Source organism: Marinobacter sp. bablab_jr003 (assembly GCF_016464245.1).
Lineage (GTDB): Bacteria > Pseudomonadota > Gammaproteobacteria > Pseudomonadales > Oleiphilaceae > Marinobacter > Marinobacter vinifirmus.
Genome location: NZ_JADARC010000084.1, coordinates 1 through 56,214, shown reverse-complemented (window position 1 = coordinate 56,214; position 56,214 = coordinate 1). Strand labels below are relative to the sequence as shown.

The 56,214-nt window shown below is 59.4% G+C and carries 55 protein-coding genes and 1 pseudogene (1 of these 56 only partly in view); 30 read left to right on the top strand and 26 right to left on the bottom strand.

Annotated features, from left to right (window positions below):
• Together H3Z84_RS07855 and H3Z84_RS07850 are read right to left on the bottom strand one after the other, a co-directional pair.
• Positions 1-444: the 5' portion of a DUF4105 domain-containing protein gene (locus H3Z84_RS07855; protein WP_199457079.1), read on the bottom strand. Its footprint begins 1,422 nt before the window's first position; 444 of the gene's 1,866 nt are visible here — the first part of the coding sequence; the start codon lies at positions 442-444; its stop codon lies beyond the left edge, outside the window.
• 83 nt (positions 445-527) lie between these two features.
• Positions 528-992 carry a DUF3015 domain-containing protein gene (locus H3Z84_RS07850; RefSeq protein ID WP_058341792.1) on the bottom strand — a complete coding sequence of 155 codons (465 nt, stop codon included), beginning with the start codon at positions 990-992 and terminating at the stop codon, positions 528-530.
• A 317-nt stretch (positions 993-1,309) separates the two neighbouring features.
• Here H3Z84_RS07850 and H3Z84_RS07845 point away from each other — a divergent pair, with 317 nt between their 5' ends.
• A complete protein-coding gene (locus H3Z84_RS07845) occupies positions 1,310-1,744 on the top strand; it encodes a hypothetical protein (protein WP_082641074.1) in 435 nt (144 codons plus the stop codon).
• A gap of 72 nt (positions 1,745-1,816) precedes the next feature.
• Here H3Z84_RS07845 and H3Z84_RS07840 read toward each other — a convergent pair whose 3' ends face one another.
• The 6 genes from H3Z84_RS07840 to H3Z84_RS07815 form a co-directional block, all read right to left on the bottom strand.
• Positions 1,817-2,518, bottom strand: a complete 702-nt coding sequence (locus H3Z84_RS07840) for an ABC transporter ATP-binding protein (protein ID WP_058341791.1) — start codon at positions 2,516-2,518, stop codon at positions 1,817-1,819.
• Positions 2,519-2,527: 9 nt separating this feature from the next.
• On the bottom strand, positions 2,528-3,283 hold the full coding sequence (livG, locus tag H3Z84_RS07835) for a high-affinity branched-chain amino acid ABC transporter ATP-binding protein LivG (protein WP_022988285.1): 756 nt from the start codon (positions 3,281-3,283) through the stop codon (positions 2,528-2,530).
• Between the two features lie 5 nt (positions 3,284-3,288).
• Positions 3,289-4,560 carry a high-affinity branched-chain amino acid ABC transporter permease LivM gene (locus H3Z84_RS07830; RefSeq protein ID WP_058341790.1) on the bottom strand — a complete coding sequence of 424 codons (1,272 nt, stop codon included), beginning with the start codon at positions 4,558-4,560 and terminating at the stop codon, positions 3,289-3,291.
• Positions 4,560-5,483: a high-affinity branched-chain amino acid ABC transporter permease LivH gene (gene livH, locus H3Z84_RS07825; RefSeq protein ID WP_022988283.1), complete on the bottom strand. Its 924-nt coding sequence runs from the start codon at positions 5,481-5,483 to the stop codon at positions 4,560-4,562. Before livH ends, H3Z84_RS07830 begins: the two co-directional genes overlap by 1 nt.
• A 98-nt stretch (positions 5,484-5,581) precedes the next feature.
• Positions 5,582-6,694 (bottom strand): branched-chain amino acid ABC transporter substrate-binding protein, encoded by a 1,113-nt coding sequence (locus tag H3Z84_RS07820; protein ID WP_199457078.1) that lies wholly within the window; start codon positions 6,692-6,694, stop codon positions 5,582-5,584.
• A 162-nt stretch (positions 6,695-6,856) separates the two neighbouring features.
• Entirely contained in the window at positions 6,857-7,768 is a 912-nt protein-coding gene (locus tag H3Z84_RS07815) for a TPR end-of-group domain-containing protein (protein ID WP_199457077.1), read from the bottom strand.
• Positions 7,769-7,971: 203 nt separating this feature from the next.
• Between H3Z84_RS07815 and H3Z84_RS07810 the strand changes: the two genes are divergently transcribed.
• Positions 7,972-8,466 carry a MarR family winged helix-turn-helix transcriptional regulator gene (locus H3Z84_RS07810; RefSeq protein WP_022988280.1) on the top strand — a complete coding sequence of 165 codons (495 nt, stop codon included), beginning with the start codon at positions 7,972-7,974 and terminating at the stop codon, positions 8,464-8,466.
• 245 nt (positions 8,467-8,711) lie between these two features.
• Here H3Z84_RS07810 and lon read toward each other — a convergent pair whose 3' ends face one another.
• Positions 8,712-11,162, bottom strand: a complete 2,451-nt coding sequence (lon, locus tag H3Z84_RS07805) for an endopeptidase La (RefSeq protein ID WP_094623631.1) — start codon at positions 11,160-11,162, stop codon at positions 8,712-8,714.
• Between the two features lie 137 nt (positions 11,163-11,299).
• Here lon and trxA point away from each other — a divergent pair, with 137 nt between their 5' ends.
• Both trxA and H3Z84_RS07795 read left to right on the top strand, forming a co-directional pair.
• Positions 11,300-12,163 (top strand): thioredoxin, encoded by an 864-nt coding sequence (trxA, locus tag H3Z84_RS07800; RefSeq protein ID WP_199457076.1) that lies wholly within the window; start codon positions 11,300-11,302, stop codon positions 12,161-12,163.
• A 63-nt stretch (positions 12,164-12,226) separates the two neighbouring features.
• Positions 12,227-12,544, top strand: a complete 318-nt coding sequence (locus tag H3Z84_RS07795; RefSeq protein WP_199457090.1) for a hypothetical protein — start codon at positions 12,227-12,229, stop codon at positions 12,542-12,544.
• 77 nt (positions 12,545-12,621) lie between these two features.
• Here the strand turns inward: H3Z84_RS07795 and H3Z84_RS07790 are convergent, their stop codons facing one another.
• On the bottom strand, positions 12,622-13,986 hold the full coding sequence (locus H3Z84_RS07790; RefSeq protein WP_199457075.1) for a KamA family radical SAM protein: 1,365 nt from the start codon (positions 13,984-13,986) through the stop codon (positions 12,622-12,624).
• Positions 13,987-14,474: 488 nt separating this feature from the next.
• Between H3Z84_RS07790 and aceE the strand changes: the two genes are divergently transcribed.
• Both aceE and aceF read left to right on the top strand, forming a co-directional pair.
• Positions 14,475-17,138 carry a pyruvate dehydrogenase (acetyl-transferring), homodimeric type gene (aceE, locus tag H3Z84_RS07785; RefSeq protein WP_058341781.1) on the top strand — a complete coding sequence of 888 codons (2,664 nt, stop codon included), beginning with the start codon at positions 14,475-14,477 and terminating at the stop codon, positions 17,136-17,138.
• A gap of 10 nt (positions 17,139-17,148) precedes the next feature.
• Complete coding sequence (aceF, locus tag H3Z84_RS07780) at positions 17,149-18,798, top strand: dihydrolipoyllysine-residue acetyltransferase (RefSeq protein ID WP_199457074.1); 1,650 nt, start codon at positions 17,149-17,151, stop codon at positions 18,796-18,798.
• A 29-nt stretch (positions 18,799-18,827) separates the two neighbouring features.
• Here the strand turns inward: aceF and H3Z84_RS07775 are convergent, their stop codons facing one another.
• Complete coding sequence (locus tag H3Z84_RS07775; RefSeq protein WP_199457073.1) at positions 18,828-19,073, bottom strand: type II toxin-antitoxin system Phd/YefM family antitoxin; 246 nt, start codon at positions 19,071-19,073, stop codon at positions 18,828-18,830.
• A 282-nt stretch (positions 19,074-19,355) separates the two neighbouring features.
• Here H3Z84_RS07775 and H3Z84_RS07770 point away from each other — a divergent pair, with 282 nt between their 5' ends.
• Positions 19,356-20,609 carry an NADH:flavin oxidoreductase/NADH oxidase family protein gene (locus H3Z84_RS07770; RefSeq protein WP_199457072.1) on the top strand — a complete coding sequence of 418 codons (1,254 nt, stop codon included), beginning with the start codon at positions 19,356-19,358 and terminating at the stop codon, positions 20,607-20,609.
• 407 nt (positions 20,610-21,016) lie between these two features.
• On the opposite strand, the gene H3Z84_RS07765 is transcribed toward H3Z84_RS07770, so the two are convergent.
• Positions 21,017-21,184: a hypothetical protein gene (locus tag H3Z84_RS07765; RefSeq protein WP_199457091.1), complete on the bottom strand. Its 168-nt coding sequence runs from the start codon at positions 21,182-21,184 to the stop codon at positions 21,017-21,019.
• Between the two features lie 63 nt (positions 21,185-21,247).
• Here H3Z84_RS07765 and H3Z84_RS17185 point away from each other — a divergent pair.
• From H3Z84_RS17185 to astB, 7 genes and pseudogenes are all read left to right on the top strand, one after another.
• Positions 21,248-21,316, top strand: a pseudogene (locus H3Z84_RS17185) (hypothetical protein); the annotation flags it as partial.
• 30 nt (positions 21,317-21,346) lie between these two features.
• A complete protein-coding gene (locus tag H3Z84_RS07760; protein WP_266096179.1) occupies positions 21,347-21,721 on the top strand; it encodes a nucleotide excision repair endonuclease in 375 nt (124 codons plus the stop codon).
• Entirely contained in the window at positions 21,675-21,878 is a 204-nt protein-coding gene (locus tag H3Z84_RS17070; protein WP_228285765.1) for a hypothetical protein, read from the top strand. The genes H3Z84_RS07760 and H3Z84_RS17070 overlap by 47 nt, the downstream gene beginning before the upstream one ends.
• Before the next feature lie 59 nt (positions 21,879-21,937).
• Positions 21,938-23,152 (top strand): aspartate aminotransferase family protein, encoded by a 1,215-nt coding sequence (locus H3Z84_RS07755; RefSeq protein WP_199457071.1) that lies wholly within the window; start codon positions 21,938-21,940, stop codon positions 23,150-23,152.
• 191 nt (positions 23,153-23,343) lie between these two features.
• Positions 23,344-24,357 (top strand): arginine N-succinyltransferase, encoded by a 1,014-nt coding sequence (locus H3Z84_RS07750; RefSeq protein WP_199457070.1) that lies wholly within the window; start codon positions 23,344-23,346, stop codon positions 24,355-24,357.
• A gap of 25 nt (positions 24,358-24,382) precedes the next feature.
• Positions 24,383-25,441 (top strand): arginine N-succinyltransferase, encoded by a 1,059-nt coding sequence (gene astA / locus H3Z84_RS07745; protein ID WP_199457069.1) that lies wholly within the window; start codon positions 24,383-24,385, stop codon positions 25,439-25,441.
• Between the two features lie 5 nt (positions 25,442-25,446).
• On the top strand, positions 25,447-26,787 hold the full coding sequence (gene astB / locus H3Z84_RS07740; protein WP_199457068.1) for an N-succinylarginine dihydrolase: 1,341 nt from the start codon (positions 25,447-25,449) through the stop codon (positions 26,785-26,787).
• A gap of 6 nt (positions 26,788-26,793) precedes the next feature.
• Here astB and H3Z84_RS07735 read toward each other — a convergent pair whose 3' ends face one another.
• A complete protein-coding gene (locus H3Z84_RS07735) occupies positions 26,794-27,426 on the bottom strand; it encodes a TetR/AcrR family transcriptional regulator (protein WP_199457067.1) in 633 nt (210 codons plus the stop codon).
• 166 nt (positions 27,427-27,592) lie between these two features.
• Between H3Z84_RS07735 and H3Z84_RS07730 the strand changes: the two genes are divergently transcribed.
• Together H3Z84_RS07730 and H3Z84_RS07725 are read left to right on the top strand one after the other, a co-directional pair.
• Positions 27,593-28,675, top strand: a complete 1,083-nt coding sequence (locus H3Z84_RS07730) for an efflux RND transporter periplasmic adaptor subunit (protein ID WP_199457066.1) — start codon at positions 27,593-27,595, stop codon at positions 28,673-28,675.
• A complete protein-coding gene (locus H3Z84_RS07725) occupies positions 28,675-31,701 on the top strand; it encodes an efflux RND transporter permease subunit (protein ID WP_199457065.1) in 3,027 nt (1,008 codons plus the stop codon). Before H3Z84_RS07730 ends, H3Z84_RS07725 begins: the two co-directional genes overlap by 1 nt.
• An 18-nt stretch (positions 31,702-31,719) precedes the next feature.
• On the opposite strand, the gene H3Z84_RS07720 is transcribed toward H3Z84_RS07725, so the two are convergent.
• The 6 genes from H3Z84_RS07720 to H3Z84_RS07695 form a co-directional block, all read right to left on the bottom strand.
• The gene (locus H3Z84_RS07720; RefSeq protein ID WP_199457064.1) at positions 31,720-32,772 is read right to left on the bottom strand and encodes a succinylglutamate desuccinylase; all 1,053 of its coding nucleotides are present in this window, start codon (positions 32,770-32,772) and stop codon (positions 31,720-31,722) included.
• Between the two features lie 161 nt (positions 32,773-32,933).
• Positions 32,934-33,656: an ABC transporter permease gene (locus tag H3Z84_RS07715; RefSeq protein WP_199457063.1), complete on the bottom strand. Its 723-nt coding sequence runs from the start codon at positions 33,654-33,656 to the stop codon at positions 32,934-32,936.
• Between the two features lie 3 nt (positions 33,657-33,659).
• Positions 33,660-34,364 (bottom strand): ABC transporter permease, encoded by a 705-nt coding sequence (locus H3Z84_RS07710; protein ID WP_199457062.1) that lies wholly within the window; start codon positions 34,362-34,364, stop codon positions 33,660-33,662.
• 52 nt (positions 34,365-34,416) lie between these two features.
• Entirely contained in the window at positions 34,417-35,163 is a 747-nt protein-coding gene (locus H3Z84_RS07705; RefSeq protein ID WP_199457061.1) for a transporter substrate-binding domain-containing protein, read from the bottom strand.
• Positions 35,164-35,250: 87 nt separating this feature from the next.
• Positions 35,251-36,021 (bottom strand): ABC transporter ATP-binding protein, encoded by a 771-nt coding sequence (locus tag H3Z84_RS07700; protein WP_058341766.1) that lies wholly within the window; start codon positions 36,019-36,021, stop codon positions 35,251-35,253.
• A gap of 155 nt (positions 36,022-36,176) precedes the next feature.
• The gene (locus H3Z84_RS07695) at positions 36,177-36,938 is read right to left on the bottom strand and encodes an FCD domain-containing protein (RefSeq protein ID WP_199457060.1); all 762 of its coding nucleotides are present in this window, start codon (positions 36,936-36,938) and stop codon (positions 36,177-36,179) included.
• 223 nt (positions 36,939-37,161) lie between these two features.
• Here H3Z84_RS07695 and H3Z84_RS07690 point away from each other — a divergent pair, with 223 nt between their 5' ends.
• The 6 genes from H3Z84_RS07690 (at position 37,162) to H3Z84_RS07665 (ending at position 43,172) form a co-directional block, all read left to right on the top strand.
• Positions 37,162-37,584, top strand: a complete 423-nt coding sequence (locus tag H3Z84_RS07690) for a GlcG/HbpS family heme-binding protein (protein ID WP_011786717.1) — start codon at positions 37,162-37,164, stop codon at positions 37,582-37,584.
• An 18-nt stretch (positions 37,585-37,602) separates the two neighbouring features.
• Positions 37,603-39,075 carry an FAD-linked oxidase C-terminal domain-containing protein gene (locus H3Z84_RS07685; protein ID WP_199457059.1) on the top strand — a complete coding sequence of 491 codons (1,473 nt, stop codon included), beginning with the start codon at positions 37,603-37,605 and terminating at the stop codon, positions 39,073-39,075.
• Entirely contained in the window at positions 39,068-40,135 is a 1,068-nt protein-coding gene (gene glcE / locus H3Z84_RS07680) for a glycolate oxidase subunit GlcE (protein WP_199457058.1), read from the top strand. Before H3Z84_RS07685 ends, glcE begins: the two co-directional genes overlap by 8 nt.
• Positions 40,136-40,137: 2 nt before the next feature.
• Positions 40,138-41,346, top strand: coding sequence for a glycolate oxidase subunit GlcF (gene glcF, locus H3Z84_RS07675; RefSeq protein ID WP_199457057.1), 1,209 nt, complete (start codon positions 40,138-40,140; stop codon positions 41,344-41,346).
• Between the two features lie 106 nt (positions 41,347-41,452).
• The gene (locus H3Z84_RS07670; RefSeq protein ID WP_199457056.1) at positions 41,453-41,884 is read left to right on the top strand and encodes a DUF4124 domain-containing protein; all 432 of its coding nucleotides are present in this window, start codon (positions 41,453-41,455) and stop codon (positions 41,882-41,884) included.
• Positions 41,885-41,960: 76 nt separating this feature from the next.
• The gene (locus tag H3Z84_RS07665; protein WP_199457055.1) at positions 41,961-43,172 is read left to right on the top strand and encodes a multidrug effflux MFS transporter; all 1,212 of its coding nucleotides are present in this window, start codon (positions 41,961-41,963) and stop codon (positions 43,170-43,172) included.
• A 3-nt stretch (positions 43,173-43,175) separates the two neighbouring features.
• Here H3Z84_RS07665 and H3Z84_RS07660 read toward each other — a convergent pair whose 3' ends face one another.
• The 4 genes from H3Z84_RS07660 to H3Z84_RS07645 form a co-directional block, all read right to left on the bottom strand.
• Positions 43,176-43,988: an ABC transporter ATP-binding protein gene (locus H3Z84_RS07660; protein WP_199457054.1), complete on the bottom strand. Its 813-nt coding sequence runs from the start codon at positions 43,986-43,988 to the stop codon at positions 43,176-43,178.
• Positions 43,985-44,974: a FecCD family ABC transporter permease gene (locus tag H3Z84_RS07655; RefSeq protein ID WP_058341762.1), complete on the bottom strand. Its 990-nt coding sequence runs from the start codon at positions 44,972-44,974 to the stop codon at positions 43,985-43,987. The genes H3Z84_RS07660 and H3Z84_RS07655 overlap by 4 nt, the downstream gene beginning before the upstream one ends.
• 22 nt (positions 44,975-44,996) lie before the next feature.
• Positions 44,997-45,947 (bottom strand): FecCD family ABC transporter permease, encoded by a 951-nt coding sequence (locus H3Z84_RS07650; protein ID WP_228285764.1) that lies wholly within the window; start codon positions 45,945-45,947, stop codon positions 44,997-44,999.
• Positions 45,948-46,030: 83 nt separating this feature from the next.
• A complete protein-coding gene (locus H3Z84_RS07645; RefSeq protein ID WP_199457053.1) occupies positions 46,031-46,990 on the bottom strand; it encodes an ABC transporter substrate-binding protein in 960 nt (319 codons plus the stop codon).
• Between the two features lie 127 nt (positions 46,991-47,117).
• Here H3Z84_RS07645 and H3Z84_RS07640 point away from each other — a divergent pair, with 127 nt between their 5' ends.
• From H3Z84_RS07640 to H3Z84_RS07630, 3 genes are read left to right on the top strand one after another with little or no spacing between them, the layout of a single operon-like run.
• Entirely contained in the window at positions 47,118-48,071 is a 954-nt protein-coding gene (locus H3Z84_RS07640; RefSeq protein WP_199457052.1) for a LysR family transcriptional regulator, read from the top strand.
• Between the two features lie 35 nt (positions 48,072-48,106).
• A complete protein-coding gene (locus H3Z84_RS07635) occupies positions 48,107-50,011 on the top strand; it encodes a TonB-dependent receptor domain-containing protein (protein ID WP_228285763.1) in 1,905 nt (634 codons plus the stop codon).
• A 10-nt stretch (positions 50,012-50,021) separates the two neighbouring features.
• Complete coding sequence (locus tag H3Z84_RS07630; RefSeq protein WP_199457051.1) at positions 50,022-50,888, top strand: ABC transporter substrate-binding protein; 867 nt, start codon at positions 50,022-50,024, stop codon at positions 50,886-50,888.
• Between the two features lie 72 nt (positions 50,889-50,960).
• Here H3Z84_RS07630 and rhtB read toward each other — a convergent pair whose 3' ends face one another.
• Entirely contained in the window at positions 50,961-51,581 is a 621-nt protein-coding gene (rhtB, locus tag H3Z84_RS07625) for a homoserine/homoserine lactone efflux protein (protein WP_036219039.1), read from the bottom strand.
• 75 nt (positions 51,582-51,656) lie between these two features.
• Between rhtB and H3Z84_RS07620 the strand changes: the two genes are divergently transcribed.
• The 5 genes from H3Z84_RS07620 (at position 51,657) to H3Z84_RS07600 (ending at position 55,030) form a co-directional block, all read left to right on the top strand.
• Complete coding sequence (locus tag H3Z84_RS07620) at positions 51,657-51,812, top strand: hypothetical protein (RefSeq protein ID WP_199457050.1); 156 nt, start codon at positions 51,657-51,659, stop codon at positions 51,810-51,812.
• Between the two features lie 134 nt (positions 51,813-51,946).
• Positions 51,947-52,696 (top strand): ParA family protein, encoded by a 750-nt coding sequence (locus H3Z84_RS07615; RefSeq protein ID WP_199457049.1) that lies wholly within the window; start codon positions 51,947-51,949, stop codon positions 52,694-52,696.
• Positions 52,697-52,745: 49 nt separating this feature from the next.
• Positions 52,746-53,414, top strand: a complete 669-nt coding sequence (locus H3Z84_RS07610) for an alpha/beta hydrolase (protein ID WP_199457048.1) — start codon at positions 52,746-52,748, stop codon at positions 53,412-53,414.
• Entirely contained in the window at positions 53,411-54,646 is a 1,236-nt protein-coding gene (locus H3Z84_RS07605; RefSeq protein ID WP_199457047.1) for an aromatic amino acid transporter, read from the top strand. The genes H3Z84_RS07610 and H3Z84_RS07605 overlap by 4 nt, the downstream gene beginning before the upstream one ends.
• 27 nt (positions 54,647-54,673) lie before the next feature.
• A complete protein-coding gene (locus H3Z84_RS07600) occupies positions 54,674-55,030 on the top strand; it encodes a peroxiredoxin (protein ID WP_323126968.1) in 357 nt (118 codons plus the stop codon).
• Positions 55,031-55,118: 88 nt separating this feature from the next.
• Here H3Z84_RS07600 and H3Z84_RS07595 read toward each other — a convergent pair whose 3' ends face one another.
• Together H3Z84_RS07595 and H3Z84_RS07590 are read right to left on the bottom strand one after the other, a co-directional pair.
• Positions 55,119-55,514, bottom strand: a complete 396-nt coding sequence (locus H3Z84_RS07595; protein WP_199457046.1) for a helix-turn-helix domain-containing protein — start codon at positions 55,512-55,514, stop codon at positions 55,119-55,121.
• A 12-nt stretch (positions 55,515-55,526) separates the two neighbouring features.
• Entirely contained in the window at positions 55,527-55,811 is a 285-nt protein-coding gene (locus tag H3Z84_RS07590; RefSeq protein WP_022988141.1) for a type II toxin-antitoxin system HigB family toxin, read from the bottom strand.
• Positions 55,812-56,214 lie beyond the last annotated feature (403 nt).

Here is a 56,214-nt window from a genome sequence, read left to right as displayed (position 1 = left end):
GCCGAACATGGAGGACGGGCTGTTCAGGTACGAGGCCGCAAACACCAGGGTGACTTTCTCGGTGTTCAGGGTCTCGGCCCATTCGTCGTAAGCCGGGCAGTCTACCGGGGTGTCCGGTAAATCCAGTTGTTCCCGCAACCAGGCATCCCGGGCCGGGAAGCGGCAGCGGGCATGGTCATCACCACCGCCGGGCTGGCGGATGGCTTCCAGGGTTGTCTGTAGTTCTGCTTCCGGTGAGGTTTTGCCATTCTCGCTCAGGAAAAACGCAGGATCGTCTGCCTGGCTGGTGAAACCGGAGCCCAGGGTATCCTGGTGGTAGTGGCCAAGCGTGAGCCACACCGGATGTTCGTGAAGGTTGTCGGGAATGGCGGCAAAGGTTGCCGGGGTTGCGAGTGAACATGCAAGCCAGAGTGCAGCCTGCCCAGTGCGCAAGGGGTAGCCCATGGGAATTGTTTACGTCCGGTTTAGATTGGTACGGCGATAGTGCGCCATCCATGGCGCGGGTTCAATCCTTTGGGTTTAGCCGATCAGGCGGCTACGTACTTGCTCAGAGACTCGTCCTGTTCCATCAGGGAAACGATGGAATCTACCGCTTCACCGGAGGTGGTGTCAGAGTTCGGGAAAATGGCTGCAAAGTTGTCTTGCAGTACTTTGCGGAAGGTATCACGGTCGGCTTCTTCTACACCCAGCAGAACGGCCAGGGTGTCCAGGTTTTCGCCGGAACCACGGGACATGTCACGGGCAACCTTGTCGATGTTGCTGTCCATGTACATAGCCATGGATTGCACAGACTGGTTGGTGGAGCAGCCCAGAGTACCGGTGGTCATACCGAAAGTCTGGTTGCCGAAGGTTCCGTTGGTGGTGGCGGCCAGTACGTGTGGAGCAATACCGGATTGGCCTTTCCAGATCATGGCGCCAACACCACAGCCAGGCTGGGCGAATGCCATGGAAGATGCGCCAAGAAGAATTGCACCTGCGATCAGTTTTTTCATTATCCACTCCTTTATGTGGTTTTTTGCTTCGTCGCATACCCTGCAACCGGAATTTCCTGGGTTGGCTGCAAGACAACGGCCCCGGCCGGTGCCGGTTTGGTTGAAGACCGTTACTACAAGTATAGATCAAAACTGGCTTGGGTAAATAAATCAGTGTATTGGAAGAGGGAAGGGTTGGCGGGGAGGCGTGGCGAAGAGGTTTCTTATGCCTAAATGTGATGGTTTTCTCAAAATTTAACCGATCTTGTCATAAGCAGGCGCTTTCAGTATAGTGCGCGCGGCCATGACGGCCGAGTAACAACACATGGAGAAGTTTTGTGAAAAAAGCACTGATTGCATCTACCCTTCTGGTAGCCGGCGCAATGTCCGGTTGTTCCTCCCTGAATGTCAGCTCTAACCCGGTTCCCCTGCATGGCAGCGTGACCACCGATATCAAGGCCGATATCGAAGTGGGTGAGAAGATTACTGGCAAATCCTCCGCAACCAAGATCCTGTTCTTCACCATGAGTGACGACAGCGAATACGCCGATGGCATGACCTACGGCAACGGCGGCGGCAGCGGTCTGGGGCTGGGTGGCCTGGATCCGGTTTCTGCGGTGAAGTCTGCTGCTGCCTATAATGCCATCAAAACCTCTGGCGCCGATGTGATTGTAGCTCCACGCTACATCGTAAAGAAGAATGACTATCTTGTTTACGGCACCATCGACGTAACCGTTGAAGGTTATAAGGGCACGATCCGCAGCGTAGAGTAACGGATCTGGCCATGCCAGAAAAAAGCCGGAGCAGGGCAGGACCTCTCCGGCTTTTGTGTTTTTCAGGCAGCCTTAACCCCCCAGGTAAGCCTCCCGCACCTCCGGGTTCGCCAACAGGTTTTTGCCGGTATCGTGCAGCCGGATACGCCCGGTTTCCAGTACATAGCCCCGGTCTGCCAGGTTCAGCGCCTGATGGGCGTTCTGCTCCACCAGGAAGACTGTAATGCCTTCTTCGCGCAGGTGACCGATGATCTCGAAGATCTGCTGGATGATGATCGGCGCCAGACCCAGTGACGGCTCATCCAGGATGATCATTCTGGGTTTGCTCATCAGTGCCCGGCCGATGGCCAGCATCTGCTGTTCACCGCCCGACATGGTGCCGGCCCTCTGGTGCTCCCGCTCTTTCAGGCGCGGGAACAGTTCGTACACGTGGTCCTGGCTTTTGCGGATTTCGGCCTTGGTGTTGAAGAATCCCCCCATGTGCAGGTTCTCTTCCACCGTCAGCCCCGAGAACACCCGCCGGCCTTCCGGCACAATGGCAATGCCGGAACGCATGATGTTGGAGGTGGCTTCGTTGGTGATATCGCGGCCTTCCAGAATGACCCGGCCGGCGCTGGCTTGCGGGTTGCCGCAAACGGTCATCAGCAGGGTGGTCTTGCCGGCGCCGTTGGCACCGATCAGGGAGACAATTTCGCCCTTGTTCACCTCCACAGACACCCCGTGCAAGGCCTCGATCTTGCCGTAGTGGGTATGAACGTTTTCCAGTACTAGCATGGTGTTTCCTCAGGCCTCGCCCAGATAGGCTTTGATCACATCGTCGTTCTGGCGGACTTCTGCCGGGGTACCGCTGGCCAGGGGGCGGCCCTGGTTGATCACGGTTATCCGGTCGGAAATGTCCATAACCAGGCTCATGTCGTGCTCGATCAGCAGTACCGACACGTTGTAGTCGGACTTCAGGCTGACAATCAGCTGGTTGAGGTCTTTGGTTTCGGCCGGGTTCAGGCCGGCGGCGGGTTCGTCCAGCATCAGCAGCTTGGGCTCGGTCACCATGCAGCGGGCAATTTCCAGCCGCCGCTGCTGGCCATAGGCCAGGTTGCCGGCTTCCCGGTTGGCCAGGTCCAGCAGGCCCACCCGGTCGAGCCAGTAGGTGGCCCGGTCCAGTGACTTCTGTTCCCGCTCCCGGTAGTTCGGGGTTTTAATCAGGCCTGCCAGCAGGTTGGTGTTCAGGTGCCGGTGCTGGGCCACCAGCAGGTTTTCCACCACCGTCATCTGGTTGAACAGCCGCACGTGCTGGAAGGTGCGCACCATGCCCAGCCGGGAGATCTTGTAGTCAGGCGTGCCCTGAATCTCCCGCCCTTCGAACAGGATCTTGCCGCCGGTCGGCTTGTAGAACCCGCTGATGCAGTTGAACACTGTGGTTTTACCGGCCCCGTTCGGGCCGATGATCGATACGATTTCCCGTTCCTGTACGTCCAGGCTTACCTGGTCGACTGCCAGCAGGCCGCCAAAGCGCATGGACAGATTGGATACTTCTAGCATGCCTGTCACTCCTGCCGTTTCAGTTCAATGTGAATCCTGCGCATGGGCATCAGCCCCTGCGGCCGCCATACCATCATCAGCACCATGGCCGCACCGAAGATCAGCATGCGGTAATCGGCAAACTCCCGGGCCAGCTCCGGCAGGATGGTGACCGCAATGGCGGCGAGGATAACGCCGATCTGCGAGCCCATGCCGCCCAGCACCACAATGGCCAAGATGATGGCGGATTCCAGGAACACGAACGACTCCGGGCTGATAAAGCCCTGCTTGGAGGCAAACACCGTACCGGCGAAGCCGGCAAAGAAAGCACCGATGGTGAAGGCGGAGAGCTTCACCGCCGTGCGGCTGAGGCCGAGCGAACGGGCAGCAATTTCATCTTCCCGCAGGGCTTCCCAGGCGCGGCCAACGGGCATGCGCATCAGCCGGCGAATCACCAGTGCGGTAATCACCGCCAGCACCAGGGCGATCAGGTACAGGAAGATCACCTTGTGCTCGCCGCTGTAGGCAATGCCGAAGGTTTCGTGGAAAGAGGTATTGCCTTCTTCCTTCACCCGCCGGCCGAATTCCATGCCGAACAGGGTGGGCTCGGGAATGCCGCCAATGCCGTTGGGGCCGCCGGTGACCGCCGTCCAGTTATTCAGCAGGATGCGGATGATTTCCCCGAAGCCGAGGGTCACGATGGCCAGGTAATCACCCCGTAACCGCAGCACCGGAAAACCCAGCACCAGGCCGAACAAGGCCGCCAGGCAGGCACCGATGGGCAAGGCCGCCCAGAAGCTGAAGCCGAAGTATTGCGATAGCAGTGCAAAGGTATATGCGCCGACGGCGTAGAAGGCCACATAGCCCAGGTCCAGCAGGCCAGCCAGGCCAACCACCACGTTCAGGCCCAGTGCCAGCATCACGTAGATCAGCACCAGGGTGGCGAGGTCTACCGAGCCGCGGGACACCAGGAACGGCCAGAACAGGGCAAATACCACGATGGCGGTGAGCACCCAGGATTCCAGCTTTGCCCGTTTGGCCTGGGGCATGGGCTCGCGCCCGCTCAGCGGGTTCAGTTTCGGCAGTTTGCCCAGGCTACCCATAATGCTGTCGCGGAACAGCTGGAAGAAAAACACCACGAACGCGGCCAGCACCACCGAGATCACGGTAGACGTGGTGGCGCCTTCCAGGCCCACCTTTGTGCCTTGCGCCACCAGGTTCAGGCCCAGAATGGGGTAGGCAATAATCAGCGTTACGATTGCGCAGAACAACGCATGTTTGAAGTTGGGGGTGGCCATCAGATCTTCTCAACCTCCGGTTTGCCAAGCAGTCCGGTGGGTTTGAACAGCAGGATCAGGATCAGCAGGCTGAACGACACCACATCTTTGTATTCACCACTGAGGTAGCCGGACGTCATGCTTTCTGCCACACCCAGAATCAGGCCGCCGAGCATGGCGCCCGGAATGCTGCCAATGCCGCCCAGTACCGCTGCGGTAAAGGCCTTCAGGCCGGCAATAAAGCCGAACAGCGGGTCAACCGAGCCGTAGTACATGCCCAGCAACAGGCCGGCCACCGCAGCCAGCGCTGCGCCAATCACAAAGGTGGCAGAGATGATGCGGTTGGTGTCGATACCCAGCAGGTTGGCCATGCCCAGATCCTGCGACACAGCCCGGCAGGCGCGGCCGATACGGGACCGGGAGATAAACAGGCTGAGAATGGTCATGCACACCAGGGTGGTGATAAAGATGGTGATTTGCATGTAAGACAATGAAAGCTGGAAGCCCTCTGCCGAACCGAAGCGGAAGCTGCCTTCCATCAGGGCCGGAAAACCGATGTTGCGGGAGCCCTGGGCCAGGTGCACATAGTTCTGCAGGAAGATGGACATGCCGATGGCGGAAATCAGGGGAATCAGCCGGTGCCGGCCTCGAACCGGCCGGTAGGCAACCCGTTCGACCGCCCAGCCCATGGAGCTGGACACAATCACGGCGCACAGCAGCGCGACAATCAGGATCAGGGGAAGCCAGGCAATGCCGAGGGTAGCCAGGCCGGTAATGGCAATAAGCGCGGTGTAGGCGCCAATCATATAGATTTCGCCGTGGGCGAAGTTGATCATGCCGATGATGCCGTAAACCATCGTGTAGCCGATGGCGATCAGGGCGTAGGTGCTCCCGATCGTCAGCCCGTTAATGAGCTGCTGAAAGAAATACAGGAGGTCTTGCATGGGTGTGGAGCTCCGAGAAACAGCGCCCAGAAAGGCACCTTCCCCCGGATCACGGCGGGAAGGTGCTCTCGTTTATACTGCAATTAAACGAATCTGGCTTAGTTTGCCGGAGTCTTGCTGCCGTCGGCGTGCCACTCGTACACAACAAATTCGAAGGCTTTGAGATCGCCGGCCTTGTCGTACTGTACGGTGCCGATCGGAGTTTCAAAGGTGCCGGAACGCAGGGCGCTGGCTACCTCGAACGGGTCCTTGGAATCCGCCATCTCGATACCTTCGGCAATCAGCTGAACCGCGGTGTAGGACGGCAGAACGAACGGGCCGGAGGGGTCTTCACCTTTCTCGGCGAAGGCCGCCACCAGTTCCTGGTTTTCTTCTTTCTGGTCGAACGCCGGTGGCAGGGTTACCAGAAGGCCTTCGGCGGCATCGCCGGCAATGGTGTTGATGTCTTTGTTGCCCACACCTTCAGGCCCCATGAATTTGGCATCAACATCTGCCTGGCGCGCCTGGCGCAGGATCAGCCCCAGCTCCGGGTGGTAGCCGCCGTAATAAACGTAGTCCACGTCGGCCTGCTTGATCTTGGTAACCAGGGAAGAGAAGTCCTTGTCGCCGGCGGTGATGCCTTCAAACATGGCGATTTCAATGCCGGCGTCTTTCAGGGTGTCGCGCACGGCCGTGGCAATACCTTCACCGTATTGCTGCTTGTCGTGAACCACCGCCACGCGCTCGGGCTTCTGGGCGGCAATGTAGTTGCCGGCAACCGGGCCCTGCATGCTGTCCAGGCCAATGGTCCGGAACACCAGCTCGTAGCCGCGCTGGGTGATTTCCGGGCTGGTGGAGGCCGGGGTAATCATCAGGATGCCTTCGTCTTCGTAGATGTCAGACGCCGGCTGGGTAGAGCTGGAGCACAGGTGACCCACCACATACTGAACGCCTTCGTTCACCAGACGGTTGGCGACGGTTACGGCCTGCTTGGGGTCGCACACGTCGTCCACTTCAACGGCAACGAGTTCTTCACCCATCACACCGCCGGCGGCATTGATGCGTTCGATGGCCATGCGTGAACCGGAGAACTGCATGTCGCCATACTGGGCTACGGGGCCGGTCATGGGGCCTGCAATACCAATCTTGATTTCAGCAGCAGCCTGGCCGGCAGCCATCAAGGCAACGGAGGCGCTTACAGCGGTAACGAGTTTCTTTACGGAGGTATTCATCGTGTTTTTCCTGTTTGTGTCAGGGTTATTCTTATGTTCTCAGAGACTTAAGAAACACCACCACCCGAGCCTTGTCAAGCATGGGAGCTGAGGCATTTGCTCCGGAACACAGCGTTGCTATTCGAAGTTGAAATAGCAAACGCCGTGCCGGTCTCCGGATGATTACGCGTCCGTGCTGTCGTCCTGGTCAATAAAGACCAGGTTCCTGAAAGTCTCGTGATCCTGCAGCTGTTCAAAACTCGGGTCTACCGAGGCGTCATCCCGGTAAGCCTCGGAAATGTCGATGGCTTTTTCCAGCGTGGCCACCGCATCTTCCCAGCGGCCGATCTCGGCATAGGCGCAGGCCAGCTGGTAATGGGCGTGGCCGTTATCCGGAGCCAGCTTCAGCGCCCGCTGGCACAGGCTGATGGCCCACAATGGCTCGCGCATTTCCAGCACCGCGTCAGCCTTGTAGCTCAGTGCCTCTACGTCGTCTGGTCGCAGGTCCAGAATCTGGTCGTAGGCAGCGATCTTGTTCTGCTGGGAGGTTTCCTGGCTTGCCTTCAACCAGAGCGCGTGCACCTCGTTGGTGCGCTCAATCTCCGCCTGGTTCTGGTGGATGATTTCAGACTTCTGCTGCAGTTGTTCCTCAATAAACTTCAGCCGCTGTTCGTATTCCACCACCAGTTCGTTCACCCGCTTTTCGGCCAGGCTGGTGAGCTGGTGGCGCATATCGCGGATGGAGTTCCAGCCGATCACCACCAGGATGGAGGTGGCACCGGCAATCAGGTAGAAGAAGTAGGTAACGGTATCGGTGGCGTAAGACATGGACTTGTCGGCCACGGACAGTTCTTTCTCTACCACCTTTTCGATCAGCTCGGCCCGGGTGTCCTGCATTTCCTTGCGCAGGGCCTTGGACTCGTCCAGCAGGTACAGCTCCACAAAGGGAGTGTACATGGGCTTTTCGAGGGTTTTGATGCTTTCCTCAACGTCTTCTGCGGTGAGCTCTTTGTCCGGCCCCAGTTGCTGCTGTTGTGCCTGGAGTGTGGTGGCGAAGGCGAGTGCAAAGACGAACGCTAGAAAGTACCTGATCATCAACCGTTTCCGTTTTCTGTTGCATGTATTGGCTAGCAGGTGATGACCTTAGCATAGTGGCTGGCGGAAATAATGCCGCATGGGGTGTTGAATGCAGCGGGCTTAAAGAACGCAAGCTAGGTAATATCCGCCACTTGCATTCTGTGGTGCGAAGACCTCTAATAATTAGAGGTATAAATAACTGGTCCTGAGTGGAGTAGGGTGTGAATAATTACGAGCAGGTGTTGGTAGCACTTCGGCGGGTTATCCGGGCAACGGATCTGCATTCCAAGCGGTTGAGCAAGCACGCAGGCCTGACCGGGCCGCAGCTTCTGATTATGCGCACCATCCGGGACTTGGGTGAGGTGACCATCGGCACCATTGCCGAGAATGTGAGCCTGAGCCAGGCCACGGTGACCACCATTCTGGACCGCCTTGAGTTGCGCAAGCTGGTGTACCGGGTGCGCAGCACCCAGGACAAGCGCAAGGTGCACGCCCACCTGACCGAAGCCGGCGCTGAGATCCTGGCCCGGGCTCCGAACCCCCTGCAGGAAGATTTCATCCAGAAGTTCCAGAGCCTGGCGGAGTGGGAGCAGACCATGATCCTGGCCTCGCTGCAGCGCGTGGCCAATATGATGGACGCCGACGACATCGACGCCTCGCCGGTACTCACCGTAGGCTCCGTCCTCAAAGACGACGGCTGGAAAGAAAAAGCCTGAGACGCAGTCTGGCAAGGGGTCTGTCCCTACGTGGACAGACCCCCATGGCACAAGGCTTATTCGGGCTCCCCTCCAAGGCACCCAACTTGGGCACCCAACCTGAAACCCATGGTGGCTGGTTGCGGGCGGGGTACAGGTTTTCTTTGGAAAAACAACTCGCTTCGCTCAGACATCTTTTTCCGGCAGAAAACCTGTACCCCACCCGCAACCGGCAGGCTTGTGAGTTATAGTCCGAGGCAAAAAAGTCAGTGCACCGAAGCCCCCTTCCTCGGCTTATTCCCAAAGCAAACCTGAAACACATCGTTATAGTGCTTCGCAAAGTTCACCGTAATCCCTTCCTTCAGATACTCTGGCAATTCCTCATAATCCCCCCGGTTCGCCTCCGGAAGTATCAGATTATTGATCTTCTGCCTGCGCGCAGCAATCACCTTTTCGCGAATACCTCCCACCGGCAACACCTGCCCGGTTAAGGTCAGCTCCCCGGTCATGGCGATGTTCTGCTGCGGGGCTTCTTTGCGGGCGATGGAGAGCAGGGCGGTGGCCATGGTCACGCCGGCGCTGGGGCCGTCTTTCGGGGTGGCGCCTTCCGGTACGTGCAGGTGCACGAAGGATTTGTCGAAGAAGGTCGGGTCGCCCTTGAACCGTTTCAGGTTGGACGACACAAAGCTGTAGGCAATCTCGGCGGATTCTTTCATCACATCCCCCAGCTGCCCGGTGAGCTTGAACCCGCGCTGGCTGGTGTGAACCTGTGACGCCTCGATGCTCAGGGTGGCGCCGCCCATAGCGGTCCATGCCAGGCCGGTGACTACGCCGGTGCCCTTCATGGATTTCTCTTTGCGGAAGGCGGGCTGGCCCAGGTAGTCCGGCAGGTCCGCAACGCCCACTTTTACCGGTTGGTCCGGGTTTTCCAGCAGTTTCACGATTCCCTTACGGATGATCTTGTGCAGCAGCTTTTCCAGGTTCCGCACGCCGGCTTCCCGGGCGTAGCCTTCGATCACCTGGCGGATGGCCGCATCGGTGATGTTCAGCTGTTTTTTCAGCAAGCCAGCCCGTTTCAGCAGCCGCGGCATCAGGTGGTGCTTGGCGATGGCGAGTTTTTCTTCGCCGATGTAGCCGGACAGGCGAATCACATCCATCCGGTCCAGCAAGGGCCGGGGAATGGTGTCCAGCTGGTTGGCGGTGCACACGAACAGCACCTTGGACAGGTCCATGCGCACGTCCAGGTAGTGGTCCAGGAATTCCTTGTTTTGTTCCGGATCCAGGGTTTCCAGAAGGGCCGAGGCCGGGTCGCCCTGGTAGGAGCTGCCAATCTTGTCGATCTCGTCCAGCATGATCACCGGGTTGGCCACTTTGCTGTCTTTCAGGGCCTGTACGAACTTGCCGGGCATGGCGCCGATGTAGGTGCGGCGGTGACCCTTGATTTCGGCTTCATCCCGCATGCCGCCTACACTGAACCGGTAGAACTCCCGGCCCAGCGCGTCCGCCACCGAATGGCCAATAGAGGTTTTGCCTACGCCTGGCGGGCCTACCAGTAACAGTATGGAACCACTCACTTCACCTTTGAAGGTGCCCTCGGCCAGAAACTCGATGATGCGGTCTTTCACATCACCCAAGCCGTCGTGGTCCCGGTCCAGAATTTTGCGGGCTTCGGCCAGGTCGAAGTGGTCTTCGGAATGCACGCCCCAGGGCACCTGGGTAATCCAGTCCAGATAATTGCGGGTCACGCCGTATTCCGGGGAGCCTTGCTCCAGCACCTGCAATTTCTGAATTTCATCTTTGAACCGTTCAACCACAGCTGCTGGCGGATTCAGCTTGGCCATGCGCTCTTCGAAGCGCTCCACGTCAGCGGTCTTGTCGTCTTTGGCGATCCCCAACTCCCGCTGGATGACTTTCAGCTGCTCACGCAGGAAGAATTCGCGCTGGTGCTTTTGAACCTTCTCGTTTACTTCCTCGTTGATCTCGGATTGCAGGCGCGCCACCTCCTGCTCCTTGCGCATGAGCAGTAATACCCGCTCCATGCGCCGAAGCAGGGGCACGGTATCCAGCACATCCTGCAACTCGCGGCCCGGGGCGCTGGTCATGGAGGCACCGAAATCCGCCAGCGGCGAGCTGTCTTCTGGGCCAAAGCGGGACAGATACTGCTTCACCTCTTCGCCGTACAGCGGATTGGTGCGCAGCAGCTCCTTGATGGCGCTGATAATGGCCAGGGTGTAGGCCTTGAGTTCATCGGCCGGTTCTTCCGGCTCCTCCGGGTATTCCACCTCCACCAGGTAGGGCGGGCGACGGCGGAGCCACTGAACAATCCTGAACCGCTGCATGCCCTGGGCAATAAACTGAACCTTGCCACCTTCGCTCTGGGCATGGTGAACCTTCACCGCGCACCCAATGGTTTCCAGGTCGTCGCTGGCGGGAATGCCGGTGTCGGATTCCGGATCTTCCACAAAGCAGATACCCAGAACCTTGTGCTCGGTTTCACCCACCCGCTTCAGGGTCTCCTGCCAGGGATTCTGGTTGACCACCACCGGCTGCACCTGGGCCGGGAAGAACGGCCGGTTAGACACCGGCAGTACATACATACGCCGCGGCCTGGCCTGCTGCGGCAGGATCAGGCTTTTGCTGTTCTCGTCTTTGCCGATGTACTCGGTAACGTCGTCTTCAAATTCTTCCAGGGAGTCTTTGCGGTTCTCGTCATTCATACCGTGTTGCTCTCAGGGCTGAGTGGTTAAAGACCTATGTGACGACGAAAGCCAGGTTTTCAAGCTGGCTTGATTTTTCTGCTGCCGGCTCCATATCTTTAGGCAATTTTATTCATTCTGGTTCAGGTTCCCGACTTATGAGCAACTCGCCGTATATATTCGACGCCACCGCCGACAACTTTCAGCAGAAAGTGATGGAAGCCTCCGCCACCACCCCGATTTTGGTGGACGTATGGGCCGAGTGGTGCGCGCCCTGCAAACAGCTGATGCCGATTCTGCAGAAGCTGGCGGAGGAGTATCAGGGCAACTTCCAGCTGGCCAAGGTGAATGCGGACGAGCAGCAGGAGCTGACCGCATCCCTGGGCGTGCGCAGCCTGCCCACCATCATTCTGGTGAAGAATGGCCAGGCGGTAGATGGCTTCAACGGTGCCCTGCCGGAAAGCGAAATCCGAAAGGTACTGGAAAAGCACATCGAAGCCCCGGCGGAAGACCCGTATGAAAAGGCCCACGCCTTGTGGGACGCTGGCGATGTAGACGGTGCCCTGGCGATCCTCACCGAAATGAACCAGAAAGACCCGGAAAACCTGGATGTGCTGATCGACCTGGCCCAGCTGAAAGCCGAGCAGGGCGATCTCGACACCGCCGAGCAGGTACTCAACAGCCTGCCGCCGGAAGAGAAACTGCAGCACAAGGCCAAGCAGCTGGCGGCCAGGGTGAAGTTCCTCAAGCAATCTGGCGAACTGCCGCCGCAGGCCGAGCTGGAAGCTAAACTGGAAGCCAATCCGAAAGACCCCGAGGCTCTGCACCAGTTATCCCTGCACATGGTGTTACAGGACAAGAACGCCGAAGCCATGGATCTGCTGATTCGCCTGATGCAGGCAGACGGTGCTTATAAAGACGGCATCGCTAAAACTACGCTGGTGGAGCTGTTCGAGAAGCTGGGGAATAACAATCCGGATGTGCGGGCTTACCGCAGGAAGTTGTATACCTTGATGCACTGACCCGGTCTGCCGGAACCGAGCCGGGTGGTTGCATCACCGTCTGGCTCTGATAATGACCTGAAGATGCTCAAACTCCCGCCCCAGCCCGACGACTGTGAACTCTGCCAACGCCCCGTTGCCGGGCTCACCCGTCATCATTTGATTCCCAGGCACCTGCACAGAAAGAAACGCTTCCAGAAGCTGTTCAGCAAGGAAGACATGGTCACCCGCACGCTCTGGGTTTGCCGACCCTGCCATAACGCGATTCATAAGGCTTGCTCGGAGTGTGAGCTTGGGTTGTATTACAACAGTTGGGATAAGTTGATGGAGCTGGAGGAATTGATGGTATTCGTGGAGTGGATTCGGGACAAGCCGGAGGGGTTTGTGCCGAAGGCTCACTGATCATCATGATCTATTTGTATTGCACAAAAAACCGGGCGATTTGCCCGGCTCTCTGGATTAGCTGAGTATCACCTGATTCAGGCATTACCCTGCTTCATCGCCTCAAACTCATCCTCAAAGAAGAACTTCTCCTCCCCAAAGGCGGGCTCCAGCTCATGCAGCCAGGTGGCCGTTTCGCTGTACTTGGCAAAGAACGGGCGCTGCACCCAGTCCGGGTTGCGGCCTTGCAGGAAGCGCAGCACGAACACCTTTTCGCCTTTGACCTCGGTGATGCCCTGGATCTCTACCTTGCCGGGGCCGGCGCTCATGCTGGGGCCGCGGGCGGTGCGGGCCAGGCCGCTGACCTGCTTCATGGCTTCGCGGTAGATGTTGTAGGCCTCGGCCAGGGGCACCTCGAAGTAGTTCTTGGCACCGGTGTCCCGCTCTACAAACATGTAGTAGGGGATAATGCCCAGCTTCACTTCTTTCTTCCACAGCTTGGCCCAGGCTTCGGCATCGTCGTTGACGTGCTTGATCAGCGGGCCCTGGGCGCGGATTTCGGCACCGGTGGCGCGGATGCGGCGGATGGCCTCTTCTGCAATCTCGGTGGTGATTTCCTGCCAGTGGTTGTAGTGGGCCATGATGGCCACGTGCTTGCCGGCATCGACCAGCTTGGCGAACAGCTCGATCAGTTCATCCGCGTCCTTGTCGGTCACGAAACGGTACGGCCAGAAGGTGAGGGCCTTGGTACCGATACGGATGGTCTGGATGTGGTCGAACTCCGGCTGCAACAGTGGCTCCAGGTACTGCACCAGGTTCTTGGTCTTCATCACCATGGGGTCGCCACCGGTCACCAGCAGGTCGGTCACTTCGGTGTGCTCCTGCAGGTAGCCGTGCAGCTTCTCTGCATCGGTGCTGGCCATTTTCAGGTCTTTGTCACCGACAAACTGCGCCCAGCGGAAGCAGAAGGTGCAGTAGCTGTGGCAGGTCTGGCCCTGGGACGGGAAAAACAGCACGGTCTCGCGGTATTTGTGCTGTACGCCGTCCAGTACTTCGCCATCCAGCTCCGGCATGTTCATTTCCATCTGGCCGGCCGGGTGCGGGTTCAGCTCGTCGCGGATTTCCTTGGCGGCGGCCTGGATGTCCTTTTTCTCTGCGCCTTCGCGGTGCAGCTTGGCCATGCGCTCGTAATGTTCGTCTTTCAGCATGCCTTTTTGAGGGAAGACAAGCTGGTAGATGGGGTCGTTTGGTACCTTGTCCCAGTTGATCAGTTCGTTGATCACGTATTCGTTAACCCGGAATGGCAGCACGCTGGCTACCACTTTCATCTCGAACAGGGTGTCTTCAGGGAGATTCTGGATCGCCTCAATTTTATCGAGCTGGCGGTCGGTAAAAACCTTGAACCGGCGTTCCTCGAATTCCTGAACCGGGATGCGGTTCGGAAAGGTGACGATGGAGTTCATAGATCGCCCTCTGTTGTGTGTCGGAAAATCAAAAGGAGGGGTGTTTTCCTCCTTCACTGGTCAAAAATCGGGCAGGCAAGTATACATAAATCGCAATTCATTTTCAGGTCTAATTAATAGTAGAGATTCCTGACGCTGCTCAGTGCCTTTAAAAGTGTCAAATTGCATGGATTGGTGGCGTTTTTCGGCTATTTTCGCCAAAAATTCTTTAAGGTCAGTGTTTAGTCAGGCGATGGAATTATCGTTGGAAGTACGTGTGAGACATTGGTCTGAGAGCGTCTTGTTCCTGCCATCGGAAGTGGTCATTATTACGTAACTAATGCTAATTAAAGTACTTTCAAACGCCTGTTTGTTTGTTTTCGGGCGCCGTTTTGTAGTAAAAGTACGAAAGTTTTATTCCTGAATGCTCTTCTGTCGTTCAGCAGGAAAAATGCCAGAGCTGTTCTATGCTTGTGAGAGCTTAAATTGTTCCCGAGGGGGAGGGTTTGATGTACCGCGATGATGATCCCATTGAAACCAGCGAATGGCTTGACGCACTAGAGTCGTTAATCGAAAACGAAGGCGTCGACCGTGCCAAATATATTCTGGAGCGCTTGTCTGAGCGCGCCAGCCGGGACGGCACTGAGCTGCCGTATTCCATTACCACGCCGTTCCGCAACAGCATTCCCGTTACCCAGGAATCCCGGATGCCGGGTGACCTGTTCATGGAGCGCCGTATCCGTTCCCTGATTCGCTGGAACGCCATGGCCATGGTGGTGCGGGCCAACAAGCGCCCGGGTGACCTGGGTGGCCATATCTCCACCTTCTCTTCTGCAGCCACCCTTTATGATGTGGGCTTCAACTACTTCTTCCACGGTGGTGGCGACGAACGCGCGTCAGACCTGGTGTATTTCCAGGGTCACGCATCGCCCGGTATCTATGCCCGTTCCTTCCTGGAAGGCCGCTTCAGCGAAGCGCAGTTGGACAAGTATCGTGAAGAGGTAGACGGCGATGGCCTGTCTTCCTACCCGCACCCCTGGCTGATGCCGGATTACTGGCAGTTCCCGACCGTATCCATGGGTCTGGGGCCTATCCAGTCTATCTACCAGGCCCACGTCATGAAGTACCTGCACAGCCGTGAGCTGATCGACATGGACGGCCGCAAGGTGTGGGCATTTGTGGGCGATGGTGAGTGCGATGAGCCGGAAACCCTGGGCTCCATCTCCAAGGCCGGCCGCGAGAAGCTGGATAACCTGATCTGGGTGGTTAACTGTAACCTGCAGCGCCTGGACGGCCCGGTTCGTGGTAACGGCAAGATTGTCCAGGAGCTGGAAGGCGTGTTCCGTGGTGCCGGCTGGAATGTGATCAAGGTGGTCTGGGGCCGCATGTGGGATCCGCTGTTCGAGAAAGACGAAGACGGCGTGATGCAACGGGCCATGGACGAGATCTGTGATGGCGAGCTGCAGAACCTGACCTTCAAGGGCCCGGCTTACACCCGCAAGGAGTTCTTCGGCAAGCACCCGGAGCTGGCCAAGCTGGCGGAGGATATGTCGGATGAAGATATCCAGAAGCTGAACCGCGGCGGCCACGACCCGTACAAGGTATATGCGGCCTACCACAAGGCGGTGAACCACGCGAACGGCAAGCCCACCGTGATTCTGGCTCACACCATCAAGGGTTATGGTTTCGGTGCAGCGGGCGAAGCCCAGAACACCGCGCACTCCCTGAAGAAGCTGGACATCGATACCCTGAAATCCTTCCGGGATCGCTTCGGTGTGCCCCTGAAAGACGAAGAGCTGGAAGACGTCCCATACTACCGCCCGGCGCCGGACAGCCCGGAGCTGGTGTACATGAAGAAGCGCCGGCAGGAGCTGGGTGGCTTCTATCCCAAGCGCAACAAGGATTGCCAGCCACTGCAGATTCCGGAACTGGATATCTTCAAGCAGGTGCTGGAAGGCTCCGGTGGCCGTGAAATCTCCACCACCATGGCGTTCGTGCGCATCCTGACCGCGCTGGTCAAAGACAAGCGCATTGGCAAGCGCGTAGTACCCATCGTGCCGGATGAAGCCCGTACCTTCGGTATGGAAGGCATGTTCCGCCAGCTGGGTATCTACACCGCGGAAGGGCAGAAGTATGTGCCCCAGGACCGCGACCAGATCATGTATTACCGGGAAGACAAGAAGGGCCAGATCCTTCAGGAAGGCATCAACGAAGACGGTGCCATGTCTACCTGGATGGCCGCGGCTACGTCCTATAGCACCAACAGCTTCCCGCTGATTCCGTTCTACGTGTTCTATTCCATGTTCGGCTTCCAGCGCGTGGGTGACCTGGCCTGGGCTTCCGGCGACATGCAGGCCCGAGGCTTCCTGATCGGCGGTACCGCCGGCCGTACCACCCTGAACGGCGAAGGCCTGCAGCACCAGGACGGTCACAGCCACGTACTGGCCAACACCATTCCGAACTGTAAGGCCTACGACCCGGCCTACGGTTATGAAATGGCCGTGGTGATCCGTCACGGTATGAAGGAGATGTTCGAAGACAACCAGAACGTCTTCTACTACCTGACCATCGAGAACGAGAACTACGAACAGCCCGCCATGCCGAAAGACTGTGAAGACGGCATCATCAAGGGCATGTACAAGTTCGAGTCTGTAGAAACCAAGGGCCGCAAGAAGAGCCCACGGGTTCAGCTGCTGGGCGCCGGCTCGATCATGAATGAAGTGCGCGCCGCCGCACAGATGCTGAAAGACGACTGGGGTGTGGCTTCCGATGTGTGGAGCGTGACCAGCTACAACGAACTGGCCCGTGATGGCCAGCACGTGGAGCGCTGGAACCACCTGCACCCGGACGACAAGCCCCGCAAGGCCTACGTGACCCAGTGCATGGAAGATGCGCAGGGCCCGGTAGTGTCGTCTACCGACTACATCAAGCTGCACTCCGAGCAGCTGCGGGCATTCATCCCGAAAACCTACATGACCCTGGGCACCGACGGTTTCGGCCGCAGTGACACCCGCGAGAAGCTGCGCAGCTTCTTCGAAGTGGATCGTTACTACGTGGCGGTAACCGCGCTGGCAGCCCTGGCCAAAGACGGTGAAATCAAGCAGGAGCAGGTTCTCGAAGCTATGCGCAAGTACGGAATCGATCGCAACAAACCGAACCCGGTGCTGAGCTAAGGAGACCGCTATGAGTGAACAGGAAATCAAGGTTCCCGATCTTGGCGGTGCAGATGAAGTCGAGATCATCGAAATCATCGTCAGCGAAGGGGACTCGGTTGCAGAAGAAGATCCGATTCTGACCGTTGAATCTGATAAAGCCTCGGTAGAACTGCCGGCCCCGGCGGCCGGCAAGATCACCAAAATCACCGTGAAGGTGGGTGATAAGGTGAAGGAAGGTGATGTTATCGGCATGTTGTCGGCCAGCGGAGACGCTGGTGGCTCTGACGATGCGGAAGAGGACAAGCCTGAAGAAAAGGCCGAGGAGAAATCCGAGGCCAGGTCTGAAGACAGCAAGCCTGCGCCCAAGAAGAAAAAGTCTGGCGGCTCCCGCACCGAAGTGGTGAAGGTGCCTTCGCTGGATGGCTTCGACGACGTGCCGGTGATCGAAATCAACGTGGCCGAAGGCGACACCATTGGCGAGGATGATCCGCTGGTGACCGTGGAGTCCGACAAGGCCACCATGGAAATTCCGTCACCCTACGCGGGCAAGATCGGCAAGATTCTGGTGAAGGAAGGCGACAAGCTCTCCGAAGGTTCAGACCTGCTGGAAATGACCATTGAAGACGATGGTGAGGATGAGGGCGAAGCGGAAGATTCCGGTGACAGTGCCAAGGCCGAAGGCCAGGCCAGCAAGCCGGAGAAGAAAGATAGCAAGCCCGAAGCGGCCCCGCAGCCGCAAGGTTCTACCTACGAGCCGCCTGCACCGGGCACCAAGGTTCATGCCGGCCCGGCGGTGCGCAAACTGGCCCGGGAACTGGGTGCAGACCTGACCCGTGTGAAGGGCTCCGGCCCGAAAGGCCGCATCATCAAAGATGATGTGCACGCCTACGTGAAGAGTCAGTTACAGCAGGCCCAGCAGGGCGGCGGCGTGGCGGTTGGCTCGGGCATTCCGGGCGTGAAACTGCCGGACTTCAGCCAGTTTGGTGAGATCGAGCGTGAAGGCATGTCCCGCATGATGGCGGCCACGGCCACCAACATGCAGCGCAGCTGGCTGAACGTGCCCCACGTAACCCAGTTCGACGATGCCGACATCACCGAAATGGAAGCCTTCCGCAAAGGCCAGAAAGCAGCCGGCGAAAAGCGTGGCGTGAAAATGACCCCGCTGCCGTTCCTGCTCAAGGCCTGCGCGGCGGCACTGGCGGAACTGCCTCAGTTCAATGTGTCCCTCGACATGGAGCGCAAAGAGGTGGTTCGCAAGAAGTACATCCACATCGGTATTGCGGTGGATACGCCTCATGGCCTGATGGTTCCGGTGATCCGGGATGTCGACCAGAAAGGCCTGTGGGAGCTGGCGGCAGAAAGCGCCGAGCTGGCCCAGAAGGCGAGGGACAAGCAGCTGAAGCCGGCAGAAATGCAGGGCGCCTGCTTTACCATCACCAGCCTGGGCGGCATTGGCGGTACCGCGTTCACGCCGATTGTGAACACGCCGGAAGTGGCGATCCTGGGTGTCTCCAAGGCTTCTATGAAGCCGGTGTGGGACGGCAAAGAGTTCCAGCCGCGGCTGATGCTGCCACTGTCGTTGTCTTACGACCACCGTGCAGTTAACGGGGCAGATGCCGCCCGGTTTACCAACCTGCTGACGCAGCTGCTGGGGGATATTCGTACGCTGCTGCTGTAGTCCTGAATTGGGAGCCGCCTTGTAGTTTCTTAGCTGCAGGGCGGCTTTCTTGCCTTTGCGTTGAGCCTGGCCAAATCTCTACCAATTTGCTGCATCAGGCTCTTACTTTGGAGAACGTGAAGGGTTTCCTGCTCTCGCTCCCAGTCCTCAGCACTCATCACCACGAAAGCTTCTCCGGCTCGGCGTGTAACCTTGACCGGTTCATGCTGACTAATTACCTGTTCAACAACACTTTTAAGATTATCTCTAAACTTGTTTACACTGATTGTGTCCATGAAGCACCTCTATGTGTGGATATTTCGTGCAACTATGCATCATCAGCCCTAACGCAGTCATCAGGCTCGTTCTGGCTTTCGGCCTCCGACGGATGCCCCTGTCGGGTCGCCGTTTATGGCTGGCCAGCGACATGCTCGGCGGCAATGGCATCAGTGACGAATTCGGTGTTGCCCGGCATTCAGGCTTTCTTTTGATAAAATCAGTCTCTTCGGCCAATGCCCGGTTCGCCGGGCAGATCCACTATCAGCCTCATGGATCCCGCAAACCACCTCGAGGCCCTTATGACTCCCGCAGAACTGCTCTCTCAGCCGCTCAAGCTCCCTAATGGCTCTGTCATCCCCAACCGCTTTGCCAAGTCCGCCATGAGCGAGACCCTGAGCACCATTGACAACCACCCCACCAAAGCACTGGCAACCCTGTATCGTGCGTGGGCAGAGGGCGGCACCGGGCTGTCGATCACGGGTAATGTAATGATCGACCGCCGGCACATAGGGGAGCCACAGAACGTGGTTATTGAGGATGAAAGCGATCTCGGGCTTCTGACCGCCTGGGCCAAGGCCGGGCAAAAGGGAGGCAAACAGATCTGGATGCAACTGAACCATCCCGGCAAGCAAAGCCCCAAAATGCTGAACAAGGACCCGGTCTCGCCCAGCGCGATACCATTCAAAAAAGAGCTCCGCAGCATGTTTGCCACACCCCGCGCCCTGACCGGCCCGGAAATTGAAGACATCATCCAGCGCTTTGCCCGCAGTGCTGCCATTGCCCAGAAAGCCGGATTCGACGGCGTGCAAATCCACGGCGCCCACGGCTACCTGGTGAGTCAGTTCCTGTCGCCCCATCACAACCAGCGCACAGACGAGTGGGGTGGCTCTGCCGAGAAACGCCGCAGCTTTGTGCTGGCGGTGTACCGGGCTATCCGGAAAGCTTGCGGTGAAGCGTTCAATATTGGCATCAAACTGAACTCCGCAGACTTCCAGCGCGGCGGTTTTACCGAGGACGAATCGCTGGCGGTGATCAAGGCACTCGTCGCAGAGGGGATTGACCTGGTAGAAATCTCCGGCGGTAACTACGAGAACCCAGCCATGGCCAGGGGTGCGGAAGACGGCGAGGTAAAAGCCAGCACCCTGGCGCGGGAGGCTTACTTCCTGGAGTTCGCCGAGAAAGTGCGCAAGCTCACCGACGTACCCTTGATGGTGACCGGCGGCTTCCGCACCGAGACCGGAATGGCCGACGCGTTGGCTTCCGGCGCCACGGACCTGGTGGGCCTGGCGAGGCCGTTGGTGGTGGAGCCGGATTTGCCGAACCGGATTATGAAAGGCGATCAGGTGACCAGCGCGGTTAGGCCCATCAAAACAGGGATTCGACTGATTGATGACATGGCCCTGATGGAAGTGAGCTGGTACACCCGGCAGATCGGCCGGATTGCCAGGGGCAAAGCACCGAAACAGCATGACCGGGGGATTCTGTCGTTGATGGAGGTTCTCGGCGTGATGACAACCCGAAGCGTCCGTAGCAGGCTCCGGGCGGGTGAGTAAGCAGTTTGCAGGGTGGGGCCTTTGGCCCCGCCCTGCATCGTCCCCTGGTTAGTTCGCGAAGTACATCCAGTCAAAGTAATCGTGTAGATCCTGCATGGCATAAGCTTCTGCGGCTTGGGTAAGTTCAAACAACAGGCTTTGGTCTTTGGCAAGTTTCATGGCATTACCTCACAGAGTTGCAGCGGTTGATGCGGTGAGTGGTTTTCACCGGCTTGCAATTTGGTATTTGCATGAGCTGTGCCAGATTGTTTTCTGGCTTGTAAAGTATTGAATACCCGAGGGAAAGGCCAGAGCCCGGCAGGTGTGGGGTTTGGATATGGAGCCAGAATGGTGCGTGTGCACCAGCCAGAAACGAAAAACCCCGGCCGGGGCCGGGGTGATTCTGAGTTAACTTCTGACAGGAAGGATCAGAAGTTGTACTGCGCGGCGAACAGGATACGGTTGGCGTCTTTGCTGTCGCCATCCACATTTTCTGTGTCCCAGTAGCCGTATTCAACGCCCATCATGGTGTTCTTCACCGGAGTCCACTGGTAGTTCAGGAACACGTTCTGGTTGGTCTCTTGGGCATTGGCCACGCCAGCGATAAGTCCGAATTTCGTCGTTTGGGCCGGCCGTTCAGTGCGAAGGTTTTGTGCACGGTGCGCCTGTCCCGGGCGCTGTATCCTGAGCACAGCCGGCACAATATGGACGCCCTTATTACCCGTCACAATTTACCTGAGGTGGAGCGGCATCGGGCCATGGGTGATGTAGCCGCGATGCTCGCGTTCTTCGAGCATGCCCGGGCAGAGCACGGTTCGGATGCCATCAACAACGCTATTCGGAAGCTCTGGCAGCGCCAGAGCACGCCCTCAAACGTCCCTGCCGAATTATTCGCCGGCCTGCCCCATGGCCCGGGGGTTTACCGGTTTTACGGTGACAACGATGTGCTGTTGTACGTTGGCAAAAGCACCAACATAGCGCAGCGGGTGGCATCCCATTTCTCGGGAGACCATCAGTCCAGCCGCGGGCTACGGCTGTCTGAAAGCCTGCGCAGGGTGGAGTTCACAGAAACCGCCGGTGAGTTGGGTGCGTTGCTGCTGCAACTGGATACACCTGCAAACCCTGCGCAGTGAAGAGGAACTGGAAGACTTTCAGCCTGGAAACGAACCGGTCACCTTCGACCTGGATTCCTACAAACTGCTGGCCAAGGCAGTTCTGGGGAAAGACAAAAACCATCACCGCATCATCGAGTTGCCCGCTGTGGCACAACCGGCTGTTCTTATGCCCTGAGTGGCGTATTATGGGCAGATTCACCCTGTCACTTAGCAATGAGTCACTGAGAGAAACCGATGAACAGAGAACCCGTGTCCCGCGAACTTTTCGATGAAGTTATGGTGCCCAACTACGCCCCCGGAAACATCATTCCGGTGCGAGGCGAGGGCTCCCGCGTTTGGGATCAGGACGGGCGAGAATACGTCGATCTCCAGGGCGGCATTGCGGTCACCAGCCTTGGCCATGCCCACCCGGGACTGGTTGGTGCATTGCAGGAACAGGCCGAGAAAATCTGGCACCTGTCCAACGTGATGACTAACGAACCGGCTCTGCGCCTGGCCAAAACCCTGTGCGACCACACCTTCGCTGAGCGGGTGTTCTTCGCCAACTCCGGTGCCGAAGCCAACGAAACCGCCTTCAAACTGGCCCGTCGCTACTCATGGGAACATTACGGCCCGGAGAAGCACGAAATCATCTCCTTCAAAAACGCCTTCCACGGCCGCACCCTGTTCACCGTCAGTGTGGGTGGTCAGCATAAATACCTGGAAGGCTTCGAACCGGCCCCGGGCGGCATCCATCACGCAGATTTCAACGACCTGGATTCGGTAAAAGCACTGATCTCCAAGGAGAAAACCTGTGCCGTGGTGGTTGAGCCCATCCAGGGCGAAAGCGGCGTACTGCCGGCCGATCCCGAATTCCTCAAGGGCCTGCGCCAGCTGTGCGACGAAAACAACGCTCTGCTGGTGTTCGACGAAGTGCAAACCGGTGTCGGCCGCACCGGCTACCTGTACGCCTACGAAATGTACGGCGTAACCCCCGACATCCTGTCCAGCGCCAAAGGCCTGGGCGGCGGTTTCCCGGTCGCCGCCATGCTGACCACAGCCAAAGTCGCCGCAAGCCTCGGCGTCGGCACCCACGGCAGCACCTACGGCGGCAACGCCCTGGCCTGCGCCGTGGCCCAGAAGGTGATCGACACCGTTAGCCAGCCGGAAATCCTCAAAGGCGTCAACGCCCGATCCGACAAGCTCCGCAAAGGCATGATGAACATCGGCGAGCGTTACGGCGTGTTCTCCGAAGTGCGCGGCGCTGGTTTACTGCTAGGCTGTGTACTGACCGAACAGTGGCAGGGCAAGGCCAAGGACTTCCTGAACGCCGGGCTGGAAGAAGGCGTGATGGTGCTGATGGCCGGCGCCAACGTGATTCGTCTTGCGCCGTCCCTGATCATCCCGGAAGTCGATATTGAAGAAGCGCTGGAGCGTTTCGAGGCAGCGGTTAAAAAACTGACGGCATAATTCCGAAGCTGCACGGTTGATGACACAGTAGGTGATGGGCCGGGAACGCCCTTCCGGAAATTTCGCAGGCCATGGATGGCCGGAGAGAAGCGCACAGGGAAGTGCTTGTAGCGGTTTCCGGAAGGGCGTTCCCGGTTCAGCACCGGTCGGCTAACGACGTTGTATGTCTTACCGGAAGAGGGAGCAAGCCCATGTGGCGAGTCCGTCCAGCAAAACTGGATGACCTGCAACAAATACTGGACATAGCCGGAACCCAGGGCGCCAGGCTATCTTCTACGCTACCCAAAACCGAACAACGCCTGGCCGAACGCATCAGCCACGCCCAGGCGTCTCTCGCCGCCCAGGCTCCCAAAACCCCACGGCGCATCCTGCTGGTGCTGGAAAACACCGAAACCGGCCAGATAGCAGGTACCGCCGGCATAGACAGCCGGGCCGGCAACGGCGAACCCTTCTACAACTACCGCCGCGACCACCTGATCCACGCCTCCCACGAACTGGGCACCTCCCGGCGAGTCGAGGTGCTTTACCCCAGCCACGGACTAACCGACCACACCTTGCTGTGCGCCTTCAGCCTGCGCCCCGAACTGCGCGAGACGACCGCTTTCGAGCTGCTCTCCCGGGCCCGGATGCTGTTCATTGCCAGCCACCGGGACTGGTTCAGCTCGCGCATGGTGGTGGAAATTCAGGGCGTTCAGAACGAAGACGGCAGCGTACCCTTCTGGGACAGCCTGGGCCGGCACTTCTTCAACATGGACTTTGAAACCGCAGACCAGTACTCCGGCCAGCTCAGCAAAACCTTCATCGCCGAGCTGATGCCGCCTAACCCCATCTACGTCACCTTGCTGAGCGACTCCGCCCAGGCCGCCATCGGCCAGCCCCACCGTCAGACCCGGGCAAATTACGAGTTGCTTCAGCAGGAAGGCTTTCTGCCCGGTAATTACCTGGATATCTTCGATGGCGGGCCGGTTCTGGAGGCCCGCACGGATGGCCTGCGAACCCTGATCACCAGCCACCCGAAAACCCTGCATGGCAGCCACGACGAGCATGGTGAAACCTGCCTGATTGCGGCCGGTGAAGGTGAGCATTTCCGGTGCCTGCTTACCCCGATGGCAGAAGCCCTCACCGACGATGTGAAAGTGCCGGTTAGTACCTGGAAGGGGCTGGAAAAGAGTGCCGGCGACCGGGTAAGGATCTCTCCGCTATGACCACGAAAAAGGGGAGGGCACCAACATGCTTTTGATCCGGCCACTGCAGGAAAACGACCTGGATGCCCTGTATGCCATGGCGCAGAATGCCGGCAAAGGCCTGACCACACTACCGGCAGACACGGAGCTGCTGCAACGCAAGATCGACCGTGCCCGGGACTCCTTCAGTCAGCGTTGTGCCCCGGAGGCGGGCCTTTACCTGTTTGCGCTGGAAGACACCGAAACCGGGCAGGCGGTGGGCATCAGCGGCATCGAAGCCCGGGTGGGGCTCGAGGAAGTATTCTACAACTATCGCCTAAGCCTGACAGTAAACGCCTCCCGCGAGCTGGGTGTGCACGTGCGGACGCCCACCCTGCACCTGTCCAACGACATGACCGACACCACCGAAATCTGCTCGTTGCTGCTGGCAGACAATTACAAGGGCGACGGCAACGGGTTGTTACTGTCCCGGTGCCGGTTCATGTTCCTGGACGAATTTCGCAAGCATTTCTCCGACAAGGTGTTCGCAGAAATGCGGGGCGTGTCGGACGCCAATGGCCAGAGCCCCCTGTGGGATGCCCTTGGCAGCAAGTTCTTCGACATGGAGTTCAGCCAGGCGGACCGGCTTTCCGGCCTGGGCAATAAGTCCTTCATTGCTGAACTGATGCCGAAATACCCCATTTACTTGCCCATGCTGCCCGACAGCGCCCGGGCGGCGATTGGCCGGGTGCACGACAACACCCTGCCGGCCCTGAAGATGCTGGAAGCCGAGGGCTTCAACTTTAACGGCATGGTCGATATCTTCGACGGCGGCCCGGTGGTGGAAGCCTTCATTCACAACATCCGCAGTATCCGCGAATCCGTCAACCGGCACGCCATGGTGGTGAGTAAACCGGTCGATCTCGATGTGCCGCCGGAGCAGCGGGTGATGATCTCCAACCGCTCGTTCCGGGATTTCCGGGTAACCACCATCCCCGTGGACTGCATCGAGCCGGATACCATCCGGTTGCCCCGGGAGGTGGCAGATGCGCTTCGGGTAGAGTCCGGAGACCCGGTTCGGCTGGCGCCCCTGAAAGATCAATTACGAATTCCGCACCGAAGGTGAGAGAGATGGCAACACACGCAGTTGAAGCGAACTTCGACGGCCTGGTCGGCCCGACCCATAATTACGCCGGGTTGTCCTGGGGTAACGTGGCGTCGAAGTCTAACGTGAACGCCGTGTCCAACCCCAAAGAGGCAGCCTTGCAGGGCCTCGCCAAGATGAAAAAGCTGGCAGACAGGGGCTATGTTCAGGCGGTTCTGCCACCCCACGAGCGGCCTCACATTCCCACCCTGCGGGCCCTGGGCTTTGCCGGCAGCGACCGGCAGGTTCTGGAACAGGCTGCCCAGGCGGATCCGGCCATCCTGGCGGCTGTCTCGTCGGCCTCGGCCATGTGGACTGCCAATGCAGCCACGGTATCGCCAAGCGCCGATACCGCAGACCACCGCGTGCACTTCACCCCGGCCAACCTGAGTGCCAAATTCCATCGCTCCATCGAACATAGGGTGACGGGCCGGGCCCTGAAAGCCATCTTCACCGATGAAAGCTATTTCGCCCACCATCCGGCCCTGCCATCCGTCAGTCACTTTGGTGACGAAGGTGCCGCCAACCATACCCGTTTGTGTGCTGGTTATGGCGACCCCGGAGTTGAGTTGTTTGTGTATGGCCAGGCGGCGTTCAATGAAAGCGCGCCGGCACCGGTGAAGTACCCGGCCCGGCAGACGCTGGAGGCCTCCCGGGCGATTGCAAGGTTGCACGGGCTGGACGACCGCCATGCGGTATTCGCCCAGCAGAACCCGGCGGCCATTGATGCCGGGGTGTTCCACAACGATGTGATTGCGGTGGGTAATGGTAGCTGTCTGTTCTACCACGAGCTGGCGTTTCTGGATGAAGGCGGAGTGCTGTCGGATATCCGGGCGCGTTTGGCCGGAACCGAACTGCAACCGGTGCGGGTCTCAGCGGCAGAGGTACCGATTGAAGATGCCGTAGCTTCTTACCTGTTCAACAGCCAGTTGCTGAATACCCCGGATGGCATGTTGCTGGCGGTGCCGGGCGAGTGCCGGGAGGTCGCGTCGGTCAGCCGTTACCTGGACAGCCTGCTGCAACAGAATGGCCCCATTACCGCAGTGGAAGTGTTCGATGTAAAGCAGTCCATGCGTAACGGCGGCGGCCCGGCCTGCTTGCGGCTGCGAGTGGTGCTGAGCGATGAAGAGCGGCGTGCCATCAATCAGGGTGTGGTTCTGACCGATGCCCTGTACGACCGCCTGACCGCGTGGGTAAATGCCCACTACCGGGATGAGCTGAGCCAGCAGGACCTGGCAGACCCCATGCTGCTGGACGAAGTGCGCAAGGCCCTGGATGAACTGACCGGTATACTGGGGCTGGGCTCGATCTACGATTTCCAGCTGTGACAGGCTTCAGCTGGCAATAGAGCGGGTGAGCATGTCCATGGTGTGATGAATCAGGTTGTCGGCGGGAAAGTCCGGGTTTTCCCCCGCTTCTGCCTGACACAGCATGATCACCCCGTGCAGGGCACCGCGCAGATACAGCGCGGTCTGGGCCGGCGAGGCAATGCGCTCCCGGCTCATGGTGCCGTCTTCCAGGCCCTTGTGGATGGCCGCTTCCATCAGCTGCATCAGTTCGTTCTTCGAGCACAGCATGTCCAGGGCCTGGTCTTCCTCCGCCTCTGCCATGGCGGTTGAGGCCTTGGTCAGGGCTGAAAAGTAATCCGGCGCTTCCCGGTAAAAACGGTAATAGGCATCCCCCATGGCCCGGATCTGGGCCAGCCCGGTATCTGCCGTACTCAGGGCGTTCTCGAATCTTTCCACCAGGCTTTGCCCGGCCCTCAGCATGATGCCCCGCTGAATGGCGGCTTTGTCCTTGAAGTACACATATAGCAACGCGCGGCTCAGGCTGGCGGTGCGGGCGATGTCGTCCATGGAGGTGCGATCGTAGCCTTTCTCGGAAAACACCAGCTCGGCGGCGTCCAGAATGGCATCGTACCTTGCCTGTTTTTCCCGTTCCCTGCGTGTTTTCAACGGCTCGTTCATGGTGCTTCCGGTGTTGTGGTCATGGCCTGAATGATAACTGATAGAGGATAAAAGCCGATTATTGACAATTTGTCAAAGAGTGACATGATGTCGGGAAAACAACGGCGGCTTCTGACGGAAACAGGCGCCAACAAATCATCTATTCAGGGAACGGGGCTGACCAGTCATGTCTCTCTTCGCGCGTTCATTGCCAATAACTCTGGCCAGCATGCTGCTGGCTGTCGTGTCTTTATCCGGCTGCAACAGCAGTGCCTCCGAACAGGCTGCAGACCAGCCGGTATCGGTTCGGGTGGCCGAGGTAACCGGTGGCCAGGTGGTGGAAATTCCGCTGCGCTTCTCCGGTATTGTGCGGGCGGCCCAACGGGCCACCCTGACTTTTCAGGTGAGCGGTACGCTGAAAGAGCGACCGGTGGAACTGGGGCAGACAGTGAAAGCCAGAGATGTGCTGGCCAGTGTGTATAACCCGGCCCTGGAACCGGCAAGGGATTCTGCTGCGGCCCGGCTGGATGAACTGAAAACCCAGTACGACCAGGCCCAGCGGGAATGGGAGCGCTCCAGCCGCTTGCACCAGCGCGGTGTGGTCTCGGAACAGAACCTGGAACAGATCGCCGCCCGGCGGGATTCCCTGCGGGCCAGCATGGCCACGGCCCGGGCCTCCCTGGCGGAAGCCACCCGGTTACTGGAAGAAAGCGTATTGAAAGCCCCGTTTGCCGGCCAGGTAGAAGCCTTGCTGGTAGAGCGGGACGAATTTGTCGCCGCCGGGCAGCCAGTGGTACGCCTGTCTTCGCCGCTGGGCCGTGAAGTGGAAGTGCGGGTGCCCGCACATCTGTTGGGCCATGTGCGGCTCGGGCAGGAGCTGCCGGTCTGGCTGGTGCAGGACCGCAACCGGGAGCCGGCTACCGGCACGGTGGTGGAAATTGCCCAGGGCAGTTCCATCCGTGGCGAGCTGCATCCGGTATTGGTGAGCCTGCCGCCGAATTCGCTTTCTGCCGGTGAACCGGTGGAGGTCGGCATTGCCCCGGTTCAGGAATCTGCGGTCACCGTGCCCCTGCTGGCGGTGATGCGGGACAGCACGGGCACCAGCGTGTTCCGGGTTGAAAATTCCGTGGCCTACAAGGTGCCGGTGGAAGTAGACCGGGTGATCGGCGAGCGGGTGATGATCCATACCGGTGCCCTGAACCCCGGTGACCAGGTGGTCTATGCCGGTATGACCCGGCTGGTGGATGGCGACACCGTGGAGGTGCGCTGATGACCAGCCGCCTGCTGAATTACCAGCGTTTGCTGGGCATGGTGGTAACCATGCTCTGTGTGCTGGGCATTGCCGCCTACAGCACCATGCCACGCCAGGAGGACCCTACCTTTCCGTACCGGGCCGGCATGGTGACCGTGAGCTATCCGGGCGCCAGCGCCGAGGCGGTTGAGCGCCTGGTGCTGCGCCCGTTGACCGATGAACTGCGCCAGGTGGAAGAGCTGGACTGGAGCCAGGGCACAGCACGCACCGGCGTGGCGCTGGCCCGCCTGAAACTGCGTGATCACATCTACGACACCGACAGCGCCTGGGACCGGGTGCGCCAGGCCATGGAGCGGGCACGGCAGGATTTCCCGGACGATGTCGGCCTGATGACCCTGGACGACCGGCTGATTGATATTCCTGCGGTGGTGTTGGCGGTGGGTGGTTCGTCGTCCGTCACCGAACTTTCCGGTGTGGCGGAGAAACTGAAGCAGAACCTGCTGGATATTCCCGGTATCTCCCGTATCGACCTTGAGGGCGACGCCGACGAACAGATTACCCTGGCGCTGGACGACGCCGCGCTTTACCGCCTTGGCGTAGCGCCCAAACGCATCCTGGATACCCTGGCCCGGCGAAACCAGACCATCCCCGGGGGCTTTGTGGTGGTGGAAGGCAAGCGGTTGTCGGTTCTTCCCAATACCGAGTTTGCTGATATCGACGCCATTCGCGCTACGCCCATCGAGTTGCCGGATGGCTCCCAGGTACCCCTGGCGGCAGCCGCGGAAGTCTGGCGCGGCCCGGCGGAGCCCCGGCAGCCGGAAACCTGGTTTGATGGTGAGCGGGTCGTGCTGCTTTCGGTGATCATGGAAGAAGGTTCCACCGACGCCATCCGTTTCGGCGAGCGTATTCGCGAGCGGCTGGAACAGGTACGTGCTGACTTCGAGCCCTACGAAATCCGCGAGATGTTCTTCCAGCCCGACAAGGTATCCGACCGGCTGGACGACCTGGCCTGGAGCCTGGTGCTGTCGGTGCTGATTATCGTAGCAGTGGTGTTTACCGGCATGGGCATTCGCATGGGGCTGCTGGTGGCATCCATCCTGCCTATGGTGGCCCTGATCAGTGTGGGGCTGTACGACCTGGGCGGTGGTGTGCTGCACCAGATTGCCGTGATCGGCATGGTGATCTCGCTCGGTATCCTGATTGATAACGCCATTGTGATTGTGGAGAACATCCAGGGTCACCTGGACGAAGGCATGCGCCGGCTGGATGCCCTGCGCAAGGCCGTTGGCGAGCTGGCCGGGCCACTGGGTGCGTCTACCGGCACCACACTGGCGGCCTTCGCGCCCCTGCTGATGGCCAAGGGGGGTGCGGCTGATTTCACCCGTGGCGTGCCGGTGATGATCATGCTCACGCTGTCGGTCAGTTACCTGCTGGCCATTTCGGCCGTGCCGCTGCTGGCGGCCCGGTTCCTCAAGCCGCGAAAGAATATCCACAAAGACCGGTTGATGGGCCTGGCCCGTTCGCTGGGTGGCCTGGTGTATCGCTATCCGGGCCGTTTGATTGTCGCGGGCACTCTGTTGGTCGCCATCAGCGTGGGCATGACGCCGTTCATGGCCCAGCAGTTTTTCCCCAACGCAGACCGGCCCCGGGTGATTGTGGAAGTGTATCTGCCCGAAGGCACCGACCAGGCCCAAACCTCCGAGGCCGCTGCGGAGCTGGAACGGGCCATTCGCGCCCGCCCGGAAACCCTGGAAGTGCACCGGTTTGTCGGTTTTACCGGCCCGGCGTTTTACTACAACCTGCAGCGAGCGCCCCAGGCACCTAACCGGGCAAGGCTGGTGGTGCGTACGCCGGCGCTCGAAGACACCACAGACCTCGTAGACTGGATTCGCCATGAGCTGGCGCCCACCGTGCCGGAGCTGGATATTTCTGCCGGTATCCTGGGGCAGGGGCCGCCGCGTACCGCGCCGGTTGAAGTGCGAATTTATCACCCCGATGACGCTACCCGTGCCCGTGCCACCGAGCAGGTGTTCAGTGTGCTGCGTGGCGTAACCGGCACCGTCGACGTACGGCACGACCTGGACATCGGTGTGCCCAGTATTGCCATCAACGTAGACGACGCCACCGCCGCCCGTTACGGCCTGACCCGTGCAGACGTAGCCCAGAGCCTGTACGGCCAGAGCTATGGCGTGGTGGCCGAGCGTTACCGGCAGGAAGATGATCCTATCCCCATCATCCTGCGCTCCCGGGAAGGCACCGCGCTGTCGCTGTCACGCCTGTTGTCGGTGAACACCTACAACGATCAGGGGGATGCCATTCCGCTGTCGGCCGTGGCCACGGTTGAAACCACCTGGGAGCCGGCGGCCCGATACCTGAGAAACGGCGTGCGGGTGAATGCGGTAACGGCGAACCTGGAAGAAGGCTACAGCTTCAGCCAGGCCCTGGACGGCTTGTTCGCAGCACTGGACGAACAACCCCTGCCCGCCGGTACCCGGGTAGAGCTGGGCGGCGATGCCGAAGGCTCCAACAATGCCAACAGTGCCCTGCTGACCGCAGCGCCCATCGGCATCCTGTTGCTGCTGTTTTTCCTGCTACTGCAGTTCAACTCCTTCCGTCGGGTTGGCATCATCCTGCTGACGGTGCCGCTGGCCACCGTGGGAATCTTCCCGGGGCTGGTCTTGTCCGGCTCGCCGTTCGGTTTTCAGTCGTTGCTTGGGGTGATTGCATTGGTGGGTATCGTGGTCAACAACGCCATCGTATTGCTGGACGTAATGGACCGTGAGTTGGAAAAGGGCAGGGCCATCGCTGATGCCGTGCGTACCGCTGTTGAACGCCGAACCCGGCCCATTTTGCTGACCACGGCCACCACCGTGGCGGGGCTGCTGCCGCTGGCGTTCTCCAGCTCCACGCTGTGGCCACCCATGGCCTGGGCCATTATCAGTGGCTTGCTGGCTTCTACGGTACTGACCTTGCTGGTGATTCCGTCGGTGTGCACCAAGGTGATCAAACTGCCGGTGGCGGAACCGGAAAACGCCCCGGCCTGAGACAACAGGGCCGGGTCATCACCCGGCCCTGAACTCGTTCTTCGCCCGAATCATCAAACCCACGCGCTGCCCAACCGGCACATGGGGATTGGGAAACACCACCGCCTCCGGCGCCGTACCCACCCGGTAGCTTGTTCTGTCATCTTCCCAGATCACCGTGCCGGGCTGGTACTGGGTAAAATTCGCCACCTCATCCGGCACATGAAACCGGAACGACGGCCCCGTGTTCAACACCTCATGCACCACCTCGAACACCGTTAACCGGTCAAACGGCGGCCGGGCCTGTGGCGCCGGCGCTCCAGAAAACCGACGACGCAATGCCCGTTCAATGCCCCGAAACCGTCGCAAATCATTCCGTCCGAACGGTTCAACCTTGCCCAGCTCCACTGTAAAACTCTCGGCCTTCAAAAGGCTGGATGTAAACGACGAAAACACCGTGGATTCCTGGTGCTGAAGCAGCAACGTCTCCACCTCCGCCTCCAGCAAAAACTCACACTGAACCGCCGGCACCGACCGCCCCGGCACAAACGGATACAAGGCAAACCGCTCCCGCTTCGACGGCCGGATGGCCGTATGCAAATCATAGTGCCTCAACGCCAGCCCATGATGCGCCATCGCAAACTGCCGGCACATCTCCTCCAGAAACTGCGCCCGCCGCGCCTCCGGCAACCCCTTATACTTCGCCTGCCCGTGCGCCCCGTTAAACAGCCGGTTCATGTTCACATCCACAAACCGCTGCCCCGCCACCATCGCCGGCGGATTACCCAGAATCAGCAACAACGGACACCCCAGCTGCCACTCCCCGGCAAACAACTCCGACACCAACCCGTTCAACACCTCAATCGGCGCCGTCTCATTCCCATGAACCCCGGCCGACACAATCAGCGCTTCATTATTCACATTCTCCCGCCCGGCCGGCGGCGTCAGCCACAACACGCCGTTGGCCTTCCGTGAAACCTGTGTTCCGTCCGGCAGCTGTCGCTTGGTTTCGGGTAGGTCAGAGGAGGCAGAGGCCAGGGTGTGAGCCAGCCAGTCAGGGTGGAAGTCAAAGAGGTGGTTGGATGCGTTCATGGACTCCCCGTAAGAGGTTCGGGGCCGTCTGGCAGGATAGGTTCTCCGGGAATTTCGAAGGCCATGGATGGCCGGAGAGAAGCGCACAAGGATGTGCTCGTAGCGGTTCCCGGAGAACCTATCCTGCCAGATGGCCGTGCTCCCATAGAAGGGAGCTCAACTTAACCATTAACAGGCCGCTGATGCCGCAAAAGATGATTTTCCAGTTTGCGGAAAACAAACACCAGAATAAACGTCAAAGCCATGTAGCAAAGCGCCACAAAAATAAACGCCTCAAAAGGAGCATAAAACCGCGAATAAATATTACGCGCCGCCCCCGTAAGATCCACAATCGTCACCACACTGGCAATCGCACTCGCATGAAGCATAAAAATCACCTCATTCGAGTATGCCTGAACCGCCCGCCGCGCCGCACTCGGCAGAATAATCCGCCGCATCCGCAGGAACCAGTTCATACCGTAAGCCTTCGCCGCCTCAATCTCGCCATTGGGTGTGGAAATAATCGCCCCCCGAATAATCTCCGTGGTATAGGCGGCGGTATTCAGGGTAAACGCCAGCAGGGCAGGGTACAGCGGCTCCTTGAAAATCTCCCACCAGAAGGTGTCCTGGATACCCGGAATCTGGGCCACACCGTAGTAAATGATATACAGCTGGATCAGCAGCGGCGTGCCGCGGAACAGATAGGTGTACAGCCAGATAGGGCCAGACACGAACGGATTCTTCACGGTGCGTAGAATCGCCAGCGGCACCGCCACCACCAGACCGATCAACAGCGACAGGAACACCAGGTGCACCGTAGTGACCAGGCCATCCCAGTATTCCATGATGGTCATGGCATTAAAAATATCGTTCTGGTTCAGCCACTCGGCAATGAAATCAGGCATCACTTAATTCCCCCGAGCCACGCCGACATTGGCCCGCTTGTCGAGCCACTTGATGAACAACTCCGAACCCGCCGTCAGCGCCAGGTAAACCGCCGCCACCGGAATAAAGAAGTGGAACGGCATGCGCTCGGCCTTGGCAGCTTCTTCCGCCACCCGCACCATATCGGTCAGGCCGATGATCGACACCAGCGCAGTCGTTTTCAGCAGCACCTGCCAGTTATTGCCGATGCCGGGCAGGGCATGGCGCAGCATCTGCGGAATCATCACCCGGCGGAAGGTGTGCCAGGTGGAAAAGCCATAGGCCCTGGCGGCCTCGATCTGGCCCTTTTCAACGGCCAGGAACGCGCCCCGGAAAGTTTCCGTCATATAGGCGCCGAAAATCAGCCCGATGGTCACCACGCCAGAGATGAACGGATCGAACTGGAAAAAGAAGTCGATTTCACGGGTTTCCCACAGATAGTCCGACAGGGCATTCACCGCCACCTGGCCGCCGTAATAGAACAGCAGCATCATCACCAGGTCAGGCACGCCACGAATCAGCGTGGTGTAGGCGGTGGCGACACCGGTCAGCACCCGGCTGCCAGAAAGCTTCGCTGAGGCGCCAAGCAGGCCCAGGGTGAGGGAGAGTGCCAGTGAGAAGAAGGCCAGTTCAATGGTAACCACAGCGCCTTCAGCGAGGGCCGGGCCATAGCCTTTCAGATCAAGCATGGGAATGTCCGGAAAGCAGGGGAGCAGCCATCAGGCTGCTCCCGGGGTCAGGTTAAATCTTGATGTCGTAGTTGAAGTATTTCTGCATGATGGTGTCGTAGGTACCATCTTCTTTCAGCTTCTTCAGGGCCGCGTTCACGTCGTTAGCCAGCTTGGCATCACGCTTGCGCATGGCAACGCCCACACCTTCGCCCAGCTTAACCGGCTCGCCCACTTCCTTGTAGCCTTCGTTGTTCAGAACGGTCTGCTCACCCACCGGATAGTCTACGAAAACCACGTCCAGACGCTGGCCTTCCAGGTCCAGGACCATGTCTTCAGCGGTGGTGTAGCGCTTGATGTTCACCACGCCACCCATGTTCTCGGTTACGTAGGTGTCCATGGTGGTGCCGCGCTGCACGCCCACGGTCTTGTCTTTCATGGCGCCCATATCGGTGACGTCAGTGTTGAAAGACTCAGGGCCGAACCAGCCGCCCGGGGTGATGTAGTACGGTTCGGAGAACAGTACCCGCTCGGCGCGCTCCGGAGTGATCGACATGGAAGACATGATCAGGTCGAATTTACGGGCCAGCAGGCCGGGAATCATGCCGTCCCACGCCTGGATAACGAACTCGCAGTTGGCCTGCAGTTCTTCGCACATGGCGGTTGCCAGCTCCACTTCGAAACCGGTCAGTTCGCCGTTGTCATCACGGTACTCGAACGGCTCGTAGGGAACATCAAAGGCGATCCGCAGATCCTGGGCCTGGGCGGTGCCGGTCATCATGGCCAGGGCACAGCTTGCTGCAACAATCAGTTTTTTCATGTGTCACTTCTCCAGTAATTTGCCGTTAAGGCTTTATTCCTTGTGGAAGTTTCAGTTCCGTTACCGGTTTCAAGATAGCACCGGCATTCAGAACTTGGGAGCAAGAAATTGCTTCATGCGCTCGGATTCCGGGTGATCGAACACCTTGTCCGGCGACCCCTGCTCCTCAATCACGCCCTGATGCAAGAACAGGACCTGAGTAGACACATCCCTTGCAAAAGCCATCTCGTGGGTAACGACAATCATGGTGCGGCCTTCCTCGGCCAGACTTTGCATAACTTTCAATACTTCGCCCACCAGCTCCGGGTCCAGGGCCGAGGTGGGTTCGTCAAACAGCATCACTTCCGGCTCCATGGCCAGGGCACGGGCAATGGCCGCACGCTGCTGCTGGCCGCCGGACATCTGGGCCGGGTAGTAATCCTTGCGCTCATAGATGCCGACTTTGTTCAGATACGCCTCGGCCCGCTCGATGGCTTCCTTTTTAGGAATTTTCAGGACATTCACCGGGGCTTCTATAATGTTTTCCAGAACGGTCATGTGGGACCACAGGTTAAAACCCTGGAAGACCATGGAAAGCCGGGCGCGAATCAGTTCTACCTGCCGGTTATCGGCCGGAATGCGCTCGCCTTTGCGGTTGTTTTTGAACCGGATTGGGTCACCGTGCACGATAATGTCGCCGGAAGTGGGCGTTTCCAGCAGGTTAATGCAGCGCAGAAAGGTACTTTTACCTGAACCGGAGCTGCCGATCAGGGAAACCACGTCGCCCTTGCGGGTTTCCAGAGAGATGCCCTTGAGGACTTCAAGCTGATCAAAGGTCTTGTGGATGTCCCTGCAAATCAGAGGCGCGGGTTCCGCCATGGGGTGACTCCTGGGGGCTGTCATTCAAAGGCGCATGTTTTACGGACTGTAGCCGTGGAAATCAATACCGCTTTGTAGGGTTTTGGTGAAAATAGCAGCAGTTTCCTGAAGGTCATTCTGGCGTAATCATTGATCAATGCAAGCATTTTGCGGCTTCAGGCATCCGTCGATTCTGTCATCAGGGCTTCCAGTTCTTCCGGTGCGGGAATGCGCAGCAGTTTGTCCCCTTCTTTCTCCATCTCCTTCATGGTGTGCCGTACAAAGCGCACATGGGCAGTCGCAACCTTGCGGGCCTGGTCTGGCTTTGAGGCCATGATGGCCTCATACAGTTGCCGGTGCTGGCGCATGATAGTACGGCGCATATCCTCTCTCGGATTGAGATTAGACACCGACGCCTGGACGGTCAGCAGCATCATGTTCTTAAGGCCATCCAGGATGTGCACAAGAATCGGATTGTGGGACGCCTCTACGATGGCATGGTGAAAGCGATGATCCGGTCGCGCATTGCTGAGCGGGTCGGTGGCTTCCAGTGCGCGGAAGGCCTGGGTCAGTCGGTGCCGGTCCTGGTTGGTGGCGCGCTGGGCGGCCAGAAAAGCAGCCTGGCCTTCCAGCTGTTCGCGCACTTCCAGCAGGTCGTAAAGGGTGCGGGTGTGGCCCTGATAAAGGTACATCAGCGGGCTGTTGCTGCCAGAGGTGCCGGATTCCGGAACGATACTGGCCACGAATGATCCCTTGCCGTGGCGGGTTTCAATGACACCCCGGGCCTGCAATTCGTGCAGGGCCTCCCGTACGACCGAGCGTGATACGCCAAGCCGGGCCACCAGCTGGCGCTCAGAAGGAATCTTCTGGCCCGGGGCCAGCCCGCCTTCCAGAATCAGGTGTTCGAGTTTGTAGGAGATTTCTCTGGATATGCCCATGACTTTTCTGCTGGTCTGACCAGTTTCGGGTTATACGGAGCAGTTTACGCCAAGTTTGCCAATGCCGACAAACCCCATGAATCATGCAGGGTTAGCCGGTTTCCCAAAAATCTGCGTGCAACAAACTGGTCGGACCAGTAATGAAAAAGATAGACGTGTTGCCACGGTGCGGTGAGTATTTCCGGTTATCCGAGACAACAAGTAACGTATAGAGGTGATGACCATGATGACCATCAAACGCCTGGACATCAGTGATGCCCGCCTGCTGATCAAAGGCGCCGCAGACAAGGCCCGGGATATTGGCGTACCCATGTGCATTGCCGTCGTGGACGAATCCGGCAACCTGGTCGCCTTCGAGCGAATGGATGGCGGCAAGACCACCAGCGTGATCATCGCCCAGGACAAAGCCTTTACCGCCGCAGCCGCACGTAAAGCGACCCATGACTACAATGCCGCCAACGTGCCCGGCAATCTGGCCTTTGGGATTCACACCGAAGTGGGCGGTCGGCTCAGCACCGTGGGTGGCGGCTTGCCGGTGATCGTGGATGGCGAGGTGGTCGGCGGAATTGGCCTGAGCTCCGGTACGCCCCGGCAGGATATGGATTGTGCTCAGGCCGGTATCGACTACTTTCTTAGCAATCGCTAACCAACATTCGAGAATGCTATGACTACCAGAGCGAAGGTCAGCAAGTCGGCATTGGCTGAGCAGTTCCGGGCCTTTATCGACCCGGATTTCGTGATCACGGATGACGAAACCCTCAGGCCCTATGAGTGCGACGGCCTTGCCATGTACCGGGAAATGCCCATGCTGGTTGTTCTGCCGGAAACGGTAGAACAGGTGCAGCGGGTGATGCGCATCTGCCACGAACACGGCGTGCCGGTGGTGGCCCGCGGCGCCGGTACCGGACTGTGCGCCGGCGCCATGCCCCATAAAGAGGGGGTGGTGCTGTCGCTGGCCAAGTTCAACCGGATTCTGAACATCGACCCGGTGGGGCGTACCGCACGCCTGCAGCCTGGTGTCCGCAACCTGGCCATCAGTGAAGAAGCGGCCCAATACGGCCTTTATTACGGCCCGGATCCGTCCTCCCAGATTGCCTGTACCATCGGCGGCAACGTGGCGGAGAATTCCGGCGGTGTGCACTGTCTTAAGTACGGCCTGACCGTACACAACATCCTGAGTGTGGAAATGATCACTGCCGAGGGTGACCGGGTGACGGTGGGCAGTGATGGCCTGGACAGTTGCGGCATGGACCTGCTGGCCTTACTGACCGGTTCTGAAGGTTTGCTGGGTGTCGTCACCGAGGTGAAGGTAAAGCTGCTGCCCAAGCCGGAAGTGGCCCAGGTGATCATGGCGGGTTTTGACAGTATCGAAAAAGCCGGCGATGCGGTGGGTGGCGTGATTTCCCACGGCATTATTCCCGGCGGCCTGGAAATGATGGATGGCCACGCCATTATCGCCGCCGACGATTTCTGTGGCGCCGGTTACCCAAGGGACGCCAAAGCCCTGCTGCTGTGTGAAGTGGACGGCACGAAAGAGGAAGTGCACGAGCACATCGCAGAGGCCGAAGCCCTGTTCCGCAAGCTTGGAGCCACGTCTATCCGAACCTCTCAAAGTGAAGAGGAGCGGGCGCTGCTGTGGAAAGGCCGCAAATCGGCATTCCCGGCGGTGGGTCGGATTTCGCCGGATTACTACTGTATGGATGGCACCATTCCGCGCCGGCACCTGGCGAGGGTATTGCTGGAAATGGAAAAGATGTCTGAAGAGTTCGGCCTGCGTGTGGCCAACGTGTTTCACGCCGGCGATGGCAACCTGCACCCGCTGATTCTCTTTGATGCCAACGTACCCGGCGAATTCGACAAGGCAGAAGCCTTCGGCAGCGCCATTCTGGAGCTGTGTGTGGAAGTGGGTGGTTGCATTACCGGTGAACACGGCGTGGGTGTGGAGAAGATCCGCCAGATGGCCGTGCAGTTCAATGATGAAGAGCTGCAGCAGTTCCACGAGGTGAAAGCGGCCTTCGATGCCACCGGCATTCTGAACCCGGGCAAGGGGGTGCCCACCCTGAAATTCTGCCAGGAATACCGATCCATCGAGCACAAGCAACACAAGCACCAACAGGCGGATGCTGCCCATGGCTGATCAGATTCAAACGTTACAGGAGCAGGTGCTCCAGGCCCGCAGTAACGGGCAGAAACTCAACATTGTAGGTGGTGGAACGAAATCGTTCATGGGGCGCCAGGGCAGCGCTGAAGCAGGCACGCTCAGTCTGGCCGAACACACCGGCGTGGTGGAATACCATCCGGTGGAGCTGGTACTGACGGTACGCGCAGGCACCCCCCTGAAAGAGATCGAAGCGGTGCTGGCGGAGCAGGGCCAGTGTCTGCACTTTGAACCACCGCATTTCGGGGATGCCTCCACCATTGGTGGCACCCTGGCCTGTAACCTGTCCGGCCCTGCCAGGCCCTGGGCTGGCTCGGTCAGGGATCAGGTACTGGGTATTCGCCTGTTGAACGGCAAGGGCGAGCACCTGCGGTTTGGTGGCCAGGTAATGAAGAACGTGGCGGGCTACGATGTTTCCCGCTTGCAGGCCGGTGCCATGGGAACCGTTGGCGTCATCACCGAGATCAGTCTGAAAGTCATGCCCAAGCCGGCCGCTACCACAACCCTGGTGCGTGAGATGACCATGGACGAGGTGGTGGAATACATGAACCGCCGCGCCGGTGAACCCAAACCGATTACCGGTGCCTGCTGGGTGGATGGCAAGGTCTACCTGCGTCTGGCCGGTGCAAAGTCTGCCGTTGAGGCGACCGCGGAGCAATGGGGTGGCCAGGTTCTGGCGGACGGCGAGCAGTTCTGGCGGCAGGTGCAGGACATGCAGCACCCCTTCTTTGATGACCCGGAACTGCCCCTGTGGCGTTTCTCCGTGGACTCTACCGCGAAAACGCCTGAGTTGGACGGCCCCTGGATGATCGACTGGGCTGGCTCCCAGCGCTGGTATCGTGGCCAGGCTTCCCTTGATCAGCTGGAGCCCCTGGCCCGGGCTGCAGGCGGCCAGGTCAGCCTGTTCCGGGGTGGAGATCGCACCGGCGAGGTGATGCACGGCCAGCCCCAGGCCCTGAAAACCATACAGCAGCGCGTGAAAAAATCGTTCGACCCCGACGCTATCTTCAACCCCGGTCGCCTCTACAGCTGGTTGTAATTATGCAAACGAATCTGGTTCAACACTTCGCCAACACCCCGGAAGGCCAGGAAGCCGAAGAGATTCTGCGGGCCTGTGTGCATTGCGGCTTCTGCACCGCAACCTGTCCGACTTACCAGGAACTGAACGACGAGCGAGACGGCCCCCGTGGCCGCATCTATCTGATGAAGATGTTCCTGGAAGGCGGTGAGGTTACCGAGAAAACCCGCGAGCACCTCGACCGTTGCCTGACCTGCAGAAGCTGCGAAACCACCTGTCCGTCGGGTGTGAAGTATGGCCGACTGGTGGATATCAGCCGCGGCCTGATCGACAAGGAGTTACCCCGAAAACCCCGGGAGAAATGGCTGCGCTGGGCACTGACCCGCCTCCTGCCTGACCGCCGGCTGTTCGGACTCATGCTGCGAGTGGGCCAGGCGTTCCGGCCGGTGTTGCCGGAAAAGCTGCGTACCAAGGTGCCGCCACGCCGGCAGGCCAGTCCGTGGCCAGCCTCCAGTCACAGCCGTGTAGTGCTGGCCCTGGCTGGTTGTGTTCAGCCGTCGGCTGCACCCAACACCAACGCCGCCGCTGCCCGGGTGCTGGACAAGCTTGGCATCACCATGGTGGAAGCCCCGGAGGCCGGTTGCTGTGGCGCGGTGAACTATCATTTGTCCGAGCATGAGCGTGGCCTGGAGCAGATGCGCCGCAACATTGATGCCTGGTGGCCAGCCATTGAAGCCGGGGCGGAAGCCATCATCATGACAGCTTCTGGCTGTGGTGCCATGGTCCAGGATTATGGTCATTTGCTGCGGGATGACCCGGTCTATGCCAATAAGGCCCGAAAGGTGAGTGAACTCTGCACAGATCTGGGTGCTTTCCTGTTGAAAGAGGACCTTGAACCGCTGAAGGCCAGTGCCCATGCCGGTAAGGTGGCGTTCCACTGTCCGTGCACACTGCAGCACGCGATGAAGCAAAGCGGGGTAGTGGAGCAGGTGCTCGCCAGGGCTGGCGTTGAGCTTGCTGCCACCAGGGACAAGCACCTGTGCTGCGGCTCGGCCGGCACCTATTCCATCACCCAGCCGGAAATGAGCCAGAGGCTGCTGGACAACAAGCTGAAAGCACTAACGATGGATAACCCGGTGCGGATTGTAACGGCCAACATTGGTTGCCAGTTGCACCTGGAGAGCAAGGCGGAAGTGCCGGTTAACCACTGGATCGAGTTGCTGGACCGTTAACGGCGCCCCTGAACCTGCCTGCATTTTAGGGTATAGTCCCTGCGCTCCGGCCCCGCCGTTCCCATCGGCGGGGCGCTTTACTGACCAATTCACAGGATGTGAACCCATGCCAAGGACCCTGGCCCTGAGCCTGCTATGTGTGGCGCTGGCAACACCCGCGACCGCTGAGATCTACCGCTGGACGGATGCCAACGGCGCCATCCACTTCTCCGATACGCCTCCCAAACAGCAGCGGCATGCCAGTGTGACGGTACAGCCGCCGGTGACCGTGCCCATGAGTGAGAACATCCGCCAGGCCGACAAGGTGCGCCGGAGCCGGGCGGAAGTGGACCGCTTGCTGGTGCCCGGTTCCAGGGACCGATATGCCCGGGCCCGGGAAACCGAAAAGCTGGCCAGACAGTGTGAGAAATACCGAAAGCAGCTGGACCGGATTCAGGGCCAGCTCAGGGCCGGATACGGCAATGACCGGGGCAACAGGCTGCGGCAAAAACGGCGCCAGGTCAGTCAGTTATACAGCCGGGAGTGTATGCTCAATTAGTCGGGTTTGCGGAAAACTCTGATTGCTGTTTGATAATAATTACTGTTAGCTATCTACCTTGCACAGGAGGTAGATTTTGTCCCACTTTCAGCTCGCACTGTTACTCGGCATGACCGTTGCGCTGGGGCCGTTGGCCCTGGATGCGTATTTGCCGGCGTTTCCCAGCATCGCCGATGGCTTCGGTATTCCCCATGCCGATGTTGGCCTTACCCTGAGTGCCTATGTGGCGACGCTGGGGCTTGCGCAGCTGGTGGGTGGGCCGCTGTCTGACCGTTACGGGCGCCGGAACATCCTGTTTGCGGGGCTTGCGGTGTTTGCCGTGGCCAGCCTGATGGTAGCTCTGGCCGACACCCTCTCCAGCATGATCGCCTGGCGTGTGGTGCAGGGCATCGGTGGTGCCTTCTGTGCCGTATCGGTACCGGCCATTGTGCGGGACCAGGTTGGCGGGCAGGAAGCCGCCCGGCTGTTCGGGCTGATCGGCTTGATCATGTTTATTGCCCCGGCGGCGGCACCGTCCCTTGGTGCCCTTATGCTGGCGCTGGGCGACTGGCACCTGATCTATGTATTCCTGGCCGGCTACGCCTTCTTCCTGGCCGTGGTGCTTCAGCTGGCTTTGTTTCCCCGTCTCAAGCCCCGGCCCCGGGCAACAACTCCCGTCAAAACCCTGGTGACCAACTACATGCTGGTGCTCAGGCACCGCACCACCATGCGATTTATCGGCATCCAGGTAATGAGCTTCAGCAGCATGATGCTGTTTATCACCCATTCGTCATTCATCTACCAGGAGTGGTTCGGGCTGTCGAACAGCACCTTCTCCATGCTGTTTGCTGCCAACATTGGCTTGATGGCGGTGTTGAACCTGGTCAACCGGCCACTGCTGCGCACCTTCTCATCGGTGGTTTTGCTGCGGGTGCAGGTGGTTATCCAGTTCGTGATGCTGCTTGGCCTGGTTGCGGTGGTTATGATGGACGGACCCTTGTGGGCGGTGGCCGGATTTATTATCGCCGCGGTGGGCTGTCAGGGCGGTATTGTGCCCAATAACATGGCGAATGCCCTGGAGTTCTTCCCGCATATGGGCGGCACTGCGGCGGCTATGCTGGGGGCGTCCCAGTTTACCCTGGCCGGTGCCATCAGCGCCCTGTCTGCGGCATTCGGGGGTGAAGCGTTGCTGCCGATTGCCCTGAGTATGCTGGCCTGCTCAGTGGGAGCAGTGTTGCTGTCACTGGGCGCCCCGGCGGCAGTGGCCCGGGAGAAAGCCGCAGAAGCGGCGGCGGAGGCTGCGGTCTGAGGTTCAGGCCGCGCTGAAGTTGCTGTTGCGCCGCACATTCACCAGCAGCGGGCTGCCGGTGGCGGGGTCCTGAATCAGGTCGCAGCTTACCCCGTAAAGGTCCTGCACCAGCTCCGGCGAGACAATCTCCGCGGGAGTGCCTTCCTCAATAATCTTCCCGGCTTTCATGGCCACCATGTGATCCGCATAGCGGCAGGCGCTGGCCAGGTCGTGCACTACCATGGCGATGGTCTTGCCTTGCCCGCTCAGGGTACGAATCAGTTCAAACACTTCAATCTGGTGGCCCAGGTCTAAAGCCGAGGTGGGTTCGTCCAGCAGCAGCAACGGCGTTTGCTGGGCTACCGCCATGGCAATCCAGGCCCGCTGGCGCTGTCCGCCCGAGAGGGTATCCAGCGCACGCTCCGCCAGGCCGGCAACGTCTGCCGCCTGTACTGCATGATCAAACGCCTGCTGATCGTCGTTTGACCACTGCTTCATCCAGCCCTGATGGGGCTGGCGGCCGAAACGTACCAGGTCGGCCACGGTCAGGCCTTCCGGGGCGGTGTTGTCCTGGGGGAGCAGCGCCAGTTTGCGGGCTACGTCTTTGGACGGCAGGCGGTGAATGTCCTTGCCGTCCAGCAGCACCGAGCCCTTTGCCGGTGCGTGGATGCGGGCCAGGCCGTTCAGCAGGGTGGATTTGCCGCAACCGTTGGGGCCGACAATGGCGGTCACCTTGCCGGTGGGCAGGGTCACGCTCAGGTTTTCGGCCACGGTGAACTGGCGATGGGCCAGGGTAATGCTGTCTGCCGCCAGGGTCGCGGTTTGTGCAGGGCTCATGTCAGGCTCCTTCGGGAAGGTTTCAGCAGAATCCACAGCAGGTAGGGGCTGCCAACAATGGCGGTAATGATGCCCACCGGAATTTCCAGTGGCGAAAACAGGGTGCGCCCTAGCAGGTCTGCTGCCACCATAAAAGTGGCTCCGGCCAGCGCCGAGGCCGTCAACGGAACCTTGCCGGGCCGGCAGATGGTTCGGGCCAGCTCCGGTGCCAGCAGGGCAATGAGCCCCACTGGGCCACACACCGAAACCGCGAGGCCGGTGAGCAACACCGACAGCGCCAGCCCCAGAATACGGGTGGCTTTCAGGCGGGTGCCCAGGGCGATCGCTACAGCATCGGAAAACTGCAGGGTATTCAGGGCCCGGCTGATCAACATCAGGATGGCATAGCCGGCGGCCAGGCCGATAGCCAGTACCAGCACGCTGTTGCCGGAGCGGGCATTCAGGCTGCCGACGGTCCACGGATAGGCGGCGTTGGCAGCGTCGATGGCCACCCGGCTGAGCATCACCTGGGTGACCGCGCCAGCGATGGCGCCAATGCCGATGCCGGCCACAATAAACCGGTAGCCCCGGGTGCCGTTGGCGCCGGCCAGGCCAAAGGCGATGGCAGTAGCGCAGGCGGCACCGGCCAGGGCCATGGCAGAGGGGGCCAGCGACAGGCCCACACCCACCACGGATGCTACGGCAAAGGCAGTGGCGGCGTTATCGATACCGATTATGCCCGGCGTGGCCAGGCGGTTCCGGGCCAGGGTCTGCATCAGGCAGCCGGCCATGGCCAGGGCTGCGCCGCTGAGCAGGCCGGCAACAACCCGGCTAAGACGCAGTTCATTGACGACAAAGGCGGTCATTGGGTCTGCGTTGCCCATGAGGGCCTGCAGAACATCCGGTGGTGGGACCTGAACGGTGCCCATCGATAGCGATGTGATCACCGCCAGTAGCAGCAAAACCAGCAGGCTGCTGTTGGCAAGGGTGGTGCGTTTATCCGGCATGATTAATCAGTAAACCTCAGGGTTACAGCGACGGCATACGGCCGGCACGAACAATGGCCAGCAGCACCGGGGCGCCGATCAGTGCGGTGACTACACCAAGGGGCAATTCCGCCGGGGCGGCTATCAGGCGTGAGGCCACGTCTGCGGCCAGCACCACCGCCGGGCCCACCGGCACACACAGCCACAGGGTTTTGCGGATATCCGGCCCGGCAAAGGCCCGGGCAATAAAGGGCACCACCAGCCCGACAAAGATCAGCGGCCCGGCCAGGGCGGTGGCTGAACCCACCAGCAAAGCGACCGTGAGCACGATCAGGAACCGGATGCGCCCCGGATGATGCCCCAGGCCTACGGCCGCTTTTTCGCCCAGCGCCATGGCGGCGAGAGGCCGGGCAACGATAACGATAAGAATCAGTGCAGCCAGGATCGAGGGCAGGGTGGCTTGCAGCATGCTGAGCGGTTTGCCGGCGATGCTGCCGGTAATCCAGAAACGGATTTCATCAGCGGCACGTTGGTCCATCAGCATCAGCATGGAGGTAAGGGCCAGCAGCAGGCCGGTTAGAGTGGCACCGGCCAGAATCAGCCGGACCGGGTCGTTACCCAGCCCCTGTACACGAGTGGCCGCGATAACCAGTGCACAACCGGCCAGGGCGCCCAGCTGGGCAACGAAGCTGGTCAGGGTGGCGGTGCTGGCGCCAAACAGGATGGCCAGGGCCACGGCAAAGCCACTGCCGGCACTTACGCCCAACAGGCCCGGCTCGGCCAGAGGGTTGCGGGTCATCGACTGCAACAGTGCGCCGGCCAGGCCAAGCGCAAGGCCAGTCACCAGGCCGATGATGGTGCGTGGCAGCCGTAATTCGCTCACCACAAACCGGGCTTCTTCGCTGCCACTGCCGGCGAGCACCATAAAAGCTTTGCTGGCTGAGACCGGGCCCGCCCCGTAGAGCAGGCTGGCGATGATGATCAGAAACAACAAAAGCCCCGCCGCAATAAGCGGCAGGGAAAGAGCGCGAGACGCAACTGCGCTGGTTGGGGATAAAGCGTTCAAGGGCTCGGCCTTCAGGGCTGGATTGCGTTCACGGCAGCTTCGATATCATCCAGGATCGCAAGCGCGGCAAGGGGGCCAGTGGCGCTGGTCCAGAGCTGGCCGCTGACACCGATAACCTGGTCATTCTGCACCGCATTCAGCCGGGCAAAGGCCGGAGACTTGCGGGCGGCGTCCAGCGCCTTGTCGCCGTCTTCGTTCAGCGTGGCCAGGAACACCCAGCTCTGGTCCATGCTGGACAGGTTTTCCAGGCTCAGAGGCTCGCTGTGCGGGCGTCCTTCTTTCACCAGATCCTTGTCGGTCAGTTCAAAACCCACGGCCTGCAGCAGCGATGCGGAAAACAGGCCCTCAGCCATCACCAGCGGCCCCTGGGGCATCCAGCGTACCAGGGCGGCATCACGCTGACCGGCAGGGATCTTTGCAGAGACCACTTGCGCCACCTCGCTAATTCGCTCCTTCACCTGCCCGATTACCTTTTCAGCCTCGGCTTCGCGGCCCATGGCCTTTGCGAACAGCCGGGTTTCCCGTTCCCAGCTGTCTGGCTGGAACATGGGCACGTTGGAGGCAACCACCGGGGCAATACGGGACAGCAACGCCACCTGCTGCTGGTTAATGCGGGGCGGAGCCAGGATCAGGTCTGGCTGTGCGGCAATCACCGCTTCGATATTGGTTTCCGCCGGTGCGCCAACAATCGCGATGTCGCCGGCTTCAGATTTGATGTACTCGGCCACGTCGCTGCCGCCACGGGTAATGACTGCCCCCACGGCATTGGCATCAACCGCCAGCGCTGCATCCAGTGCGCCTTCGTACAGGGTGACCACCCGTTCCGGTTGGCCGCTGATCTGCACCGGGCCGTATGCGGATTCAACCGTACGGGTTTCGGCCATGGCCTGGCCGAGGCCGACAGAAGCCACGGTTACAGCGGCTAGGGTTTGAAATAGTGTGCTGCGAAGACGGTTTGATAAAGAGGACATACCGGAAATGCTCCGTGCCGGGGCGTTAGATAGTTTGCAATATAAAGTGGAAAAGAATGATAATGGTTCGCATTAATAATTTAAAGCCCTAAACCGGAACGGTCTGTTGCAAAATATGGAACGCGCTATGTACGACCTTGAAGAGCTGGAAGCCTTTGTCTCGGTAGTTCGCACCGGCAGCCTGACCGCCAGTACCCGGGATCTCGGTTGCCCGAAATCTACCCTCAGCCGCCGGATTCGCCAACTGGAAGAGGCAGTGGGTCAGCCGTTGCTGCTGCGCCAGTCCAGAAAGGTTGTACCGAACGACGCGGGGCGGGTGTTCTATCGATACAGCAACGACATTCTTGAGCTGGCCGCCCGGGGGCGGGAAGCCCTGGATGAACTGAAAGAGGAGGTCAGCGGCCGGCTGGAGCTGTGCTGCCATGAATCCTTGGTGCGCGGCTGGTTTGCCGGCGTGGTGGAAGCCTTCATGGACGAATACCCGGACATGCGGGTGGCGCTGCATACCCAGCAGCGGGTGCCGGAAAAACTGGATAACGGCATCTGCCTCTGGCTGGGCGCCGCGCCCGAATGCCCGTTGCGACAGGAGCGCCTGGGCCTGCTTGCCCAGAGTGTGTATGCCAGCCCCGGCTACCTGGAGCAGGCCGGTTTACCTGCAACGCCGGGAGAGCTCGGCCGGTATGCCTGGGTGGATATGCTAAACCGCCATGGCGGGGGAACGGTGCTGCACAATTCTGCCCAGGGGACCTATCCGCTATCCGCCCCGGAGCGACAGTTTACGGTTGACCAGTTCTGTGTTCAGGGCGATGCCATCGCCGCTGGCCGGGGCCTGGGGCTGATGCCGGACTGGTTGGTAGAACAGCGTATGCGCGCCCATCCCGGCAGTTTCCGCCGCTGCCTGCCAGATTGGCGTGGCCCGGACTTGCCGGTAACCCTGCTTTACCCCCACGGCCATCTGCCGCGCCGGGTGCGGGCTTTTATTGCCCATTTGAGAAGCTCGGTACCCATGGCCTGGCTGGCCGGCCCCTGCTTAGCGGAGGGCATTGTTCCGGATACTGGAACAGATCATATCAACAACTGAACCCTTGCCTTGTGTTAATGTAGTCGCAACTAATAATGATTCGCATCTGCATGGCGAGTATTTCGGTGATCTCCAGTGATGAACTGGCCAAGAAATCCTACAAAAGCATTGTCGATGCGGTGAATAACATTCCGGGTGTGTACGTTACCGGTGGTGGTGGGGCACAGGACATCAGCATCCGGGGCATGGAGGATAGCTACACGCTGTACCTGGTGGACGGTCGGCCGGTGTCTGCCGGCCGCTCGGTAAACACCAACGGCCAGGACGGTGGCAAGCAGATTGCCCTGCCGCCGATTTCAATGATCGAACGGGTGGAAGTGATCCGCGGGCCTATGTCTTCGCTCTATGGCTCTGAGGCCATGGGTGGCGTCATCAACATCATCACCCGTAAAAACCGGGGTGAGTGGGCTGGCACTGTTTCCTCCGAATACACCAAGTCCTTTAACGATGTGAGCAACGACAGCAAGCAAACCAGCCTGTTTGCCGGTGGTGCGTTGGTGGAAGGTTTGTTGAGTGCCGAGGTTAATGCGTCCTGGGCGGGTGACGATGAAAGCGATTTCGCCGGCGCCGACGATTCCGCCAGAAGTACCCCGGAAAGTAAGCGCACGATGGGCGGAGCCAAGCTGATTTTCACTCCGGATAACCAAAACGAATTTGCCCTAAGCTATGACAGCTCCCGCCTGGAAGAAACCAGCACCCCGGGCAAAAGCGTGGCCCTGGATGAAACCGGGTCAACCTACATCTACGACAAAGACGTTTATGTGCTCTCTCACGCCGGTAACTACGGTAACTGGATGACCAGGAGCTTTGTTCAGCACGATCTTTCCGAACGGGTGCAGGACCAGACCAAGAAAGAGCAGGTGTCGATGCTGGATACCCAGGCAACACGGTTCTGGGGTGATCACGTGGTTACCGTGGGTGGCCAGTACAAGCAGGAGAAGCTGACGGATGAAACCAACGGTTTGCTCACCTCCAATATCCCGGGTGCCGTGCGCAGTGTTGACCGCTGGATTGCCGCTGTTTACTCGGAAGTGGAGTGGGGCCTGACCGACGACTTCTCGGTGACCACCGGCCTGCGTTACAACGACGACGAACTGTTTGGCGGCGAGTTTTCGCCCCGGGTCTATGCGCTTTACGACCTGACGCCTGAGCTGACCCTGAAAGGCGGTGTGTCGACCGGCTATCGCCAGCCCGGACTGGCGGATGTCACGGAAGGGTTTGGCCGTGGCACCGGTGGCGCTGGCTCGCCTGCACCTCACCCCCGAGCGCTGATCATCGGCAACCCGGATCTCGACCCCGAGTTCAGCATCAGTTATGAAGCCGGCCTGGTCTTCGACAGCCGGGCCATGGGCCTGAATGCGAGCATGATGCTGTTCCAGACCGATTTCAAAGACAAGATTGCGGAAGATCGCTTCTGCGAATCCCCGAACGGTGACGGGGATGATCCGGGCACCTGGACCTGTAGTTTTCAGGGTAATGACTATCTGTTCCTGAGTACCCGGGCCAACATCGACGAAGCCGAAATGCGCGGTATCGAGCTGACGCTCGACTACGACCTGACCGATGCGGTAACCCTCAGTTCCAGCTACACCTACACCGATTCCGAGCAGAAAACCGGTGAGTTCAAGGGTGAGCCCCTGAACAAGGTTCCCGAACACATGGCCAACGCCAACCTGGACTGGCAGGCCAGCGGCCGCCTGAACCTGTGGTTCCAGACTAACTATCGTGGCGAAACCAGTGACTTCCTTGGCCGCAGAGATATGGAGAGCGGAACGCCGGGTTACACGCTGATGGATGTGGGCTTGTTGTACAGGCTGACGGATACCGCCCGGGTAACAGCGGGCCTGTACAACCTCGCCGATAAAGAAATTACCAACGATGACTATGGCGTGGTGCTGGATGGCCGCCGCCTGAACCTTGGCCTTGCGGTCGACTTCTAAGGAGAATTGCATGAACTCACTGAAACTCACCCTGGCCGGAGCCCTGGCAGGCCTTACACTCGCGGGCTGTGCAACCACCGCTTCGGTTACCGGCCCGACCGTGGTCAGCTACGACCACGGTGCCCTGGACACGCTGCTGGAGCTGGGGCTGGAAGATAAGGTCCTGGCCATTCCTCAGCAGGGGCTGCCGGACTACCTGGCTGATCTTGGGGCCAAACTGCCAGACGCCGGCAGCCTGAAAGAACCTGACCAGAAGCTGCTGGCAGACCTGCAACCGGGGCTGGTACTGATGACCGGTCGTCAGGGCGCCGATGCCCAGATTTCGGCAGCAAAGGTTGCCCCTGTGCGCGATGTAACCCTGGCCACAGGCGACTTCCGGGAGGCGGTAAACGCCAATGTAATCAACCTGGCGAGTTACTATGGCCTTAAAGAAACCGCAGGCCTCAAGCTGGGCGAGCTCTGGCAGCATGTGGGTGAACAGAAAGCGGAGCTGGCTGATGCCGGCACAGTTACCGTGGTTACCCACAACGATGGCAACTTTTCTTTGCGCAGCGAGCCCGCTGTTTATGAGCTGCTGGCGCTGACGCCGGCAATCGTTCCGGACTCTGTAGCGCCGGTTACGCGCGGCGAGCGCACCTTCTATCCGGTGAACGTCGAGACCCTGGCAGAGATGGCTCCGGATACCCTGCTGGTAGTGGATCGCAGCGCCGCGATCGGTGCTGAGCCGCTGCCGCAACAGGCACTGCAATCAGCCTTGAATGATGCCGGCGCCTCCACCCACGTTGTAGTGCTCAATCCCGGCCTTTGGTACCTCTCCGGCGGTGGCTTGCAGAGCGTACGCCTGCAGGTGGATGAGGTGGTTAACGCGGTGCGTTAACGTCTGTGCATTGAAAGCAAAAGGCTCGCTGGAGAGAACCAGCGGGCCTTTTTGTTCGAGGAAGTGCGGCCTTCAGGCCCGCTTAAAGCTCGCCAGCGCTACTGCAGCTGTCACGAACAGGCTACCGAATACGCGGTTCATCTGCCGCTGGCGTTTCGGTGTAGTCATAAACCGGAACAGCTGGCTTGCGAGCAGGGCGTAGCCCACCATCACCAGAATATCGACCAGGATGAGGGTTGCCCCCATGGTGGCCAACTGCTGCCCATGGGCCGCGCCGGCCACCAGGAATTGCGGGAACAGGGCGATTAGGAAAATCGTGGCTTTCGGGTTGGTTAGGTTCACCAGTGCGCCATTCCAGAACTGCTGGCGGGGGCTGAATCCGGACAGGTCTGCGCGGGTGGCCTCCACCGGTTGCTCCCGCCATTTCTGGATACCCAGCCAGATCAGATAGGCCACGCCAATCCACTTGATGACCATCAGGGCCGTGTTGGACGAAGCCACAATGGCACCCAGGCCTGCGCCCACCAGCACAATCTGTACGCCATATCCGAACTGCTGGCCGGCAATGGTGGGTAAGGACTTACGTACACCATAACGCAGGCCGCTGCTCATGGAGTTGACCGCGCCGGCACCGGGAGAAACACTGATCAGAAGGGCTGCGACCAGAAATGTGAGCCACACAGTGAGTGTCATTGCTTACGCTCGCGAAATTCAGGGGAGTGATATAATACGCGCCGTTAGAACCGAGCCAAACGAGGAGATACCGAGATGTCCAGAAAAAAGGCGAAAGCCACACAGCACAGTGCCGTGCAGCGGGAACTGAGAACCCCAAAATACCAGATGCGCGTGGTTGAAGACAAAACCAGGTACAAGCGCAGCCGGGACAAGGCTGTGCGGATGGAGGGCTTCCGCAAAGCCGCGTGAGCGTGGTTTTACGAAAGCCTTCCTTCTGCCTGCCGGCTCCCGGGATAACTGTCATAAAAGCTTCACAGTTGCTGTCATGGCGCCTGTTACCCTGTAATGTTTGGTAACAACGGATACAGCAGGAGCTCCCGTCCATGAGAATCATCGCCTTCTACAGCCCCAAAGGTGGCGTAGGCAAAACCGCCGCAGCCGTGAATACCGCTTATCTCGCCAGCCGCGCTAACATCAGCACACTGCTTTGGGATCTCGACCCGCAAGGGGCTGCCAGTTTTTACCTGGCCGGGGCGGAGATGGTCAAAGGCCGTAAGCTGTCTAAACTGCTGGAAGGCAAATCTCCCATTGCCCGGTTTATCCACGAAGATGTTTACCCCAACCTCGACTTCATTCCTGCCCACAGCAGCTTTCGCAACTTCGATATCAAGCTTGAGCATGAAGAAGGGCACAACGTACTGAAAGACCTGCTGGCTCCGCTGTCCGAAGACACCAGCCTGGTGGTTCTGGACTGCCCGCCCACACTCTCGCGCCTGACCGAACAGGTTCTGGAAATGGCCGATAAGGTTTACGTACCGGTGGTCCCTACCTGGTTGTCCCTCAACAGCTGGAATCAGTTACGGGAGTTTGTGAAAGACAAAAAGCTGGGTAACAAGAAACTCCGGCCATTTTTCTCCATGGTCGACCGTCGCAAGAACCTGCACCGGGAGATACTGGGTCAGTCTGCGGAGTTGCTTGGCACGCCGGTCAATGTGGCTGTTCCCTACGCAAGTGTTGTCGAGCGAATGGGAGAAGAGGGCAAGCCGCTGGAGCTTCTGGCATCGAATACGCCAGCGGCGGCCGAGTTTCGAAAGCTTTGGGAGAGTGTTCGAAAGGATCTTTGGGCTCGTTGACGCGGAAAATGTTAAAGTCGCCGGTCTTTCCCTGATATCCGGAGGCCCGATGACCGCCCTGAACACCCTGCAAATCGACACCGGCGACAACCCCGAAACCACCATCATCTGGCTGCACGGCCTGGGCGCCAGCGGCCACGATTTCGAGCCGGTGGTTCCGGAGTTCCGGTTCTCCCGCGAGAAGCCAGTACGCTTTATTTTCCCCCACGCCCCCGAGCTGCCGGTAACCATCAACGGTGGTTACGTGATGCCAGCCTGGTACGACATCCTCGCCATGGACGTAGACCGAAAGGTGGATGCCGAACAACTGCGGGCCTCGGCGGCGATGGTGGCAGAGCTGATCCGGCAGGAGCGGGAGCGTGGCATCGCCAGTGAGAACATCATCCTTGGCGGCTTCTCCCAGGGCGGTGCCGTGGCCTATGAACTGGCACTGAGCTATCCCGAGCGACTGGGTGGCCTGTTCGCCCTCTCCACCTATTTTGCCACCGCTGATTCTATCGAGCTGAGCGAGGCCAATCGCCAGCTTCCCGTCTTTATTGCCCACGGCCGGTTTGATCAGGTTGTTGCGGAACATCTTGGGCAGACGGCTCAGCAGAAACTACAGGAGCTGGGGTACGAGCCGGAGTATCACGCCTATGGGATGGAGCACAGCCTTTGCCTGGAAGAGGTTCGGGATCTGGATGTGTTTCTGGCCAAGCGGGTGGCGGGCGCAAAGTGACAGACCAGCCGGTTTCCAGACGATCTCCTTCACTCATCGGCGGCGCCAGCATCATCGCCAGCGTCTGCGTGGGCGCGGGTATGCTTGGCCTGCCAAGTTCCGGCGCCGGTGCATGGACGCTGTGGTCCAGCTTTGCGCTGATTCTCACCATGGTGGTGATGACGCTGTCCGGCTGGATGCTGCTGGAGGCGCTGAAGCATTATGACCTGAGGGCGTCGTTCAATACGGTCACCAAGTCCATGCTGGGGCCGCGGGTGAATATCTTCAGTAACCTGATGGTCTATTTTGTCGGCGGCATTCTGCTCTATGCCTACATTACGTCGTCCGGGCTGATCATTCAGGGCGTGACAGGAGTCAGCAGCAAGCTGGCGTCTGTGGCCTTTGTGGCGGTGTTTTCACTGGTGGTGTGGCACTCCACCCGGGCGGTGGACCGGCTTTCGGTGGTGCTGGTTACCTTCATGCTGCTGAGCTTTGTGTTGGGCGTATCCGGCCTCGCATCACGGATTGATTTCAGTGTCCTGTTCGACACCGTCAACCAGCATGGCCAGTACGCACCCTACGCGCTGGCCATGTTGCCGGTGGCTCTCACCTCTTTCGGTTACCACCATTCGGTTGCTTCCCTGCGGGCCTATTATGGAGAAGAGCGGAAGGCGCAGAAGGCTATTCTCGGTGGCACCTCCATTGCCTTGCTGTTTTACATCGCTTGGTTGGTGAGCATCTTCGGCAACCTGCCAAGGGCCGACTTCGGGCCCGTTGTCGCCCGGGGTGGCGATGTCGACGTGCTGCTGGCGGCCCTGGGGTTTGCCATAGACTCCGAACGGGTGGCCAATACCATCAGCGCCTTCTCTGCGGCGGCGATTCTGTCGTCCTTTGTGGGCGTGGGGCTGGGGACATTCGATTTCATGGCCGACCTCTTCGGTTTCGAAAACGACCGAAAGGGCCGCACCAAAACCTGGGCAATCACCTTCATCCCGCCGCTGCTGCTCTCGCTGCTGGCACCCTTCGGCTTCGTTCTGGCCATCGGCTATGCTGGCGCAGCCGCTGCTGTCTGGGCCTGTATCATCCCGGCCCTGCTGGCCTGGAAATCAAGAACACTGCAAGGAGGCAAAACGGGCTTTATGGCTCCGGGCGGGAAGGCGGCGATTGTGCTGGTGCTGGTGTTCGGAGTGGTGACGGTGCTGTTCCACTTTATGGGGCTGGCGGGGTGGTTGCCGGTGGCGCAGTTGGGGTGAGGGGCGTAGCCTTCAATACCTTTCGGGGTGCCAGGAGCTTTCACTCCGGGTTGTACAGCAACCCACCTGCCTGGCTTCGTAGTGAATTCAGACAAGATAAAGGCGACAGGCGTCGATGCCATCGTTTGTACGGCGGTCAATGATGCCTTCGTTATGGATGCCTGGGGTAAGTCTCAAAATGCCGTGGAGATTGTCATGGCGGGTGATGGCAACGCTGAATTCGCTAAGGCGATCGGGCTGGAGCAGGATCTGACTGAGCGTGGATTGGGCGTGCGTAGCAAGCGCTATGCGATGATTGTCAACGACGGCAAGGTCGAGCTGCTCAATATTGATACCACGGGTATTGATGCTAGCAGTGCGGAAACCATTCTGGCTGCCCTTTGACCTTCAATATCAAACCGCTGGAAGTTGGCTGCCAATAGGTTGGCCTATAAGGCTCGCTGTGCCAGGGCGTCGGCTTGCTGTTCCCTTGTCAAGATCCTCTCGCGCTTGCGGCTTCGTGAGAGGGCCTCTGAACCAAGATGTCCGCTGGTATGCCCAGCCCATGGTTCAGCCTGCGAATCATATTCAGGCTTAGAGGCCGAACGCCATTCAGCACTTCGCTCACTTTGGAAGCCGAACCGAAAAAGGGCACGAGATCCTTGTTCTTAAGCCCTTGTTGCTCCATACGGAAGCGGATAGCTGATACGGGGTCGGGAAGGTCAATGGGGAACTGGCGCTGTTCATACTGTTCGATCAGCATCGCCAGAACTTCCAGCTCGTCGGCTTCCCGGGAGCCCTCTTGTGGATCAGCCTCCATCAGTGCCATAAGGCGCTCCAGAGCCGCCTCGTGCTCATCTGGAGTTTTGATGATTTTCAGATGGTCCATTATGCCGTTCCCTCAGAATGTTTTCTTGCTGTACTCAGCGTGTGTTCCAACCCACTCCACCACGACGATCCCGTTTTGATAGCGCACTTTAACCACCAGCCGAAAATGGTTGCCTTTGATGTTGAAAATGACCCGGTTGTCCGCGAGAAAATCGGCGCTTGAGAATCGTTCCTTGATGTCTTTTGGCGTTTGCCAATCACCTCTTTCCGCTTCGGCAAACCAGGCTTCAAGGGCCTTGCGTGAGGAAGCGTGTTTGCGCATAAAGTCTGTCAGCTTGTTCCTGGCTAAGACCTTCATGGGATAAGAAAGTTCCTTTTTCGGGAATACTACGTTATTTTCCCGAAATGGGAAAATAACGTCTGATTATAAAAAGCAAAGCGATTGCTCGTAATGCCTTTCCTTGCCACGGTAGATCATTCGCGCAACGTCCCTTCGGCGATAGCTTCTGCCGACTGGCAGCGGGTGTCGCTGGCCAGGCTCAGAAGGATGTCTTCCTGACAGCTGTGTGAGTGTTTCGGGTAGAAAGTGCTGCGGGTTGTTGCTTGGTTTTGTAACGAGGTGGAGTTATTGTCAAATCTGGTGTATGACCATCAGGCAGCGTTCCTGCCAGATTGATCTTCCACCTGTATTCCATCCTGAAACTGCACGTTGTCCACGACCAGCTTCAGTTGGTCAAACCCCTTGATTCGCTTCCAGCGTT

Bases quoted from the DNA above. Each gene is read 5' to 3' on its own strand.
- H3Z84_RS07850 (WP_058341792.1), bottom strand. From the start codon at position 992: ATGAAAAAACTGATCGCAGGTGCAATTCTTCTTGGCGCATCTTCCATG.
- H3Z84_RS07840 (WP_058341791.1), bottom strand. From the start codon at position 2,518: ATGCTAGTACTGGAAAACGTTCATACCCACTACGGCAAGATCGAGGCC.
- livG (WP_022988285.1), bottom strand. From the start codon at position 3,283: ATGCTAGAAGTATCCAATCTGTCCATGCGCTTTGGCGGCCTGCTGGCA.
- H3Z84_RS07830 (WP_058341790.1), bottom strand. From the start codon at position 4,560: ATGGCCACCCCCAACTTCAAACATGCGTTGTTCTGCGCAATCGTAACG.
- livH (WP_022988283.1), bottom strand. From the start codon at position 5,483: ATGCAAGACCTCCTGTATTTCTTTCAGCAGCTCATTAACGGGCTGACG.
- H3Z84_RS07820 (WP_199457078.1), bottom strand. From the start codon at position 6,694: ATGAATACCTCCGTAAAGAAACTCGTTACCGCTGTAAGCGCCTCCGTT.
- H3Z84_RS07815 (WP_199457077.1), bottom strand. From the start codon at position 7,768: ATGATCAGGTACTTTCTAGCGTTCGTCTTTGCACTCGCCTTCGCCACC.
- lon (WP_094623631.1), bottom strand. From the start codon at position 11,162: ATGAATGACGAGAACCGCAAAGACTCCCTGGAAGAATTTGAAGACGAC.
- trxA (WP_199457076.1), top strand. From the start codon at position 11,300: ATGAGCAACTCGCCGTATATATTCGACGCCACCGCCGACAACTTTCAG.
- H3Z84_RS07795 (WP_199457090.1), top strand. From the start codon at position 12,227: ATGCTCAAACTCCCGCCCCAGCCCGACGACTGTGAACTCTGCCAACGC.
- H3Z84_RS07790 (WP_199457075.1), bottom strand. From the start codon at position 13,986: ATGAACTCCATCGTCACCTTTCCGAACCGCATCCCGGTTCAGGAATTC.
- aceE (WP_058341781.1), top strand. From the start codon at position 14,475: ATGTACCGCGATGATGATCCCATTGAAACCAGCGAATGGCTTGACGCA.
- aceF (WP_199457074.1), top strand. From the start codon at position 17,149: ATGAGTGAACAGGAAATCAAGGTTCCCGATCTTGGCGGTGCAGATGAA.
- H3Z84_RS07775 (WP_199457073.1), bottom strand. From the start codon at position 19,073: ATGGACACAATCAGTGTAAACAAGTTTAGAGATAATCTTAAAAGTGTT.
- H3Z84_RS07770 (WP_199457072.1), top strand. From the start codon at position 19,356: ATGACTCCCGCAGAACTGCTCTCTCAGCCGCTCAAGCTCCCTAATGGC.
- H3Z84_RS07760 (WP_266096179.1), top strand. From the start codon at position 21,347: ATGGGTGATGTAGCCGCGATGCTCGCGTTCTTCGAGCATGCCCGGGCA.
- H3Z84_RS07755 (WP_199457071.1), top strand. From the start codon at position 21,938: ATGAACAGAGAACCCGTGTCCCGCGAACTTTTCGATGAAGTTATGGTG.
- H3Z84_RS07750 (WP_199457070.1), top strand. From the start codon at position 23,344: ATGTGGCGAGTCCGTCCAGCAAAACTGGATGACCTGCAACAAATACTG.
- astA (WP_199457069.1), top strand. From the start codon at position 24,383: ATGCTTTTGATCCGGCCACTGCAGGAAAACGACCTGGATGCCCTGTAT.
- astB (WP_199457068.1), top strand. From the start codon at position 25,447: ATGGCAACACACGCAGTTGAAGCGAACTTCGACGGCCTGGTCGGCCCG.
- H3Z84_RS07735 (WP_199457067.1), bottom strand. From the start codon at position 27,426: ATGAACGAGCCGTTGAAAACACGCAGGGAACGGGAAAAACAGGCAAGG.
- H3Z84_RS07730 (WP_199457066.1), top strand. From the start codon at position 27,593: ATGTCTCTCTTCGCGCGTTCATTGCCAATAACTCTGGCCAGCATGCTG.
- H3Z84_RS07725 (WP_199457065.1), top strand. From the start codon at position 28,675: ATGACCAGCCGCCTGCTGAATTACCAGCGTTTGCTGGGCATGGTGGTA.
- H3Z84_RS07720 (WP_199457064.1), bottom strand. From the start codon at position 32,772: ATGAACGCATCCAACCACCTCTTTGACTTCCACCCTGACTGGCTGGCT.
- H3Z84_RS07715 (WP_199457063.1), bottom strand. From the start codon at position 33,656: ATGCCTGATTTCATTGCCGAGTGGCTGAACCAGAACGATATTTTTAAT.
- H3Z84_RS07710 (WP_199457062.1), bottom strand. From the start codon at position 34,364: ATGCTTGATCTGAAAGGCTATGGCCCGGCCCTCGCTGAAGGCGCTGTG.
- H3Z84_RS07705 (WP_199457061.1), bottom strand. From the start codon at position 35,163: ATGAAAAAACTGATTGTTGCAGCAAGCTGTGCCCTGGCCATGATGACC.
- H3Z84_RS07700 (WP_058341766.1), bottom strand. From the start codon at position 36,021: ATGGCGGAACCCGCGCCTCTGATTTGCAGGGACATCCACAAGACCTTT.
- H3Z84_RS07695 (WP_199457060.1), bottom strand. From the start codon at position 36,938: ATGGGCATATCCAGAGAAATCTCCTACAAACTCGAACACCTGATTCTG.
- H3Z84_RS07690 (WP_011786717.1), top strand. From the start codon at position 37,162: ATGATGACCATCAAACGCCTGGACATCAGTGATGCCCGCCTGCTGATC.
- H3Z84_RS07685 (WP_199457059.1), top strand. From the start codon at position 37,603: ATGACTACCAGAGCGAAGGTCAGCAAGTCGGCATTGGCTGAGCAGTTC.
- glcE (WP_199457058.1), top strand. From the start codon at position 39,068: ATGGCTGATCAGATTCAAACGTTACAGGAGCAGGTGCTCCAGGCCCGC.
- glcF (WP_199457057.1), top strand. From the start codon at position 40,138: ATGCAAACGAATCTGGTTCAACACTTCGCCAACACCCCGGAAGGCCAG.
- H3Z84_RS07670 (WP_199457056.1), top strand. From the start codon at position 41,453: ATGCCAAGGACCCTGGCCCTGAGCCTGCTATGTGTGGCGCTGGCAACA.
- H3Z84_RS07660 (WP_199457054.1), bottom strand. From the start codon at position 43,988: ATGAGCCCTGCACAAACCGCGACCCTGGCGGCAGACAGCATTACCCTG.
- H3Z84_RS07655 (WP_058341762.1), bottom strand. From the start codon at position 44,974: ATGCCGGATAAACGCACCACCCTTGCCAACAGCAGCCTGCTGGTTTTG.
- H3Z84_RS07645 (WP_199457053.1), bottom strand. From the start codon at position 46,990: ATGTCCTCTTTATCAAACCGTCTTCGCAGCACACTATTTCAAACCCTA.
- H3Z84_RS07640 (WP_199457052.1), top strand. From the start codon at position 47,118: ATGTACGACCTTGAAGAGCTGGAAGCCTTTGTCTCGGTAGTTCGCACC.
- H3Z84_RS07635 (WP_228285763.1), top strand. From the start codon at position 48,107: ATGATTCGCATCTGCATGGCGAGTATTTCGGTGATCTCCAGTGATGAA.
- H3Z84_RS07630 (WP_199457051.1), top strand. From the start codon at position 50,022: ATGAACTCACTGAAACTCACCCTGGCCGGAGCCCTGGCAGGCCTTACA.
- rhtB (WP_036219039.1), bottom strand. From the start codon at position 51,581: ATGACACTCACTGTGTGGCTCACATTTCTGGTCGCAGCCCTTCTGATC.
- H3Z84_RS07620 (WP_199457050.1), top strand. From the start codon at position 51,657: ATGTCCAGAAAAAAGGCGAAAGCCACACAGCACAGTGCCGTGCAGCGG.
- H3Z84_RS07615 (WP_199457049.1), top strand. From the start codon at position 51,947: ATGAGAATCATCGCCTTCTACAGCCCCAAAGGTGGCGTAGGCAAAACC.
- H3Z84_RS07610 (WP_199457048.1), top strand. From the start codon at position 52,746: ATGACCGCCCTGAACACCCTGCAAATCGACACCGGCGACAACCCCGAA.
- H3Z84_RS07595 (WP_199457046.1), bottom strand. From the start codon at position 55,514: ATGGACCATCTGAAAATCATCAAAACTCCAGATGAGCACGAGGCGGCT.
- H3Z84_RS07590 (WP_022988141.1), bottom strand. From the start codon at position 55,811: ATGAAGGTCTTAGCCAGGAACAAGCTGACAGACTTTATGCGCAAACAC.